Origin of the sequence: Pseudomonas sp. GM84 (assembly GCF_000282535.1) — a bacterium.
GTDB lineage: Bacteria > Pseudomonadota > Gammaproteobacteria > Pseudomonadales > Pseudomonadaceae > Aquipseudomonas.
The window spans coordinates 1-43,980 of record NZ_AKJC01000082.1 but is presented as its reverse complement, the minus strand read 5'-3'; the positions used below and the strand labels follow the sequence as shown (position 1 = coordinate 43,980).

Genomic DNA, 43,980 nt, shown 5'->3' with positions numbered 1-43,980 from the left:
CCGGCGATGAGGCCCTTACAGGTTCACATCCACCAGGCCAGCACCACCGGCAGCCAAACGAACGACAGCACAGTCGAACACATCACCAGGTTCGCCACCTGCTCCGGCGAACGGTTGGCCCTGACCGCCATCAGGTAGTTGAACACCGCCACCGGCATCGCCGACTGCACCATCAGCACCGCCCGCTGCAAATGCTCCATGTCCAGGGCGGCGCCCACTGCCCACCCTACCCCAGCCCCCAGCACGATCCGCACGCCGCCCAGCAGCAGGCCGCTGGCGATATGTTGTGGGCGAATACTGGCCAGCGACACGCCCAAGGTCAGCAGCATCAAGGGAATGCACATGCCGCCGAGCAGTTCTGCCGTGTTGGCCACCCAGCGCGGGAGGTGGATGTCGAAGAAGATCATCGGCAGGGCAAGGGCCAGGCTGATGACGATGGGGTTGCTCACCAGCGCCTTGAACGAAGCCGCCGTACCGGAGATGGCCATGCCAACGGTGAACTGCACGATCGACAGGCCCAGAAAGAACGCCATGGCCAACGCGAGGCCCTGTTCGCCAAAGGCGTACAGGCTGATCGGCAGGCCCATGTTGCCGGTATTGGGGAACATGAACGCCGGCAGTAGTACCCGCCAGTCCTGGCGGCTGACGCGACACACCAGCAGCCCCGCCAGGGCCATGGCCAGGGTACAGAGCAGGCAGGCCAGGGCCATGCTGATAAAGGCAGTGGGATCGAGTTGGGTGCGGTTCAGGGTCGCCAGCACCAGCGCGGGGGTGCCGACGCTCATGACCATCCGGGCAACGAACTGGGTGGGGTAGTCCAGCACCGTGCGGGCCCAGGCGAAGCCGATGCCGGCGACGATGAACACCGGTGCCAGTACTGCGAACAGCGAAGCGAACATAGACCTTTCCTTCCCTGGATCAGCTGCGCAAAGGCGTCATTATGCCGCAGGGCCAAGCCCCTTGGGGAAATCTTTCCCACACCTTAGAATCGCGCGTCCTACTCCCCTGTGCCGCTACGGCTGGCAACTGCGCTACTCCCCCTTGAGGTTTTTATGTCTCCGCGTTTGCTGGCCATGGCGCTGGCACCCCTGCTCGGGCTGTTCATCATTGCCCTGGGCAATGGCTTCATGTCCTCCCTGACCACCTTGCGCCTCGGCGCTGCCGGCGAATCGGCCACCACCATCGGTATCGTCTCGTCGAGCTACTTCCTTGGCCTGACCCTGGGCGCTGTATTCAACGACCGGCTGATCCTGCGCATCGGCCATATCCGCGCCTACACCAGCTTCGCGTCGCTGATCGCCGCCACCATCCTGCTGCAGGGGATGTTCTACGACAGCACCTGGTGGTCGGTCTTGCGCCTGATCAACGGCTGGGCGGCGGTCGGCGTGTTCCTGGTGATCGAGAGCTGGCTGCTGCTGGCGGGCGATGCGAAGATCCGCGGGCGCTTGCTGGCGCTGTACATGATCGCCTTCTACGGTGCCGGCGTGATCGCCCAGGCGGGCCTGGGCGTCATCGCGCAGCTGAGCGACAGCGCGCCGTTCATGCTGGCCGGCATGCTCGCCGCGCTGTCGGTGCTGCCGATCGTGATCCTGCCGCGGGTGTCGCCGCTGCTGGACCAGGTCGAGCCGCTCAAGCCGCGCCAGCTGCTCGGGGTGGCGCCGTCGGGGCTGGTCGGCTGCTTCGGTTCGGGGGTGGCCATCGCCGGGATCTATGCCCTGCTGCCGCTGTACCTGCAGCGCATCGGCCTGGACGTGGGTGAAGTGGGCGGCATGATGGCCTGGGTGATCCTCGGCGCCATGCTGCTGCAGTACCCGGTGGGGCGCTGGTCCGACCGCAAGGACCGCCAGGATGTGCTGATCGCCCTGGCCGCGCTGTGCGTGGTGCTGTCGCTGGTCACGGTGTTCCTGCCCTCGCACTCGGCGCTGTTGCCGGCGATGCTGTTCCTGCTCGGGGGCGGCGTGTTCGCGCTGTACCCGGTGGCGGTCAGCCATGCCGCCGACCGTGCGCCGTCCGATGCGCTGGTGCCGATGATCCAGGGCTTGCTGCTGATCAACTCGCTGGGCTCGGCCATGGCGCCGTTGGCGATTTCGCCGGTGATGACCGAGTTTGGCGAGCCGGGGCTGTTCTGGGCCTTTGCCGTGGTCAACCTGGGCATGGTGTGCTTCTTCTTGTGGCGCCGTGGCAAGCGGCCGGCGGCCGAGCATCCGGCGCCGTTTACTGCCTCGACCACGTTCTCGCCGACTGGGGCGGAGTTGCGTGTGACCGAAGATTTGATGCATGCGGCGCAGGAGCATCCGCCGCTGGAGCCGGTGGAGGCTCAGGGGCCTGTGGGAGCGGGCTTGTCCCGCGAACACGGGCGTAGCCCGTGCCAGACAGCTACAGCGTCTGGGCTGGCCTCTTCGCGGGACAAGCCCGCTCCCACAGGGAACGCGTAAGCGCCTGATGGTTGACCAAGACTGTTTTGACCGCCCGTCGCACGACGGGCACCCCCGCCATCCCCCGCCAGCCAAACGAATGACAGATCATCCGCACAGGAGCTTCGCCATGATCCGCATTCGCCCGCTTGCCCTTCTCTTCACCCTGGCCCTGGGCCTGGGCAGTGCCAGCAGTTTCGCCGCCTCGACCCCTTCCGACACCAACACCGACGCCTACCCGAAAACCGACCAGCAAGGCGGCAAGACCGCCGGCGACGACAGCAGCGTCAACAGCCCCGGCAGCGGCAAGGCCAACGACAGCAGCGACAGCGGCAGCAACGCCGATGCCGCCGACGGCGCCGCAGGCGGCTCCAACAGCACCGGCGAGGCCACCGGCAGCGGCGCCGGGCACACCGGCGGCACGGCAGAAGACCAGGACAGCCGCTGACTGAACTACACTGCGGCCCATCGCCCTGCCGAGGAATCGTCATGCACCTCAAGCCCTGGCTGTTCGCCGCCTTGTTGCCTTGCACTGCCCTGGCGGCCGGCGGTAGCGCCGGCGCGCTGTCGATCAGCTCGTCGTCGTTCACCGATGGCGGTGTCATCGCCCTGCAGCAGGTCGGGCCCGACCCGCTCTGCGGTGCGGGCGAGGAACGTACCCCGCAACTGAGCTGGGACAACCTGCCCGTCGGCACCCGTTCACTGGCACTGGTGATGTTCGACCCGGACGGTGGCAAGGGCATCGGTACGGTGCACTGGGTCGCCTACAACATCGACCCGGCGCTCGATGGCCTGAAAGAAGGCACGGCCGGGCTGACCGGCCCGACAATCATGGTGGGCCGCAATTCTCGCGGCACCCTCGTCTACCGTGGGCCCTGCCCACCCGCAGGGGACAACCCGCACCACTATGCACTCACGCTGATCGCCACCGACATTCCCCTCGGCACCTTGCCAGAGGGGCTGGACCGCAATGGCTTGCTGGAGCTGTTGCAGGGGCATGCGCTGGGTGCCCAGAGTCTGGTCGGGCGTTACGGGCACTGACCTGCGGGCCTATCTCCAGTACTGCGGATCGTCGACGATGCGTTCGTGCCCGGCGAACAGCCCCGGCAGCTGTTCCTTCATGTAGTCGATCCAGGTCCTGACCTTGGCATCCAGGTAATGGCGCGACGGATAGATCGCGTACAGCGCGCATTCCCTCAACCGATACGGCGCCAGCAGGCGCCGTAGCCTGCCTTGCACGATGGCCTGGCTGGCCGTGTAGAACGGCAGCAAGCCAATACCCATGCCCAGCTCGCTGGCCCTGAGCATGGCGTCGGCGACATTGGTCAGGAAGCTGTCGCGCGGGGCGATCACGCACTGATCGAGCCCCTGCGGGAACACCCAGTCACCCTCGTACATCGGGTACGCCATGCGCAGGCAGCTGTGCTCGTGCAGGTCTTCCGGGCGCTCGGGCACGCCATGGGCCTGCAGGTAGCTTGGGGCGGCGCAGGGGATGCTGAAGATGGTGCCCAGCGGCACGGCGATCAACTGCGAATCCGGCAGGGCCTCGTCCACGGTGATCACCACGTCGTGGCCCTCGGCCAAGGGGTCGGGATTGCGCTGCGACAGGGTCAGTTCGATCACCACTTCGGGGCACACGGCGTTGTAGCCGGCCACCAGCGGCATCAGCAGCATGCCCAGGCCGTGCGGGCAATGCAGGCGCAGCCGCCCGCGCGGGGTGAGGTGGGCGCCGCGGGCCTCGTCCATGGCTTCTTCGGTCAGCAGCATGATCTGCCGCGCGCGCTCGAGAAAGCGCTCGCCCGCCTCGCTCATGCGCAGGCGCCGGGTGGTGCGGTGCAGCAGCCGAGTCTGCAGCTGGTTCTCGAGTTCCGCGACAATCCGCGACACCTGCGCCGCAGAAATATCCAGGGCATTGGCGGCCGCGGCGAAACTGCCGCACTCCACTACCCGGGCGAAGGTACGCATGGCGTGCAGCATGTCCATGGGCTTGGCTCCTTGTGTTTTTCTTATTCGTGCGTTCCAGGCAGGAATCTATCACGACTTAGCCCATTTATTGAGGATCACCAATGAATACATCATTGGTAAAACATTGAAAAAGGAGCCTGCCATGAACACTCAACGCCGAATTGCCGTGCTTGCCGCAAGCGCCCTGCTCGCCTCGTTCGGCGCCCTGGCCGACACCGCCGGCAACCCGCCGGTGGCCGCCAGCGCCGACAATTACGCGTACGGCATGCCGCTGGACGTGGCCAAGGTCATTTCCATCACCCCGGCCAGCAACGTCGCCGACTGCCAGGTCGGCACCGCGCACATGGTCTATGTCGACCACCAGGGCCAGACCCGCGAAGTCAACTACCGGGAAATGGGCAACTGCTCGCAGCTGTGACTCAGGCCAGTACCTGGGTGATCCAGCCGACCTGGCGGGCGAAGTCGCTGCGCTTTTCCTGAGGGATGGCGTCACGCGCGCGCTCGAAGTTGGCCAGGGTCTGTTGCTTCTGGCGCAGCATGCGCTGCCACTTGGTGATAAATGCCGGGCTCTTCTCGCGCATCAGCAGAGGGCCGAAGTACAGCTCTTCGGCGCTGTAGGCCGACGCATCACCCTTTTCCGCGACGATGATCTCGTAGTCGAAGCGGTTCTCGCGCAGCAGTTCTTCGCACACGATCCGATAACCGTTGGCCATCAGCCAGCCACGCAGTTCGCGCTCGCCGCCATTGGGCTGCAGGATCAGGCGCTCGTTGCCGCTCAGGCGCTGCTTGCCGCGTTCGAGGATCTCGCACATGGTGTCGCCACCCATGCCGCACAGGCTGACCGCCGTGATGCGGTCCAGCGCCTCGATCGCTTCCAGGCCATCGGCCAGGCGCACGGTGATGCGTTGCTCCAGGCCATTCCTGCGCACATTGCGCTGGGCCGAGGCATAGGGTGTCTGCGCCACTTCGCCGGCAACGCCGGCTTCGATCACGCCACGCAGCGCCAGGGCCACCGGCAGGTAGCCGTGGTCCGAGCCGATATCGGCCAGGCGCGCGCCCTGCGGCACATGCGCCGCCACACGCTCCAGGCGCATCGACAATGTCTGTTCGTTCAACTCAAGCCCCTTCTTCACAATCGGCGCGATTCTGACGGCCGGGGCGCGGTATTACAACGTGCGCAGGCCAAACGGTGGCCCTGGCTCGACCACCGCGCCGGGCTCGCGTAGGCTTGCGGCTTTCCTTCCGTTGCAAGGCAAACCAACAATGACAGACCTCATCTACACCCCCGATTCCGACGCCGACTCCATTTCCTCCGACGTCGCCGAGTTCAACGGCATTCTGGTCACGACTCAGATTCCAGCTGATCTCGCGGGCGACATCGTCCAGCAGAGCGAAAGCACCCTGCAGGCGCTCAAAGACGCCCTGGAAAAGGCCGGCAGCGGCATGGACCGGGTCATGCACCTGACCATCTACCTCACCGACATGGCCGACCGCGCCGCCTTCAACGAGGTGTACCAGCGCTTCTTCAGCAAGCCGTGGCCGGTGCGTGCCGCCGTGGGCGTGGCGGCATTGGCCTACCCGGAAATGCGCGTGGAAGTGACCGCGATGGCCGCCAAGGGCTGAGGCCAAGGTTGGCCCTATCGCTGGCAAGCCAGCTCCCACACGTACCTCACAGCTCTGAAGGCCTGTGGGGTACCTGTGGGAGCCGGCTTGCCGGCGATGAGGCCTGAGGAGTCGCTGCCAATCTCACTCGGTGAGCATGGCGTGGAGCATCCGCGCCAGCATCTGCGGGGTGTCCAGGTCGGTCAGGTAGCCCGGACGCTCCAGCAGGATGGCCCGGGGCAGCGCCGACCAGGTCTGGTACACCAGAAACTCGGCCTTCTCCCGATCCTTGACGCGAATTTCATTGGCGAAGCGTTGCATCAACGCGGAGCTTGCCGTGGCGCTCCACAGCTGCTTGGCCTTGACCACATCCAGCCGCACCAGCTCGTCATAGTGGGTCGAGCGCACGCTGAAGGCAGGGTCGTAGAGGGTTTTCTTGTGGTGCGAGGCAAGCACAGCCCGCAACGCCAGCAAGATGCCGTCAAACAGCGTGGTCCCTTCGGGCAGCGCCATGATGTCGGCGTACAGCCCACGGCGCGCTTCGGTGCGGTAATCGTCGAAGACGGCGGCGATCAACGATTCCATGGTCGGGAAATACTCGTAGATCGAACTGATCGCCACCCCTGAATCTTCGGCCAGGCGCAGCGCGCTCAGGGCTTCCCTCCCCTCGCTTTCGAGAATCTGCCTGCCGGCCTGCTTGACCGCCGTCACCAGCGCGACCGACCGTGCCTGGCGCGGTTCCTTGCGCGGTTGCGCCGGTATCGCCACCTGCACACCCGGCTTGTCCGGACTTGCCTTGATCATCTGTCATCTCTCCAGAATGCTGCCCCCTGCCACCTTGGCCAACGGATGGGCAGCACCCGGGAGTATGCGATCAGTCGACCAGCAGGGCCAGCTTGTCACGCACGCTGGCGGGGATCGGCACCGACGTGTTGCTGGCGCGGTCCACGTACACGTAGACCACATGGGCTGCTGCCGCCGCGAGCGGTTCATCGTTGCGGAACAGCGCCAGCTCGTAGCGCGCGCTGCTGTTGCCCAGGTGGGCGATCTTCATGCCGACCTCGACCCGGTCGGGGAACCCCAGGGGCGAAAAGTAGCTGCACCCGGAGTTGACGATCAGCCCGATCACCGGGCTGCTGGCGATGTCCAGGGTGCCCTGTTCGACCAGGAAGGTGGTGATCGCCGTTTCACAGTAGCCGTAGTACGCCACGTTGTTCACATGCCCATAGGCATCGTTGTCGCCAAAGCGCGTGGGCACCTGGGTGAAGTGGCGAAAGGCCTGGCGGCTCGGCCGCGCGGGCTTGTTCACAGGATTTCCTTATAGATCGCGTGCACATCCGCCAGCGTCAGTTCGCGCGGGTTGTTGCCGAGCAGGCGTTGCTGCTTGATGGCATCGCTGGCCAGCGCTTCGAGGTCGGCCTCGACGATGCCCAGCTCGCTCAGGCGCGTGGCCAGGCCCAACTCGCCGGCCAGACCGCCCAGGTAGTCGGCCAGCGCCGTGGCCTTTTCGCTGTCACTGCCGCGCAAGCCGGGCATGACGATATCGGCCAGTTGCGCATACAGCGGCGCCACCACCGGCAGGTTGAAACGCATCACCGGCCCCAGCACCAGCGCATTGGACAGGCCGTGGGGGATGTGGAAACGGGCACCGAGCGGATAGGCCAGCGCATGCACCGCCGCCACCGGGGCGTTGGCGAAGGCCATGCCCGCCACGCAGGCGCCAAGCAGCATCTGCTCGCGGGCCTCGACATCGTCACCCTGTCGGCAGGCTCTGAACAGGCTGCCAGCCAACAGCCGCAGCGCCTCGCGGGCCAGGCAATCGGACATCGGGTTCTTCAGGTGGAGGGTGGTGTAGGCCTCGATGGCATGGACCATGGCATCGATACCGGTCGCGGCAGTGACGTGGGCCGGCAGGCCGAGGGTCAGTTCGGCGTCGAGTACCGCCAGGTCGGGGAACAACAAGGGCGAGTAGACCACGTTCTTTTCCCCGGCAGCGGTGGTCACCACCGACACCGAAGTCACTTCCGAGCCCGTGCCGGCGGTGGTCGGCAGCAGGATCAGCGGCAGGCGCGGGCCCTTGGCCTGGTTGATGCCATACACCTCGCTCAACGACTCGCCGCTGCAGGCCAACAGTGCGGCCAGCTTGGCGGCATCCAGCGAACTGCCGCCGCCCACCCCGACCACGCAGTCGGCGCCACAGGCCTTGGCGGCCTCCACCGCCGCCAGGATCACCGACTCGGGCGGATCGGCCTGCACCTCGGCAAACACGCTCACGGCAATCCCCTCGCTGTGCATGCCGGCGAGCAGCGCATCCAGCAGCCGCGCCGCGACAACCCCAGCATCGGTGACCAGCAATACCGACTTGCAACCCTTGGCACGCACATGCTCGGCAAGCCGGGCCGAAGCACCACGCTCGATGATCAGTGAAGGCGTGGTCTGAAATACCATTTTCAACATGAAAGCCTCTCGAATAGCGGTCCGAATTGACAGCTCCGCACTCATTTAAATGAGTGGGCGAGGCCCAGTGTATGCCGCCTTTCGCGTCGATCCGGCATGCTAAAAACGAATCCGGAATGACCTTCGAAAGCGCTTTGGCACCGTCATTTTATTCCTTTATTTTCAATGCGTTACCTCGCACGACCGATACCTGGAATCCGGAACAAATCGGCACTCGCCGTCGACATACTTGGGCCGCACCCTCCCCCCGGCCTGGCCGGATTCCATACGTCGAGTAGCGAGCCCGAATATGCCCACTGCCCCCCTGTCGATAGAACAAAAAACCCAGCTGCTGCTGAACGATCCGGCAGCATTGGTCAACTATTCCCAGCACGCCTGGAACCACCTGCCCCGCGCCGAGATCGACGCACTGCAGCTCAATGGCCTCAAGCAGCGCTTCGACGCCCTGCGCCAACGCATACCGGTCTTGAAGAAACTTGCCGATGCCCAGGGCGTGGACCAGATCGAACAGCTCGACGACGTGGTGCCGCTGCTGTTCGAACACACCGTGTACAAGTCCTACCCGCCGTCCTTGCTGGAGAAACGCAGCTACGCGCAGATCAACAAGTGGCTGGGCAAACTGGTGACGCCTGAGGTCGCCGAGGCCATCGCCGCCGTCAATGTCAGCGACTGCCAGGGCCTGGACGACTGGTTCGAGACCATGGACGAAGGCGTGCCGCAGCTGCGCATCAGCCACACCTCGGGCACCTCCGGCACCCTGTCGTTCCTGCCCCAGGGCGTGCACGAATGGGAGAAGTTCGCGCAACTGCGCAAGATGGTGGTGTGGAACATGGACAACCCGGACACCCCGCAGCCCAACCTGCACACCATCTACCCCTACTACCGCAAGGGCTACCTGAGCCATGTGCGGGTGCATGCGGCGATGATCCCGGCGCTGCTGCCGAGCGAATCGCACTTCCATGCCGCCTACCCGACCACCCTCAGCACCGACGTGCTGCACCTGGGCGCCAAGCTGCGCGCGGCGCAATCCAAAGGCACCCTCGACCGCCTGGTGATCAGCCCGGAACTGCTGGAAAAAAAGAAAGCCTTCGACCAGTTGCAGGCCGAAATGCCGCAACACCTGGCGGCGTTCTTCGACCACATGTCCACCCAGCTCAAGGGCCAGCGCGTGTACATCGGCGCCACCTGGAACCTGCTGCACAGCATGGCCAAGGCGGGTCTTGAGCGTGGCCTGGAAGGCGTCTTCCACCCTGACTCCTTCGTGCACACCGCCGGTGGCGGCAAGGGCGTGGTCCAGCCGGAAGGCTGGCGCGAGGATGTGCTGCGCTTCACCGGTGCGCGCACCTTGAACGAGTCCTACGCCATGTCCGAAGTCGTCGGTGGCGCCCATGCGCGCTGCGAAGCCGGCCACTTCCACTTCGCCCCCACGGTCATCCCCTTCCAGCTCGACCCTGAAACCAGCAAGCCCCTGCCGCGCAAGGGCCACGTCACCGGGCGCGCGGCGTTCTTCGACCTGGGTGCCGAGATCCGCTGGGGCGGCTTCATCACCGGCGATGAAATCACCGTCGAGTGGGACCAGCCGTGCAGCTGCGGCCGGCCGAGCAGCTACGTGGTCGGGCCGATCCAGCGCTACAGCGACCTCAACGGCGGCGACGACAAGATCACCTGTGCGGCAACCGAAGACTCCCATCGCCAGGCGATGGACTTCCTCAACACACTAGAGGGCTAACCCCATGAGCAAACCGATTGCGCCGATGATCATCCGCGGCAAGGTCATCACCGACAACCTGATCGACGTGGGTGGCCGCGGCGGCGACCTGATTTTCCAGACCCCGGATGCGCACAAGTACATCGACCAGCTGCCGCTGGGCAACCCGGCCAAGCTGGCCGACCTGTACACCCTGACGTTCAACGACATCCTCGACTACGCCGAAGCGCTCGGTGAGCGTCTGGAGTTCGACAGGAACCCGTTCCTGCAGGAAGCCTGCGAGCTGTCGTACCTGACCGCGCCGGTGACCCCGAGCATGGTCAAGGGCAGCTACATGGGGCTGCGCCAGATGCTCACCCGCGCCTCGGTCACCGAGCAGGTGGAGAACTCGGTGGGCATCAAGTACCTGGAGGGCTGGGTCAAGCAGCGCCTGCTCGACGGCACCGAACTGGACGTGCGCTGCTTCGGCGCACGCACCCTGCATATCGTCGCCGGCAACGCCACGGGCCTGTCGCTGCTGACCATCCTGCGCAACATGGTGCTGCGCAGCGACGCGATCATCAAGGCGCCGTCCAACGACCCGTTCACCGCCCTGGCCATCGCCCGCACCATGGTCGACATGGCGCCTGACCACCCGTTGACCAAGCACCTCAGCGTCGCCTACTGGAAAGGCGGCGACCAGGCCTTCGAAGAGCGCCTGTACCAGCCGCAGAACCTGGAAAAGATCGTCGCCTGGGGCGGCTACAACGCCATGAAACACGTGACCCGCTACGTGCAGCCGGGCCTGGAGCTGATTTCCCTGGACCCCAAGCGCAGCGCCAGCATCATCGGCAAGGCCGCCTTCGACAGCGAAGCGAGCATGCGCGAAGCCGCCGTGCGCCTGGCCAGCGACATCGGTGCGCTGAACCAGAAGGCCTGTGTCTGCGCGCGGGTGATCTACGTGCAGAGCGGCACCGACGACGCGGGCCTGGCCAAGCTCAACACCTTCGGCCGCTACGTCTACGACGCCATGCAGACCCTGCCCAACACCCTGAGCACCGTACCCAAGCGCTACGACCCGGAACTCAAGGCCGAAGTCGACGCCCTGCGCCTGGATGACGAGTGGTACCAGGTGATCGGTGGCCAGGACGGCGAAGGCGCGGTGATCTGCTCGCAAACCGCCGACGCCGTGTCGTTCGCGCCACGCCTGGACGACCGCACCGCCAACCTGGTGCCGGTCGACACGCTGACCGAGATGATGGACGCGGTCGACGCCTACACCCAGACCGTCGGCGTGTACCCGGAAAGCATCAAGGACGAGCTCAAGGACATCCTGCCGCTCTATGGCGCCCAGCGCATCGTGTCGCTGGGCTACGCGGCCGGCTTGAAGTGGGCAGGTCCCCAGGACTCCATCGAGCCGCTGCGACGCATGGGCAAGTGGATCGTCAACCAGATCGCCTCGCCTGAAACCTCCCCGGCGCCCTGGCTGCGCCCTTCGATCTAACCCTCTCCCCCGGCCATTGCCGGGGGTTCTTCTTTGCATCACACAAGGATTCGACCATGACCACTTGCCTGGGCTTTGCCGCCCACGACGCCCACTCGCCCCTGACGCCGTATCGATTCGAGCGGCGCGCGCTGCGTGACGATGACGTGGCGATCGCCATTGCCTTCTGCGGCGTCTGCCACTCCGATGCACACCAGGTGCACAACGACTGGAACAACACGGTCTACCCCATCGTCCCCGGCCACGAGATCGTCGGCCACGTCACCGCCGTGGGCAGTGCCGTCAGCCGCTTCAAAGTCGGCGACCGGGTGGCGGTCGGCTGCCAGGTGGACAGCTGCCTGGACTGCGCGCCGTGCCACGAGCATCAGGAGCAGCTCTGCACCCAGGGGCCGACGCCGACCTACAACGGCAAGGATCGCCACACCGGCGAGATCACCTACGGCGGCTACGCCGAGCATATCGTCGTGCGCGAGCAGTTCGTGCTGCGCATGCCACTGAACCTCGACCCCCGCTACGCCGCACCGCTGCTGTGCGCCGGCATCACCGTGTGGAACCCGATGCGCCGCTATAACGTCGGCAAGGGTACGAAGATGGCGGTGGTGGGTCTGGGCGGACTTGGCCACATGGCGGTGAAACTGGCCGTGGCGCTGGGTGCCGAGGTGACGGTGATCACCAGCTCACCGGGCAAGGCCGAGGATGCCCGCGCCCTGGGCGCCAACCATGTGCTGCTGTCCAGCGACGCGGCGGCCATGGCGGCCGCGGCCAATGCCTTCGCGTTCATCATCGACACCATCCCCAGCCGGCACAACGTCAACCCCTACCTGATGCTGCTGGGGCGCGAGGGCGTGATGGTGCTGGTGGGGGCGATCGAGCCGCTGGAGCCGATCCATGGTGGCTTGCTGATCCGCAACAACCGCACCTTGGCCGGTTCGCTGATCGGGGGTATTCAGGGGATCCAGGAGCTGCTGGACTTCTGCGCCGAGCATCAGGTGTTGCCCAGCTGCGAAATGATCGCCATCCAGGACATCAACGGCGCCTTCGAGCGCCTGCAGAACAATGATGTGAAGTACCGCTTCGTGATCGACATGAACAGCTTGCGTGACGTGACCCTCTGACCGCTGCCGATGCTGCGGTGTCGACCACCGCAGCATCGATGTCACTCAGCGGATGCCCGCCCCCGCCAGCGCATCCGGCGCCCACTGGGCCTTGGACAGCGTGTCGGTGTAGTGGATGCCACCATAGGCACCCGTGACACCGTTGATGTTGTAGGAACCCCCTATCAGGTCATAGATCATGAACGGTGTGACATCCGGGATGTTCTTGTCGTAACTCTGGCTGAGGAAGGCGAACGAGCCCCGGTAGAGCTTGCCACGGGCGTCATACTGGTCGGACGCCAGGGCGATCCAGCTGTCCTCGTCGAGGTACATGCGGCGCTTGTGGTAGATGTGCCGCGCCGACGATTTCAACGTGCCCTCCACGACCCACACCCGGTGTTTCTCCCAGCGCACGAAGTCCGGGGCGAGGTGGTTGGCGGTGGTCAACTGCTTGGGGTCCAGGGCGTAGGTCAGCTTGTAGGTGTTGTAGGGCACGAACATTTCCTGCTTGCCCACCAGCTTCCACTCGAAGCGGTCCAGCGCGCCGTTGAAGACGAACACGTCATCGTAGGTGCCGGCGCCGCCGGTGCCTGGGTTGGGCGTGTCGTAGGACAGGTCCGGGGCCAGTTTCACCCGGCGCTGGCCAGGCAGGTACTGCCAGCTGCGCCGTGGCTGGGCCAACGGGTTGGCGGTGTCCTTGAGCATGATCGCCTCACCCGCGCGGCGCGCGGGGCCGGTGTAGTACAGCTTCATCTGGAAGAACACGTCGGTGCTGTTGAACGGCTTGTTCATGTCTTCGTAGATCGGGTAGCTGGAGAACGACATGGCCGTGGTCGACAAGCTGGCCCCACCGCCTGAGTCGACGATCCACGAGTCGTACTTGACGTTGCGGTTGCCGCCGACGCGCAGCAGGTGGTTCCACATGGCCTCGCTGCCGGTGGTGGGGATCGGGAACGGCACGCCGGGCAGCAGGTTCTCGATGGCCTCGCCGCCGTCGATGGAACGGGTGCCGGTGGCATTCTTCACGCTGTTTTCCAGCACGGCGGCGGGCAAGGCCACCGTGCGATGGGTGGGATACACATTGACGTGGAAGCTGGGGTAACGCTTGGCCAGCTCTACCGTGGTGGCGGTCAACTGGCCCTGGTACTGCTCGACGTTCTTGCCGTCGATGACCAGCAGCGGCTTCTCGTCGGCGAACGGGTCCGGGCGCATGCCGTCGCCGGCCTTGAAGCCGGCTGGTGCTGAAGTCAGGCCGCCTTCGTAGGCGGGGATCGAGCCATCGGCGTTGGCTGCCCGCTCGGCGCCGACGCGGGTCAGGCTGGTGCCAAGCTTGGCGGCTTCCTGGGCGGACACGGCCGCCTGGGCCTGGCCTGCGATGATCGTCGTCAGGGCCGATGCCAATAGGCTGTAGCGCAGTTTCATCTGAGTACTCTCCACGTTGTTGTTGTCATTCGGGGGTCAATCAGAAAGTGGTCTTGAACGAAGCGGTGAGCATCCCGCGGTCCTTGAGCAGGGGCGCCAGGCCCGCCTGCGAGGTGATCTGCCCGGGGATGCAGCGGTACTGCCCGCCGCTGCCAGGGGTGTTGTTGTCGAAGCCGCTTTCACAGGTGTTGAACGGGCCGAAGGAGTCGACGTACTTGAGGTCGAAGCGGTACTTCTGCTTCACGTCCGCGGCGATGCCGACCGAGTAGCTGCCGGCGTTCTCGCTGCCGCCCAGCTGCACCGCCGAGTTGCCCTTGAGGCCGACGTTGTAGGAAAGCGGCATGGACAGGTCGACGCCGGGGAATACCTGGAACCAGGTCGCGGTGAAGTTGGTGGCCAGGCTGTAGGCGTTGGTGTCGACCTTGTCGACGCCCTGGTAGCTGGAATTGCCCTTGAACGACTGCTTGCCCTTGTCGACGCTGACCAGGTGGGTCATGGCCGCTTCCATCGCCAGGGACGAGGAATCCCACAGCGGTGTATTGCCAAAGCTCACCAGGCCATTGAGCACCACATGGAAGGTCTTGCCGCGCGCCGTGCCGGTATCACCTCTGCCGGGCATGCTGGCAATCAGGTTGTCGCCGTTGACCTGGCCTTGCCCGGCCCGCTCGCTCAAGGTCGCGTTGATGGTGGTGAAGTTGCTCAGCAGCGGCATGTTCTCGCGGTAGTTCAGGTCGAGCCCGACACTGACCGGGCCCACGCCCTTGGACAGGCTGATGCCGTAGATGTCGATGTCGTCGGCGTAGGCCGCCAGGTACTCGGTGCCGGGAAGCCCGGCCACGCCGGGTTGGTGCAGGTTGGGGGCGTTGATCAACACCACCGGCATCGGGTCGGAGGTCTTGCGGTAGTAGAAGCCGAGGTTGCCGTCGAGCCAGGCCGGGCTCCAGCGCGCCATCAGGCCGAAATCGCCCGTGCTGTGGGGTTTCAGGTCATGCCCACGGGAGGTGGCGTAGAACGCACCGGCGCCGTCCAGCGCGGTGGGCACCGGCAGCCAGAACACGTCACCGCCTTCGCCGAACATGTCGTAGCCGCCCATGTAGGTGCCCCCTTCCGGCAGGCGGGTGTTGCGAAACTCCAGGAAGTACTGGGCGCCCAGGGTCAGTTCGGGGTTGACGGTGTAGGACATCGAGAGCTGGCTGCGCGGCAGGAACAGCTCCTTGGTCTCGGTGCCGGGCACGTTGTACAGCTTGGCCAGGTCCAGCCCCGACTGGCCGTAGTTGATGCCGTTGGCGGCGTTGAACACGGTCTCGCCCCAGAACAGGTTGTGCCGGCCCAGCTTGGCGCTGAACATCGACTCCTCGCCCACTTCAGTGCTGTAGAACACGAAGGCATCGAGGATTTCGCCGGAGGGGCCGTTGTAGTAGCGGTCGCTGTAGCGGCTCAGGCCATGGCGTTGAGGCGTGCGGCCGTTGAGCGAGTCGCCGGGGGCGATGGCGCCCGCCTGGCGCGCCGCCACCAGGTTGCCGGCGTTGCCTTCCTGGCCGGGGAACGGGTTGCTGTTGGAGCCGACGTTGTCATAGGCGTGGTCGTACCAGCTTGCGGAGCTGACGCGAAACCCCATTTTCCGCTGGTAGAGCACATCCAGCTCGGTCAGCAGGTCGACCCGCTGGGTCACGGCGCTGCCGACACCGAAGTTGTGGTCGCCGTCGTTGTAGTTGGCGGCGTTGGCGATCTTCGCGTTCTGACCTTCCACCCGTTGCCCGTAACTGAACTTGAGGGTGTTGTCGAAACGCACCGTCCAGTCTTCACGGCCGTCGCTCAGTTCGAAGGCCTGGGCAGCCGGCATCGAGGCCAGCAGCGTGGCGGTGGCCAGCAGGCCGCGACGTGTAGGGCGCAGCCCTGTGGTGCTGTGCATGACGTTGTCTCCGTTTCTTGTTGTTTTTGTCTCAGGCGCCATGGGCCCGCGAGCACGCAGCTTTTGCACGCCTGCCGACGTTTCGGACCCTGCCAGCAGCACAGTAGGATTGCCCCGATCGAAGCGGGTTACATTTAGCGTCAGCCACTTCCCTATCGATGACAGGCGCGTGACATCGACCCGGCAGATTTCCCCGCCAAGCCACTTTTCATTTGACAATCAAGGCTCTATAACTGGCGGCTGACTGCGCCACCGAGATGTCTTTCGTCACCACAGGAAAAGTAGCCACGCCATGCCCGTACAAGCACGCACCGCGGTTCTGACCAACTACCTGGATGTCGCTCGCCACCTGAAGCTGAACACGATCTCGCTGCTCGGCGAGGTGGGCTTGAGCCCTGCCCTGCTCAGCGACCCGAGCCAACGCATACCGGCCACCGCCAGCATCATCCTGTTGGAGAAGTCGGCGCGCCTGAGCGGGTGCGACACCATCGGCCTGCGCATGGCCGAGCTGCGTGAACTGGCGGATTTCGGTGAGGTGAGCCTGCTGCTCAGCCACCAGAACAACCTGCGCGATGCGCTGCAGGTGATCGTGCATTACGGGCAGCAGATCAATGAATCGCTGGCGATCTATATCGAGGAAGTCGGCAACACGGTGATCATCCGCGAAGAGCTGGTGACCGACAGGGGCACTGACAACCGCCAGTCCATCGAGCTGGCGATCGCCGTGATGCACCGCTTCTGCGCCGCCCTGCTGGGCAGCCACTGGCAACCGATCAAGGTGTGCTTCACCCATGACGCGCCCGCGGACCTGAGCGTGCATCGGCGTATCTTCGCCTGCAAGGTCGAGTTCGGCTGCGAATTCAACGGCATCGTCTGCCCTGCCGCCCACCTTGACACGGCCATCCCCCTGGCCAATGCGGCCATGGCCCGGCATGCACAGCGCTACATGGATTCGCTGCTCGGCAAGCGCGACCATTCGGTGGCGGGCGAAGTGCGCAAGGCCATCTACCTGTTGCTGCCCATGGGCCGCGCCACCCTGGCGCAGATCGCCCAGAGCCAGGGCATGAACGTGCGCACGCTGCAGCGTCGCCTGGATGAGGAAGGGGTCAGTTTCAGCGAACTGATCAGCAGCGTGCGCCGTGACCTGGTGGTGCGCTACCTGGAAAACCCGAGTTATTCCCTGGGGCGGATCGCCGACATGCTCGGCTATTCCATGCCCAACTCGTTCACCCGCTGGTTCATCTCCCAGTTCGACATGCCGCCTGCGGCCTGGCGCAGCGAGCGCAAGATCGTCGCGCGCAAGGACAGCTGAACCGGGCGAGCAAAAAAATCGGTCATCCGCGTGGACGGATGACCGCAAGGGAGCATGACGTGCCAGCTACGTCATGACGATGCTTCCATCAGGTTCTTTGCAGGCGCAGTCTCGTCCTGTGCACGCTGCACGCGGGCAATGTCCTCCAGGTAATGGCAGCGGATATAGAAGAACACCCCCGCCGCCGCGATGCTCATCATCGGCACCAGCTGGAACGCCCCGTGCAGGCCGATCAGGTCGGACACCCGGCCGGTGACGAAAGGCCCCGGGGCCAGGCCGACCATGTTGTTGACCAACGTCAGGGCCGCGAAGGCGGTGCCGTGCACCTTGTAGTGGGTCAGGTTGGCGATGGTGGCGATGGTCGGGCCGTTGATCCCGGTGACCATCAGCATGGCCAGGCCGATCAGCGTCAGTTGCAAAGGCCCTGTGGACTGGATCAGCGCCAGCGACATCAACAGGCAACTGCCCAGGCAGAACACCATGGAGATCTCGATCTTGCGCAGCGCCGACTGGCGGCACAGGCGGTCACTGAGCATGCCGCAGAGAATCGCCCCGCCGCCGCAGCACAGCACCATGACGCCGGCCAGCGCACCGGCCTTGCCTTCGCCCATGCCGTAGTAGCGGTTGAAGTAGCTGGGCATCCACACGATCATGCTGCCGGCGACGAAGGTCTGCAGGCCGCTGGCCAGGTACGCCGCGAGGACCGAGCGGGTGCTGTACAGCGTGCGCAGCGGATGCCTGACCGCCGTCTGGGCCTTGTTCGCCGCCGTGGCCATGCGCTGTGGGGCGATTTTCGCTTCCTTGACGATCAGCGGGAACAGCGCCGCCAGCAACAGGCCGAACAGCGCCATGCTGGCGAACGACCAGCGCCACCCCAGCTTGACCGCAATCGCCCCGCCAATCGAGATGCCCAGCACCGAGCCGAACATGGCACCGGCCATGAACGCACTGGCCAGGGTGGCGCGCATGCTGCGGGGGAACACCGACACCACCACGGCGATGCCGACACTGCCGTAGGCCGCTTCGCCGACACCGACCATGAAGCGGGCGATGAGCATTTCCTGGTAGTTGTCGGCCAGGGCGCAGCCCAGGGTGGCGAGACTCCACAGCAGCGCCATCAGAGTCAGGCTTTTGACCCGGCCGAAGCGGTCGGCCAGCATCGACAGGGGGATCGTCAGCAGGCCCACCATCAGCGCGACGATGCCGCTGAGCAAGCCGAGCTGGCCGTCGCTCAGGGCCCATTCGCCCTTGAGGATGGGGAACACGGCATTGAGCACCTGCCGTGACATGTAGTCGGAAATCAGCAAGCCGAAGGTCAGGGCGAACACGACCCAGGCGTAGCGTCGTGGGATGCCGATTGAAGTATCGATTTCTGCTTCTGCCGCACCGGCGTAATGGGTGGCCATGCTGCCTCCTCGAGTCTCTGGCTTGGTTGCTTTTTGTTGTTATGAACACTTGCCGAAATCTGTGCTGCCTTTACTGGCCTCATCGCCGGCAAGCCGGCTCCCACAGGTAAGCCACAGCTTTCAGGCATTGCGAGATACCTGTGGGAGCGGGCTTGTCCCGCGAAACAGGCGGCGCGGTGCATGGCACCGGCTTTGCCGGTGTTCGCGGGACAAGCCCGCTCCCACACACAGGCCAGTGTGCCAATCAACCGCGCAGGGGAACGCCGCGCTGGCCTGCTACGCGGTTCGGCGCCATGCCGTTGGCCTGCAGGGTTTCCTCGATGGTCGCGTACTGCTGGCCGATGCGGTAGATGTCCCGCGCTTCCTTGCCACTGGCAACTTCGCGACCCAGCTCGTGGGCGATGCGCACCGTCTGCTTGACCTGCTCGACCGACGAGAAGCGCTTGCCGTGCTGGTCGATGATGGTGTCTTCGTTACCCAGGCGCGGGTGCAGGCCCATGGCCAGGGCGATGGTGTTGAGCGGCAGCACGTTCTTGAGCAGCGATTCGGCGGTGAGGGTACACCGATCCGGCACGCGGTTGACGAAGTTCATGAAGTTCATCGGGTTGGGGCCGTCGAAGCCGCCGCCGATGCCGATCCAGGTGAGGTTCAGCGGGCCCTTGTAAATGCCCTTGCGCACCAGGCGCTCGAGGGTTTCATAGGCATGGATGCCGGTCAGCTGGAAGTGCGGCTGGATACCGCTTGCCTGCAGGCGCTTGAGGTGCTCGGCGACCCAGGCCGGGCCGGCGGGCACGGTCATTTCGCTGTAGGCGGCGTGGATGGCCGGGTCGAGCAAGGAAGTGCCTTCGATGCCCTCGGCGAACAGCAGCTCGGTGATGTTCATCTGGATGGTGTTGATGGCCACGGTGACCTGGTCCGGCTTGGGCGAAAGCTCGGCGAGCATGTGCCGGGTATCATCGGACAGCCACAGGGCTTCGGCGCCCTCGCCTTCAGGGGCAAAGGAGATCGAACCGCCGACCTGGATGATCATGTCCGGCACGGCTTCGCGCACCCCGGCGATCAGCTCGTTGAACTTGGAAAGACGCTTGGAGCCCTTGCCGTCCAGTTCGCGTACATGCAGGTGGAGCACCGTGGCGCCGGCTTCATAGCAGTCCACTGCGGCCTGCACGTGCTGGTCCATGGTCAGCGGAATGTCTTCGGGGAAGTCGTCGGGCATCCACTGCGGCGCGTAAGGGGCGACGGTGATCACCACCTTGTCCATGTTGTCCGGGTGCAGGGAATCGTCGAAAAACTGCATGATCATCTCCTTTATTGTTCTGACCTGCCGACAGGCGGCAATGGCGTTGAAGGAAATGTATGCGCGGGGCTTGCCGGGTGCGTCTCATCCCGCGACAGCGCCGTCACATTTGATGACAAGCGCCCGGCAGCGGCGTCCTCCGGGCAGCCAAAGGTGCCAGCAAGGCATTTCACCGTTACAATGCCGCCCTAACCGTGACAGCCCGAACCTATAACGACATGTCCCTTCCAAAGAATCACCTGGAACTGCTCAGCCCTGCCCGTGACGTGGCCATCGCTCGCGAAGCGATCCTGCACGGCGCCGACGCCATCTACATCGGTGGCCCGAGCTTCGGCGCGCGCCACAACGCCTGCAACGAGGTCGGCGAAATTGCCGAACTGGTCGAGTTCGCCCGCCGCTACCATGCACGCGTGTTCACCACCATCAACACGATCCTGCACGACAACGAGCTGGAGCCGGCGCGCAAGCTGATCCACCAGCTTTATGATGCCGGCGTCGATGCACTGATCGTGCAGGACCTGGGAGTGATGGAGCTGGATATCCCGCCCATCGAGCTGCACGCCAGCACCCAGACCGACATCCGCACCCTGGAGCGGGCCAGGTTCCTCGACCAGGCCGGTTTCTCCCAGCTGGTGCTGGCGCGCGAGCTGAACCTGCAGCAGATTCGCGCCATTGCCGCCGAAACCGATGCCGCCATCGAGTTCTTCATCCATGGCGCGCTGTGCGTGGCTTTCTCCGGCCAGTGCAATATCTCCCACGCCCAGACCGGCCGCAGTGCCAACCGCGGTGACTGCTCCCAGGCCTGCCGCCTGCCGTACACCCTGAAGGACGACCAGGGACGTGTGGTGGCGTTCGAGAAGCACCTGCTGTCGATGAAGGACAATAACCAGACCGCCAACCTGCGCGACCTGGTCGACGCTGGCGTGCGCTCGTTCAAGATCGAGGGCCGCTACAAGGACATGGGCTATGTGAAGAACATCACTGCCCACTACCGCAAAGAGCTGGACGCCATTCTCGAAGACCGCCCGGACCTGGCCCGCGCTTCCAGCGGTCGTACCGAGCACTTCTTCCTGCCCGACCCGGACAAGACCTTCCACCGCGGCAGCACCGACTACTTCGTCACCGACCGCAAGGTCGACATCGGCGCCTTCGACTCGCCGACCTTCACCGGCCTGCCGGTGGGCGTGGTTGAAAAAGTCGGCAAGCGCGACATGCAGGTGGTCACCGAAGTGCCGCTGACCAACGGCGATGGCCTGAACGTGCTGGTCAAGCGTGAGGTGGTGGGCTTCCGTGCCAACATCGCAGAACCCCGTGGCGAGTTCGAGGAAGACGGCCAGAAGCGCTACCGCTACCGCGTCGAGCCCAACGAGATGCCCGAAGGCCTGCACAAGCTGCGCCCGAACCATCCGCTGTCGCGCAACCTCGACCACAACTGGCAGCAAGCCCTGCAGCGCACCTCGGCCGAGCGCCGGGTGGGCGTCGAGTGGCACGCCGTGCTGACCGAGCAGCGCCTGATGCTCAGCGTCAGCAGCGAGGAAGGCATCGGCGTGCAGGTCGCCCTGGACGGCCCGTTCGGCGCGGCCAACAAGCCGCAGCAGGCGCTGGACCAGTTGCATGACCTGCTTGGCCAGCTGGGTACCACGATGTACCACGCCAATGCCATCGAGCTGGACGCGCCGCAGGCGTACTTCATCCCCAACTCGCAGCTCAAGACCCTGCGCCGCGAAGCCATCGAGGCGCTGACCGAAGCCCGCATCAAGGCCCACCCGCGCGGTGCGCGCAAGGCCGAGACCACGCCGCCGCCGGTGTACCCCGAGTCGCACCTGTCGTTCCTGGCCAACGTCTACAACCAGAAGGCCCGCGACTTCTACCACCGCCATGGTGTGCAGCTGATCGATGCGGCGTATGAAGCCCACGAGGAACACGGCGAAGTGCCGGTGATGATCACCAAGCACTGCCTGCGGTTCTCGTTCAACTTGTGCCCCAAGCAGGCCAAGGGCGTGACGGGTGTGCGGACCAAGGTGGCGCCGATGCAGCTGATTCAGGGCGATGAAGTGCTGACCTTGAAGTTCGACTGCAAGCCGTGCGAGATGCATGTGATCGGCAAGATGAAAGGCCACATCATCGACCTGCCGACGCCGGGTAGCGCGGTGGCTCAGGTGGTGGGGCACATCAGCCCGGAAGACCTGCTCAAGACCATCCCGCGCGCGCCGCATTGAGGGCGGGCCTGTAAGGGCCTCTTCGCGGGACAAGCCCGCTCCCACAGGAACACCGTTGCTTTCAGAGTCGGCGGTGATCCTGTGGGAGCGGGCTTGTCCCGCGAATGGGCCGCAAAGCGGCCCCTGCTACAGCCTCAGAGAATCCCCAAGCCCCGCGCAGTGCGGTCCACGGCAATGCGGGTCTTCTCCACCAGCTCATCCAGCTCGCTACGCTTGGCCACCAGCGCCGGCGCCATGATCATCCGCCCCAGGGTGGAACGAATGATCACCCCCTCCTCAAAGCCATAAGTCCGGCACTGCCAAGCCAGATCGTTCTCGTTGGCATAGCGCTTGCGACTGCCCTTGTCCTCGGCGAACTGCAACGCCGCCACCAACCCGGCACCCTGCACCTGGCCAATCAACGGATGGTTGGCGAACACCTCGCGCAGAATGCGCTGCAGGTACGGCCCGGTATCGTCCTTCACCTGACGCACGATGCCTTCGTCACGCAGCGCCTTGAGGTTGGCAATCGCCACCGCCGCCGCCACCGGGTGCCCGGAGTAGGTCAGCCCGTGGGCGAACACCCCGCCCCGCTCCACCAGTGCCTCGGCAATGCGCTTGCTCAACACCAGGCCACCCATGGGCACATAGCCCGAGGTCAGGCCCTTGGCGATGGACAGGGTGTCGGGCTCGAAGCCGAAATACTCATGGGCGAACCATTCGCCGGTGCGGCCAAAGCCACCGATCACTTCGTCGGCGCACAGCAGCACGTCGTACTGGCGGCAGATGCGCTGGATTTCCGGCCAGTAGCTTTCCGGCGGGAAGATCATGCCGCCAGCGCCCTGGAACGGCTCGGCGACGAAGCCTGCGACGTTCTCGGCACCCAGTTCGAGGATCTTCTCTTCCAGCTGCAGCGCGCAGCGGCGGCCGAACTCGGCCGGGGTCAGCTCGCCGCCCTCGGCGTACCAGTACGGCTCGTCGATGTGCGCAACATCCGGGATCATCCCGCCCATCTCGTGCATGAACTTCATGCCGCCCAGCGCGGTGGCGGCCAGGGTCGAGCCGTGGTAGCCGTTCCAGCGACCGATCATGATCTTCTTGCTCGGCTGCCCGACCACCTGCCAGTAGCGGCGCACGGTGCGGATCAGCACCTCGTTGGCTTCGGAGCCGGAGTTGGTGTAGATCGCGTGGCTGTAGTGGCCCGGCAGCAGGCTGAACAGCAGTTCGGACAGCTCGATCACCGCCGGGTGAGTGGTGTGGAAGAACATGTTGTAGTAGGCCAGCTGGTCCATCTGCGTGGCGGCGGCGGCGGTCAGGTCCTTGCGGCCGTAACCGAGCTGGGTGCACCACAGGCCGGACATGCCGTCCAGGTAGCGGCGGCCGTCGTTGTCCCACAGGTACAGGCCCTCACCCCGGGTGATGACACGCGGGCCTTCGGCGTTGAGCGCCTTCTGGTCGAGGAAGGCGTGGATGTGGTGGGCCGCGTCGCTGGCCTGGTAATCGCGGGTTTCGCGTTGCGGCTGGAAAGGTGCGTTCATTGTCGTTCTCCGTGATGTAGGTCAGCGCAGCTGGAACCAGGTGGTCTTGAGCTGGGTGTATTTGTCGAAAGCGTGCAGCGACAGGTCGCGGCCAAAGCCCGACTGGCGACCGCCGCCAAACGGCACCGCCACATCCAGGGCATCGACCGTATTCACCGACACGGTGCCGGCCTTGAGCTGGCGAGCCACGCGGTGAGCGCGGTTGAGGTCGTCGCTCCAGACCGAGGCGGCCAGGCCATAGACGCTGTCGTTGGCCAGGCGCAGGGCCTGGGCTTCGTCGTCGAAGGCGGTGATCGCCAGCACCGGGCCGAAGATTTCCTCGCGGGCCAGGGCCGAGTCCGGGCGCACGTCGCTGAACACCGTCGGTGCGATGAAGTTGTCCGAGCCGTTGAAGCTCAGGCGCTGGCCGCCGCACAGCAGGCGTGCACCGTCGCCCTGGCCCTGCTCGATGGCGGCCATGATGCGTGCGCTCTGCGCGCTGTCGACGATGGCGCCGGCGCGGCTGGCCGGGTCCAGCGGGTCGCCGGGCAGCCAGTCGCGGGCCTTGGCCAGCAGGCGCTCGACGAATTCGTCGTGGATCGAGCGCTGCACGTACAGCCGCGAGTTGGCCGAGCACACTTCGCCCTGGTTGAAGAAGATGCCGAACGCGGCCTTCTCGGCGGCCAGGTCCAGGTCCTGGCAGTCGTCGAACACCAGGTTCGGGCTCTTGCCGCCGCACTCCAGCCACACCTGCTTGAGGTTGGACTGCGCCGAGTACTGCATGAAGTACTTGCCGACCTGGGTGGAGCCGGTGAACACCAGGCAGTCCACGTCCGGGTGCAGGCCCAGCGCGCGGCCAGCGCTTTCGCCCAGGCCCGGCACCACGTTGAGCACGCCTTCCGGCACGCCCGCCTCCAGGGCCAGTTCGGCCAGGCGCAAGGCCGAGAACGGCGACTGCTCGGCGGGCTTGAGCACCACGCTGTTGCCGGCAGCCAAGGCCGGGGCGACTTTCCAGGCGGCCATGTCCAGCGGGAAGTTCCACGGCACCACCGCGCCGATCACGCCCAGCGGCTCACGGGTGACGGTGGCCAGGGCATTGGCGGCTGTCGGTGCGACCTGGTCGTAGACCTTGTCCAGCGCCTCGCCGTACCAGGCGAACACGTTGGCGGCGCCGGGCACGTCGATGGTGTAGGCGTCCATCACCGGCTTGCCCATGTTCAGCGAGTCGAGCAAGGCCAGCTCTTCGCGGTGGGCCATCATCAGCTCGGCCAGGCGCAGCAGCACCTGCTTGCGTGCCGAGGGGGCCATGCGTGCCCAGGGGCCTTGTTCGAAGGCGCGGCGCGCGGAACGCACCGCCTGGTCGATTTCCGCCTCACCGCAGGCAGCCACCTGGGCCAGCAGCTGCTGGGTGGCCGGGTTGATGGCGGCGAAGGTTTCCCCGGAGCGGGCCGACAGCGGGCGGCCGTCGATCAGCGCCGAGGTGATGAAGCTTTGCCGAGCAGCGCGCTGCTGCCAATCGCTTTTCGTATGCACGCAGGTCTCCCTTGCGGCCGCGCGGGCGGCCGGTTTGTCGTTCGAATGAGGTGTCGCGCGGGCGTCAGCGCCTTCGCAGGTAGCTTTCCAGCGGGTCCTTGCTCAGGCCTTCCTGGGCCTGGGCCAAGGAGTCGATGAACAGCGAGAACAGTTCGGACTGCTTGGCGATGTCGAGCTTGGTGTAGAGGTTCTTGCGGTGGGTCTTGACCGTGTCTTCGCTGATCCCCAGGCGCTCGGCCAGCGAACGGGTCGAGTGGCCGCGCAGCAGGTACTGGGCGATGCGGCATTCGCGCTCGGTGAGCAGGGAGGAGCCGAAGTTGTTCAGCGCCGCGTTGATCTGCCGGCCCAGGGCACTCTCGAAGCGCCCGCCGAGGGCGTCGATGTCCAGGTGGCCCCATTGCCGGCGCACCACGGCCACCACCCAAGGCGCCACGCACTTGAGGTCGTTGACCTGCTGGCGGTCCAGGCGCTGGGTGCTGGCCAGGGCCACGGCGATGGTCAGGTGTTCATCCAGCGGGACGATGAAGTTCAACTCGTCCTCCAGGTGCGCGTGCTGGTAGAACGCCAGGTAGTACTCGCTGCGCTTGAAGTGGTCGGGCGCGACATCGCTCAGGCGGTAGCAACCGGGCGCCACGCCGTCCATGCAGGCGCGGTAGAACGGGCACAGCAGGTAGTAGCCTTCGAGGTAACGCTGCACATTGCCTTCGGGCAGCCACGGCCCCTCCTCGTCCTTGACGAACAGCGCCGAGGGCAGGCCCTTGCGCGGGTACAGGAACACCGTGATGGCCTGGCACGGGGCGAGGAGCTTGAGCGCGGCGAACAGTGACTCGACGAAGCCCGGCGTGCCCTGGGCGTCGATGACACGCGCCATCTGCGCGTACCAGTCGGGCGATTTCAGCCGGTCTTTGCTCATTGTCGTGGTCCCATGTCGGGGTTGTTGTGGTTGGGATTCTTGCATGGGTCGAGGGGGGCGGCCATCACCCTTCGGGGTGAGCCGGGTACTGGGGTGGCCCCTTCGCGGGACAAGCCCGCTCCCACAGGCCACCGCTGAGTTGGCAGGCGGTGCAGAACCTGTGGGAGCGGGCTTGTCCCGCGAAGAGGCCCCCACAGACCTTTGTTATGGCATGATCTGCGCCACCTCCAATTCAGGGCCCTGCCATGCTGATCGACGAAGAACTGACCCTGAAAAAGCTCGAGACCTTCCTCGCCTTCATGCGCAGCGGCAACCTCGGCCGCGCCGCCGCCGAGCTGTCCACCAGTGCGGTCAGCGTGCACCGGGCCATCCATTCCCTGGAAAGCGCCCTGCGCTGCCCGCTGTTCAAGCACGAAGGCCGGCAGCTGATCCCGCTGGAAAGCGCCTACGTGCTGGAGAAAAAGGCCCGCCAGCTGATCCAGGACGCCGAACAGATGGTGCGCCAGACCCGCGAGGCCGCCGGGTTCTACGCCGAGCGTTTTCGCCTGGGGGCGCTGTACTCGCTCACCGTGAAAACCGTACCGAAGCTGGTGATGGGCCTCAAGCTGCGGCGTAGCGAGCTGAACATCGACCTGACCCTGGGCTCGAACGTCGACTTGCTGCAGCGGCTGAAAAACCACGAACTGGAGGCGATCCTGGTGTCGCTGGACGAAAGTGTGGCCGACCCGGCCTGCGAGCAGTTGCCGCTGTTCTCCGACGACATCTTCCTGGCCGTGCCCACCGACTCGCCGTTCGCCGAACAACAGGAAGTCGACCTGGCGGACCTGGCCGACTCCACTTTCATCACCCTGACCCAGGGGTTCGCCACCCACCGTGATGGGGCGCGGGTGTTCCAGCAGGCGGGGTTCGAGCCGAAGGTGGCGATGCAGGTGAACGATATCTTCACCCTGCTCAGCATGGTCAGTTCGGGGGTGGGGTTTGCGCTGTTGCCAGGCAGGATTGCGGCGGTGTACGAGAACCGGGTGAAGTTGATTGCGCTGCAGGCGCGGTATCGGTTGCAGCAGCATATCGGGGTGGTGTTTTTGAAAGCCCGGGAGCGAGAGCCGAATTTGTTGGCATTGCTGGCTGAATGCAGGATGTACAGCCGAGAGAACTGAGTTGGCCGGTTGGGGGCGCTCTGCGCCCCTTTCGCGACACCAGTCCCATCAAGCCCCCAACTCGATAGCGTCCTCTACGGCCACCGCTAGCTCTTAGCTTCGCCCTGAATGAAACTCGCAACGTACTCCGCGCCGATGAGAGGAAAAGGCAGAATCGTGATACCCCAACGCCACTCATCAGGGTAGCGCTCATCAATTCCCACCACCGTACTACAGGGGTCAACCCCCGGAGTGAGAACGCCCTCTTCGGACACCACGCCATCGCCGGCCACTACCCTCCAGGTGATGTCATTTGCAGGCACCTGCAGCTCTTTTCCCTCTCGGTTGGAGTAATACCAGAGTGTGAGCTTCAATTGAGCCCCGGACGTGGCGACCCGTATCAAGTGAGTGGGGAACACCTTATTGGTAACGAGCGTCGAATACGCAACATCATTGCCCACCGCTACCTTTATCTTGTCGACCCCTACCGGATTTGACACCGACGCTCGATAGGCCGGCGCGACCTGCAGCTCAGTGCCTTCGTTGTAGTGAGCTGTGGGATTCATTTTAACGGGCGGCGTGTAGTAGTAATCGGCACCCTCCTTCTCAAGCGTCCCAAGCGCCTCCCCCTCCAGCGCCCATTGAGCACTGGCTGCCGCAGGACTAAGCGTCAACAAGATTCGCCGGGCACCGGTCGCAAAGATTTGCGAAGCGGGGTTGAGCCGCCATGCCGCAGCAGACGCGCGAGACTCGTTAACCCCTGACAGCGAATTGGAACTATAAGAACAACGATGAAAGGTAGTTTCATACTTTTCGGGCCTGCCGCTCATGACCCAGCTACCCGGGGGCAAAAAAAGGCCGAGCACCCAATTCTTGTCGGCAGGGGCCAATCCCAAGGTCAAGCCAGTAAAGTACTTTTCGTTGAATCCGAGGTTCACGTTGTAGGCGGCGGACAATGGGTAGGTCTGCGGAACCTTCGTACTTGAGGCGCTGTAAAGCACACCAATCAACATATACTGGGCATTGTTGTCCGGCAGAGCCTGCAGGTTGATGCGTACATTGTGCAGGTAGGCATTGACTGGCGCGTCGAGCTTGTGAAGCACCATCTTCTTGACTCGGCTGTACTGCTCTTCAAGCAAATTCTCCACATCTTCAAGTCCGCTGGAAAATTCAAAGCGCGCAGGTTCGTCCCAATGCAAATGCACGTGACCATCCTCAGCGTGATACTCCAGATGCGCTTTCACCCCGGCGCGCACCTTGATGTCAAAAAATCGATCACCACCGCCTGCTTCGATTTCCACCATGCGGATTACCCGACCCGCCATGCCGATATATTCAGCAGCCAGTACCCGCACCAGCCCTCCCAGCACATTACGGCGCACCTGCAATTCGTCGTTCGTGCCGTTTCCGGAATAGGACAATTTCGGAAAGCCCAATTCCAGGAAAAGCCCTTCCCACATCCGCCCGCCCATGTCCTGCTGCTGCCAGACCCTGGCGTTTTCACTTGAAGACCGGTTCCCCGTTCTTTCAAAACGCTTGGCCCAATCATGATTAAAATAGGACTGGATGAACCGGCATTTAATCGCGAAGGCACTGTCGGCATCTTCGCTATCAACTGAATGCTGCTGCATATGCGTCACCTCTCGATCCTTGATCATTCCAGACAAGCTTTCGTGCTCACCCGGTACGAGATGTTTATGACAACAGCATCAGCTCCCGAAAAAACTGGCAAATTTGATAGTTGATGATCAGGCAACGTTAACCTTCGTCCGAAATACCAGGTCATCCCGACGGCCCTGGAAAGCTGCACCGCCCAGCCATGTATGGATCAAATTCCATGATCCCAACGTGTTACGATCACACCATTCACAGGGCTTTCGGGTATTTCAGCCGACCAGGCCACGCACACAGAAGTACAGAATCGACGGCCCCATCAGGCAGCCCAGCCCGGTATGGAAAGTGGCCGTCAGCGCACCATAGGGCACCAGGCGCCGATCCGTCGCCGCCAGCCCCGCCGTCACCCCCGACACTGTCCCGGCCAAGCCGCCGAACACCATCGCCGAACGCGGGTTGTCCAGCGCGAGCAGCCGCGCCGACACCGGCGTGAACACCATCACCAGGATCGCCTTGATCAACCCGGTGGCAATCGACAGCGCCATTACATCCGAGCTCGCGCCCAGCGCCGCCCCGGTCACCGGCCCGACGATATAGGTCACCGCACCGGCACCAATGGTGGTCATGCTCACCGCATCCCGGTAACCGAACGCATACGCCACGCCAGCACCGACGATGAACGGCAGCACAGTACCCAGCAGCAGCGCGATGGCACCGATCATGCCCGCCTTGCGCGCCTCGGTGGCCTGCACTTCGAACGCCGTGGCGACGATGGCGAAATCGCGCAGCATCGCCCCGCCCATCAGGCCGATACCGGAGAACAGCGCCATGTCGGCCAACCCCTTCTGCCCGCCGGTCACGGTGCCGCCGACCCAGGCCAGCACCAGGCCGATGACGATGGCGATGGCCGAGCCGTGCACGCGGCCGAAGGTCAGGTACTTGGACAGCAGCACCGACAACCACATGATCCCGCCCACCACCGCGAATGCGGTGATCAGGCCGTTGTGTTCCAGGGCATTGTCAATCAGCGGCCACATGTCAGCGACCTCCCGCAGGTGCTACCTGCGCGTTGCTGGCGGGGGGAGCATCGAGCGCGGGCAAGGGTTCGCCGCGATGGCTGCGACTGATCACGGCAATGGTCAGGCCACACACCAGCACCGCGCCAACCGCCGCCAACAACGCCACCGGCCCGCCGTGCAGGGCGGTGACCACGTTCTGCTGGGCGGCCATGGCCACCACCACCGGAATGTACATGGCGCCCCAGAAGCCGACACCGAACTCGCATTCCTTGCTCATGCCACCGTGGCGGTGCATGTACAGCCGTGCGCAGATCAGCAGGATCATGGCGATGCCGACCCCGCCCACATTGGATTTGACGCCCAGCAGCACGCCCAGGAAGTCGCCGACGATAACGCCGGCCAGGGTGCACACCGCCAGCAGAGCCACACCGTAGATGATCATTGTTGTTGTCCTCAGCTTGTATCGAAGTTGTTTGTTGTTGTCCTTCGAGTTGCAACGCCGTCATCGGTTGTCGGCCACCTCCTGGCGCAGCAGCGCGTCGAGGGTGTCTGGCCGGGTGGCTTCGACGGCCAGCACCCTGCCCTGTTCGAACACCGGGCGGGCCAGGCCGCTGAGCACGCTGCCGGGCGGTATCTCCAGGTGCAGGCGCACGCCGCGCTCATAAGCGTTGCGCACCGTAGCACGCCAATCCACCCGTCGCGCCATGTTGCCGGCGAGGTCATCGCGCAGGCGCTGCGGGTCGTGGATCGGCCGTGCGCTGCTGCCACTCAGGTAAGTGATGCGCGGGCGGCGCAGTTCGACGTCGGCGAAGGCCGCCGCCAGCTCGGCGGCCGGGCCGTCGAGCAAGGCGCAATGGGACGGCACGCTGACCGCCAGACGCCGGGCCACACCCTGGCCACGGCTGCGGGCACGGGCCGCGACTTCGGCCATCGCGGAGTCGCTGCCGGCGATGACCATCTGGTTGTCGCTGTTGAGGTTGGCCAGGTAGACCTCGCCGCCCACCTCTGCCAGCAAGCGCTCGACGCTGGCCTGGTCGAGGCCGCTCAGGGCCGTCATGCCGTAGCCCTGGGGGTAGGCGCGCTGCATCAGCTCACCCCGCAGGGCCACCAGGTGCACGGCGTCCGACAGCGCCAGGGCGCCGGCGGCGACGGCAGCGGGATAGGCGCCAATCGACAAACCCGCCACATAGTCCGGCGCCGGGCTGCGCTGCATCAGCCAGCGCGCCCAGGCCACCCCGGTCAGCAGCAGGCACAGCTGCACGGCCCGGGTGCCCTGCAGGGCCTGCGGGCTGTCCAGCGTGAGCACCTGCTCGCCCAGCACTTCGCTGGCCTCTTCCAGCAGCGCTGCGCTGCCCTCGGGCAGGCGCTGCAGCATCCCCGCCTGCTGGGCGCCCTGGCCAGGGAAGGCGAACAGGCTGCTCACGCTGCGCACTCCAGCAGTTTCCACGGGTCGGCCACCAGCCGTGCGCCAAGCGCCGACTTGAGCAGCACGCGGCGCGCCACCCCGGCCCATTCGCGCAGGGCGACGGCACCGGCCGGGGTTTCCAGTTGCACATCGATGCGGCACGGGCCGCAGTCGAGAATATCCAGCAGCTCGCGTGCCTTGGCCCGCGCCAGGGGCCTGGAAGTGCGGATCACCAGGTCGAGGTCGCTGGCCGCGTGCAGCACCTCGACCCCGGTCGCCAACTGGTAACCCACCCCGCCCGTTGGCCCCCACTCCAGCCCGAAGGCATCGAGTACAGGCGCCACGCTTGCCAGTGCCTGCAACGCAGCCCAAGGGCTGGTGCCCTGCCAGCGCAGTGCTTCGGGGCTCAGCTGGCGACAGATGTCGGCCAGCCGCATTTCCACGCCCAGGCGCTGCGCCCGCCCCTGCCCGCGCACGCCCACCGCCACCCAGCCTGCGGCGCATACGGCACGCCGCACCACCACGGGCTGCCCGGCCGCGAGCACCTGCGCGGCCCAGGCCGGGGCATCGGCAGGCAACGCCGACGGGGTCATCCCCCAAAGCAGGTCATGGGGCTGCGGGGCATTCATCTCAGGCCTCCTGCCATTGGCTGCGCAGGCGTGCACGCACCTCACGCGAGGCGCTGCGATGCTCACCGGCCAGGCGTGAAGACAGGTCGGTCGAATGGCCGATATCGCGCACCGCCTCGGCCAGGCAGGCGCGGACCTGCGCCAGGTCGGCTGCACTCGGCGCGTCAGCGTTTTCTACGCCAAGGCGCCGCCACAGCAGGCCCAGCGAGGCATAGCTGGCCAAGTCATAGGCCATGGGCGGCACTTCGGCGGCCAGGGCTTCGAGCTGTTCGACGCTGCGCAAGGTGATGCGCGCCGCTGCCGCCTTGCCCATCGCGTGCACCATCACCCCACTGTCATCCAGGGCGATCAGCCGCTGTGCCTGATAACCATGGGCAAGGAAGGCACCAGACATGGCCTTGCCCACCAGCAGGCCGATGACCGGGTGCCCGGCCAGTCGCGCCTGGGCATAGGCCTGCACGGCTGCGGCCAGGGCCTGGTGGATGCCCAGGGCTTCCTCGCGGCGGCCATAGGCCTGGCTCGGCACATCGATGACCGCGACGATGGCGCGTTTCTCGCCATCACGGTCCAGTACGACCGCCTCGCTCACCGCCTTGGCCAGGCCCCAGCCTTCGAGCAGGCCGACCTCGCCTGAGCGGGCGCGGGGAAACGGGTTGTGCGCATCCGGCACCACGGCGATGAAGCGCGCCAGGCGGTGGTCCAGTTCGCCGTCGATGACCTTCACCGAGGCGGGATAGCCCGGCAGGGCTTCGCCACCGGCCAGGCCCGGCAGCCAGTTCAAGGCACGGTTCATGGGGCATCTCCTTGGTAAAGGGCGCGCACGGCGGCGGCATCCAGTTGCGGGCAGTCGTCGCCCAGGCTTGCCAGCCGCTCCAGGTACCAGGCGTGCTGGCCGGCGCGGTCGGCGGGCGCGGTGTCCAGCAGCTGCAGCAGCTGCTGGCGAATGCTGTCGACGTCGTCGGCCACGTAGCCGTCCACCAGGCCGCTGGCATGGCGCTGCTCGCCACCGGTCAGGCTCCAGATGAACGGCCGGTCCTTGGCGTCGTACTCGGCGATGCCGGCTTCCTGTTCGATCACTTGCGGGCCGTTGAGGCCCAGGCGCGCTTCGCGGGTGACCAGCAGGTGGCTGCACAGGCCGGCGGCGATGGACATGCCGCCGAAGCAGCCGACCGAGCCTGCGACCAGACCGACCACCGGCTGATAGGCACGCAGCTCGACGATGGCTGCCTGGATCTCGGCAATCGCCGCCAGGCCCAGGTTGGCCTCCTGCAGGCGCACACCGCCGGTTTCCAGCAGCAGCACGGCGCAGGTGGGGATGCCGTTGCGGTTGTCTTCGATGGCCAGCTCCAGAGCGCCGGCAATCTTGGCCCCGCCCACCTCCCCCATGCTGCCGCCCTGGAAGGCGCCTTCGATGGCGGCGATGACGGTGTTGCGGCCATCGAGCAGGCCCTTGGCGATGACCACGCCGTCATCGGCCTGGGGCACGATGCCCTGGCGCGGCAGCCAGGGCGACATCAGCCGTTCGAAGGGCCCGAGCAGTTCGCGAAAGCTGCCGGGGTCGAGCAAGGCACGGGCGCGCTGGCGTGCACCCAGTTCGACGAAGCTGCGGCTCTGCAGCAGGCGTGCGATGTCAGTCATGGCCGATCTCCTCGAAACCTTGCTCCAGGCGCAGGCGCACCACGCCGGGGGTGGCGCCGAAATCATGGATGTCGATCTTCACGGCCGGCACGCTGCGGCCGTCGAACAGGCGCTTGAACAGCTGGCTCCAGCGGGCGCTGCTGCCGTTGACCGAGGTCACCACCTGGATGTCCAGTTGGCCGGGGGTGCCGGGTTCGATCAGCACTTCAAGGTCGCCGGAGCTGACGCAACCGACCAGGGTGCGGCCACGGCCAGGTTCGGCGGCGGGGAATTGAAAGGTCAGGGTTTCCATGTCACAGGCTCCCGGTCTTGTCGAGGAACAGGCAGGCGGCCAGCAAATCGGCGGCGCCCCCTGGCGAGGCATTCATGTGCAGCAACTGGGTGTCGAGCAGGCGTAGCTGGCGGCGCCCGTCCAGGCTGGCGCAACCGCCGGCGGCGAGTACGGCGCGGGCGCCCTGCTGCAGCGCTTGCAGGCCTTGGGGGCCTGCGCGCCAGAGCACGCAGGTGTCGCTCAGGGCGGCCATGATCGCCAGCAGGGCATCGAGCCGGGCGTGGTTTTCGCTGGCACCGGCGGCGCGGCTGCGGCGCAGTTGCGGCAGGCCGTGTTCGATGACCGCCGGGAAGCCTTGCTGGGCCTGTTCGCGGGCACCGCTGGCGCCGTAACGGCGGCGTACCTGGTTGCCGTGGCTGTCGGGGGCGATGGCGGCCGGGTCATCGATCAGGGCGATACGGCCGGCGCGGGCTGCCACCGTGGCGGCATCGGCGCGGGTGTCCAGGGCGCGGGCTGCCACCAGCAGGCCCAGGGCCCAGATTGCGCCGCGGTGGGTGTTGACGCCGCCGGTGGTGGCCAGCATTACCGCCTCGCCGTCGCGACCGATGCGGCCCAAGGCGGTGCGCAGGGGGACGCCGATCTGGCCATGCTGCTCGGCGGCTTCGGCCATCTGGCGCAGGCAGGGCCACAGGGACAGGGCCGAGGCGTGCATCAGGGCCAGGGTCATGTCGCTGTGGGCGCCGCTGCTGCGGCGGTCGACCAGGCCGGGTTTGGGGGAGAGCTCGGCTTCGTCGATCAGGGATTCGACGGCGAGGTCGGCCAGGTGATCGACCAGCGGGATTGCGGTTGTTTTTGCTGGCCCTATCGCCGCGGTTCGTCGCCACGACAAGCCGGCTCCCACAGGGATCGTGTTGGGTTGATGAGGTTGCAGGTCGAGGGCTTTCATTACCAGCTCCTGAACCGTGCGGGCGGGTTGTAGAGGCCGCCGGACCACTCGACCAGGTCGGCGATGCTGCGCGCGGCGAGCAGTTCGCGGCTGGCGTCGGTGCGGCGGATGCCGAGGTCTTCAGGCAAGGCCACCAGGCCTTGCTGGCGCAGGCGCAGGGTGTCCTTGGGGTCGTGCCGCAAGCCGATGGCGGTGACGCCGGCCACGGCGGCGATCATCTGCTGGCGCTCCTCCAGGCTGCGTGCCTTGTACAGGTAGGCGATGCCCTCTTCGGTGAGCAGGTGGGTGACGTCGTCGCCGTAGATCATCACCGGCGCCAGCGGCATGCCGGCCTTCTTCGCCACCTCGACCGCGTCGAGGGTCTCGACGAAGGTGGGCTTGCCGCCTTCCTGGTAGGTCTCGACCATCTGTACCACCAGCTTGCGGCCGCGTTCGAGCATCGTGTCGGGCACGGTCATGTCCAGCCAGGCCGGGGTCGCGTGGCGGCGGCCGCGCGGGTCGTGGCCCATGTTCGGGGCTCCGCCGAAACCGGCCAGGCGGCCACGGGTGACGGTGGAGGAATGACCATCGCCATCGACCTGCAAGGTGGCGCCGATGAACAGGTCGACCGCGTACTGCCCGGCCAGCTGGCACATCATGCGGTTGGAGCGCAAGGAACCGTCGCGGCCGGTGAAGAACACGTCCGGGCGCTGGGCGATGTAGTCTTCCATGCCCAGCTCGGTGCCGAAGCAGTGCACGCTTTCGACCCAGCCGGTCTCGATGGCCGGAATCAGCGTCGGGTGCGGGTTGAGGGTCCAGTTGCGGCAGATCTTGCCCTTCAGGCCCAGCGATTCGCCGTAGGTCGGCAGGATCAGCTCGATGGCGGCGGTGTTGAAGCCGATGCCGTGGTTCAGCGACTGCACCTGGTGTTTTTCGTAGATGCCGCGGATCGCCATCATCGCCATCAGCACGTGCACGGGCTTGATGTGGCGCGGGTCGCGGGTAAACAGCGGCTCGATGTAGAACGGCTGGTCGGCGACCACCACGAAATCCACCCACGAGGCCGGGATATCGACCCGTGGCAGGTCGTCGACCCGGTCCACCAGCTGGTTGACCTGGGCAATCACCAGGCCGTCGCTGAACGCGGCCGGCTCTACCAGCGCCGGGGTGTCTTCGGTGCTGGGGCCGGTGTACAGGTTGCCTTCGCGGTCGGCCATGAAACCGGCGACCAGGGTGACGTTGGGGATCAGGTCGACCAGCAGCCGCGAGTACAGCTCGATATAGGTATGGATGGCGCCGACTTCGAGCAGGCCGTCTTCCAGCAACTGGCCGATGCGCAGGCTCTGCGGGCCGGCGAAGGAGAAATCGAGCTTGCGTGCAATGCCGCGCTCGAACAGGTCAAGGTGCTCGGCGCGGCTGACGCTGGGCATGATCATGTGCAGGTCGTGCAGGCGTTCGGGGTCGGCCTTGGCCAGGGAACGTGAGAGGAAGTCGGCCTGCTTCTGGTTGTTGCCTTCGAGCACCACCCGGTCGCCGGGGGCGATCAGCAGTTCCAGGGCTTCGACGATGCGCTCGGTCGGCAGCACCACGCCGTCGGCGAGGTGGCGGACGCGTTCCAGGCGGCGCTGCTTCTCGGCGCGCCGCCTGGACCATTGCGGCGGTGGATTCTTCGTTGTGGTCATTTGTGACTCCACGGGTTCGCTGTCGTGGAGGCACAGTAGGACGGGCTAGCCGACCCGATCAATCAAGCCGGGTGCGCGATCGTTACGCTCAGGTTAACGATCGCGCAATTTTCAGCGCCGAGGGGATGGCAAGCGAATCAGCGACCAGCCGGCCTCGGGCTCTTCCAGGACCAGGCGCACGCCGCCAAGCGGGGTGGGATCGAGCAGTTTGGGCGCCAGGTCGCCAACCATCCAGTTGGCGGTGTTGGCGGCGATGATGCGTCCATCGGCACTGATCAATACGGCTTCGTGCTCAAGACGCATGAGGCTGCACACCAGCATCTTCTCCAGGTTGTGCAGCGACAGGTCGAGCCCCGCGACACCAATGAAGTGCCCCTCGACGAGGATCGGCATGGTGAAGGTCAGCACGTACATGTTGGTGCCGTAAAGGTCCACGTAGGGGCCTTCGACGCTGCTGTTGCGCGAGTCGCGCGGGCGCGCGTACCAGGGCATGTTGGTGTAGTCGTAGAAGTTTTCCCGGCGCCGGTCGAAGTTAGGGCGCAGCGGCAGGGTCTTGCCGCCATCGGCCAGGTACCACCACTCCAGGTGCATTTCGCGGTCCGCCAGGCAGCCGGGCTCGACGATCACCCCGCCCCCGCAACCGAACGCGCCGGTGGCCAGCAGTTGCTCGTCGATGGCCGGGCGCAGCAAGGCCAGGTCCTTGGAGGCCGGCTGGCGCCCTTCGGCGAGCACCCGCGTCCACTGCTCGACCGCCACATCCACCAACTGCCGCACCTGGCCGAAGACGGTGCCCACCGTGCTGTTGAGCTGCTGGGCACACAGCAGCAGAGGGTCGCTATCGATTGCGGTAGACATGGCATTTCCTCACGCAGTTATTCTTGTAGGGTGTTGTGGTCAAGGGATCAGGCCGGGCTTTCGCTACCGGCCAGCAACTCCAGGCGCAGCGCCATCAGGCGCTTGATGCCGCGGCTGACATGGGCCTCGGCCAGCGCGCCGGCGAGCACCGCGTCACCGTTGACCAGGGCGTCGAGAATCGCCCGGTGCTCGTGTTCGATCACGCTGACTTCGCCGCCGCCGGCGGCTTCCATCCACAGCAGCTCGCCGACTTCCGACTGCAGGCGCATCTCGGCATGGGTCAGGCGCAACGACTGGGCCGCTGCCGCCACCTCGATATGGAACCGCGCATCGGCGCGGTGCCGGGCCAGGCGGGTGGTGGCCTGCTTCAGCGACTCGATGTGCTGGGCGATGCGCGCCTGTTGCTCGCGGGAGCTGCGCTGGGCGGCCAGGCGCGCGGCGGTGCCGGAAATCGCCATCTGCTCATCGCCCAGGTCGCGCAGGTCGGGGCCGCTCATTTCGCGCAGGCGGCTCAGCAACAGCGGCTCGGGCAGTTCCACCGGCGCGCAGACGAAGCTGCCGCCGTTGCGCCCGCGACGGGTTTCGATCAGCCCGCGCTGGCGCAGGACCACCAACGCTTCGCGCAAGGTCACGGTGGCCACCCCCAACTGCAGCGCCAGTTCGCTTTCGCTGGGCAGTTGCTGGCCTTCGGTGAACAGCCCCAGTTCGATGGCCTCCACCAGCCGCCGCGCCACTTCGTCGGTACGGCCTTCCTGGCGCAGGCGAATGAACGCGGTGCTGCGGGCAGTATTCAGGGCACTCATTGACTCTCCCTATTCAGTGTGTTCGACCAGGCCTTGGGGCAACGGGTTAAACGTTCAGTTCCGTATCTTATAGCGAATGGGCGGTGGCTGATACGGTCGCTGCAACGCCGCTGCAACCGCTTGAATGCGGCGCACGACCTATTATCGCCAGGGGAGTTGGCAAACTTCAAACATTAAGATATGTTTTCATATGTTTACGGTTTACCACAACGATAAAACCCCTCAAGGGAACCGCCATGCAAACGAAACTACTGATCAACGGCCAGCTGATCGCAGGTGACGGCGCCAGCCATGCTGTGTACAACCCCTCCCTGGGTGAAGTCATGGTCACAATCAACGAAGCCAGCAGTGCACAGGTGGATGGCGCCGTGCAGGCAGCCGATCAGGCGTTCGATGCCTGGTCGCAAACCCCGCCCAAGGACCGCGCCGCCCTGCTGCTCAAGCTTGCCGACCGGATCGAAGCGCAGGCCGAGGTGTTCGCCTACCTGGAGTCGCAGAACTGCGGCAAGCCCTACCAGGCCGCGCTCAACGACGAAATTCCAGCCGTGGCCGACGTGTTCCGCTTCTTTGCCGGTGCCAGCCGCTGCATGAACGGCTCGGCCGGTGGCGAGTACCTGCCCGGCCACACCTCGATGATTCGCCGCGACCCACTGGGCGTGATCGCCTCCATCGCGCCGTGGAACTACCCGCTGATGATGGTCGCCTGGAAGCTCGCCCCTGCCCTGGCCGCCGGTAACTGCGTGGTGCTCAAGCCTTCCGAGCAGACCCCGCTGACCGCACTGAAGCTGGCCGAGATCATCAACGAGCTGTTCCCGGCCGGGGTGGTCAACATCCTCTTCGGCAAAGGCCCGAGCGTGGGCGAGCCGCTGGTGACCCACCCGAAAGTGCGCCTGGTGTCGCTGACCGGCTCCGTGGCCACCGGCGCGCGCATCGTCGCCAACACCGCCAGCAGCGTGAAGCGCACCCACATGGAACTGGGCGGCAAGGCCCCGGTGCTGATCTTCGACGACGCCGACATCGACGCCGCGGTCGAAGGCATCCGCGCCTTCGGCTTCTACAACGCCGGCCAGGACTGCACTGCCGCCTGCCGCCTGTATGTGCAGCAAGGCGTCTACGAGACCTTCGTGCAGAAGCTTGGCGAAGCGGTCGGCAGCATTCGCCATGGCCTGCAGGACGACCCGCAAACCGAGCTGGGCCCGCTGATCACCCGCGACCACCTGGAGCGCGTGGCAGGCTTTGTCGAGCGCGCCAAGGCGCAGCCGCACATTCGCGTCATCACCGGCGGCAACCGTGTACCGGGCCCCGGCTACTTCTTCGAGCCGACCGTGCTGGCCGATGCCCGCCAGGACGACGAGATCGTCCAGCGCGAAGTCTTCGGCCCGGTGGTCAGCGTCACCCCGTTCAGCGACGAAGCCCAGGCCCTGGCCTTTGCCAACGACTCCGACTACGGCCTCGCCTCGTCGGTCTGGACCCGTGACGTGGGCCGCGCCAACCGCCTGGCCGCGCGCCTGCAGTACGGCTGCACCTGGGTCAACACGCACTTCATGCTGGTCAGCGAAATGCCCCATGGCGGCATGAAGCAGTCCGGCTACGGCAAGGACATGTCCATGTACGGGCTGGAAGACTACACCTGCGTGCGCCACGTGATGTTCAAGCACTGAGACAGCTTCGCTTTCGTCATAAAACATATAACACAATAGGTAATATGGCTTTAAGCGCTGACCGTGCGCCCTGCCATCACCTGAACGAGGTGTGACATCCATGCTTATCACCGGCATCAAGAGCCGCCCGGTCTATGACCGCCTGCAACCGATGACAGGGGGCCTGCGCCACCTGGTCGTCGGCCAGGGCAGCGGCGGCGCGGCCATGCTGCGCCTGATCGGCGACATGACCCCCGGCCAGCGCCAGGCCAGCACCCTGCTCTACTCGACCGAGTCGTTTTCCGGGCACAACCACCTGGCAGAACTGCGCCAGGCCCAGGTGGGCGACCTGCAGGTGTTCGACAGCAACCAGGCGCTGATCGACGGCCTGCGCCGCCTGCTGGAAAGCGCGCACATGGGCACCCGCCTGTACCTGAGCGGTTCGGAAAGCTTCATCGGCACCACCATGCAGGCCGCCAACGCGGTGGACCTGAACCGTGACGAAGTGCTGCGCGAACACAGCGGCACCCTGGTGCGCCGCGTCTGGTGCGCCCACTGCGACACCTACACCGAGAACGTCACTCACCGCGTCTTCACCTGCCCCGGCTGCCAGCTGGACCTCGTGGTACGCGACCACTACTCCCGCCGCCTGGCTGCGTTCCAGGGCATCAAGGCCGACGGTGAAGTCCCGGGCGAAATGCCAGCTGCCGAGGAGCTCGACACATGAACACCCACAACGGAACCCTCAGCGTGCGGGTCACCCGCATCGAGACGCTCACCCCGGAGATCAAGCGCTTCACGTTCGTCGACCCGGACGGCAAGCACCTGCCGGCGTTCTCTGGCGGCAGCCATGTGGTGGTGGTGATGCAGGACGGTGACAAGACCCACCGCAACGCCTATTCGCTGATGGGCTCGCCCTACGATTCCAGCGCCTACCAGATCGCCGTACGCCGAGTCGAAGACGGCCGGGGCGGCTCGCGCCACCTGCACGAAGCCGTGACAGAAGGTGCGCTGCTGCAGATTCTGCAGCCGGCCAACCTGTTCCCGCTGGCCAAGCATGCCCGCCAGCACGTGTTCATCGCCGGGGGCGTGGGGATCACCCCGGTTTACTCGCAGATGGAAGAGCTGCACACCAAGCAGGCCAGCTTCGAGCTGCACCTGGCCGTGCGCGGCCCGGAGCACACCGCGCTGGGCCTGGAACTGCAAGCCCGTTATGGCGCCCGTGTGCACCTTTATGTGCAAGGCCAGGATGAGCGCATGGACATCCGCGGCATCCTCGCCGAGCGTCCGCTGGGCAGCCACGTCTACGTCTGCGGCCCGGACAGCATGATCGACGACACCGTCGACAGCGCCCACGCCCTGGGCTGGACCGACAGCCACATCCACTTCGAGCGCTTCACCGAGCAAGGCTCCACCGGCCAGCCGTTCAGCGTCACCCTGGCCCGCCAGGGCGTGACCATCGACGTGCCGCCGGACCAGTCGCTGCTCGAAGCCGCCGAGCAGGCTGGCTACAAGGTGCCCTACCTGTGCCGTGGCGGTGCCTGCGGTTACTGCGAGACCGAAGTGCTGGACCTCGACGGTGAGCTGGATCACCGCGACGACTGGCTGAGCGACGAAGACAAGCTGAGCCAACGCAAATTCATGCCGTGCGTATCCCGGGCCTCCTGCAGCCGCCTGGTCGTAGACCTCTGAGACGAGAACAAGAAACCATGACCGTGTTCAAGCCGATCGAAACCTATTCCGACGACTACTCCTACAGCAACAGCCGCGACGCCATCCTGCGCCTGCCCTTCCCTTACCCGGAAGACCAGTACATGTACTCGATGAACGTCGAGCCGCATGTGCCGTTCGGCGTCGGCGCCCTGCGCGCCCAGTTCGACATCGACGAGCACTACATCTCCGAGTGCCACCACCGGGCGCAGACCCTCGACAGCCAGCCGGGCGTGCACTACGCCGCGCTGCCGCACATGATGGAAGCGCAGTGGGACTTGCTGGAGCTGCTGATGGAGTCCTACTCGCGGGACTTCCCCGAGCACTTCACCCTGGAGAAGAACGGCAGCCAGTGGCACTGGATCAACCGCCCGCTGCAGATCGACCAGACCTTCACCTTCGGCGACGCCAGCACCCTGCCGATGGAACCGATGGAATACATCACCCGCCAGGCCCAGGGCGAATTCATCCTCCTCGAAGAGCGTGACGAGACCCTGGTGATGGGCGCCGGTATGGCCACCCAGCGCGCCGACTATTCGCTGCGCTTCAACCTGGGCATGAGCTTCATGGAGTTCCACGGCCCGGTGCCGAAACTGCACGAGATGGGCATCCTGCAGCGCGCCCTGAAGTTCCTGCTGCGCCTGCGCCCAGGCCACCCGGTGCGCCGCACCAACTGGTCGATCACCGTCAACCCGCGCCTGGAAACCTCGGCCGAGACCTTGCCGGACTGGGCCCCGGACCGCACCACCGTGACCGCGGAAAACGCCGGCGAGCTGGTCAACCTGCGCATCGAGCTGCAACCGCTGCACCGCCTGCCGCGCAGCAACGCCGTGCTGTTCCCGGTGCGCACCTACCTGGTCAGCCTCAAGGAACTGGCCGAGGCCGCGCCGCAGTGGGCCAAGCGCATGCACCGGGTGATCCGCGACCTGGACCAGGAACTGGTCGACTACAAGGGCTTCACCCGTTACCGCGACGCCATGGTCACCTGGCTGTCGCAGTACGACGACGGTACGCCTGTCGACGAAAGTCTGCAGCAGTAAGTTTTTTTCCCACGAGCGCGCCATACTGGCGCGCTTTTTAGTAACGCTGTGCATGCCAACCAGGGATTACCCCGATGAAAACAACAATACGCAATGCCTTGCCCGAGAGCTGGAGCCTGGTGTTCTCCGCCGCCGCCTCCGCTTATGGTGTGGGCCTGCTCGGCCTTTGGGCGCTACCGTTCCTGATCAGCGCGATCATCAATGACCTCAAGCTCAACGAGGCCCAGGCCGGGTTGCTGATGTCGGCCGAATTCATCTTCACCATGCTCGCCTCCCTGCTGGTAGCGCCGCTCATGGGCCGCGCCCCGCGCCGCACCCTGGCGTTGGGTGGCACCCTGCTGGCGATCGCCGCCAACCTGGTCAGTGCGCACATGACCGACCTTTATGCCCTGGGCGCCGTGCGCTGCGTGGCCGGGGTCGGCGCGGGCCTTGCGCTGGCGTGCGGCAACGCCTGCGTGGCCAGCGCCAAGCAGCCCGACCGTATCGCCGGGCACATGAACATCCTCTCGGTGCTGCTGATGATCGTGGTCATGCTCGGCTATGCCAAGGTCATGGCGCTGTACGGCCTGGCCGGGCTGTACAACGCCATGGCCGCGACCATGGCGGTCATGCTGCTGGCGATCCCGGTGATGGAGCAGCGTGCACCGGTGCTCGAAGCGACGGTGGCGACGCACAAAGGCCCTGGCAATGTGCTGCTGAGCCTGCCGGCCATCTGCATGATGCTGGCGATGTTCGTGTTCCAGGCCCGCGACACCATGGGCTGGGCGTTCGTCGAGCGCATCGGCACCCTGGTCGGCTACAACGGTGACGAACTGGGCGTGTTGCTGTCGTTCCAGTCGTTCGTCGGCCTGATCGGTCCGCTGCTGGCGGCGATGATCGGCAAGCGCTTCGGCCTGAGCACCCCGGTGATCCTGGCCATTCTGCTGACCGGCGCGACCAGCCTTTGCTACGTGCTGGGCGAGCACTCCAAGAGCATGTACACCATCGGTGTGATGACCATCTGCATCACCTACTTCTATGCCTTGAGCTACCTGACCGGGCTGGCTGCGGCGCTGGACCGCGAAGGGCGTGTGGTGGCTGCAGCGAGCAGCTTCCTGAGCCTGGGGCTGGCGGTAGGGCCGGCGATTTCCGGAGGGTTGATCTCGCTGGGCGGGTTTAGTCTGGCGGCCTGGGGCATTGGGGTTACCGTGGTGCTGACGTTGATGCTGGTGGCCATCCCCTTGGCGAGCATTCGCCGTGAGCACGTGCCTGCAGGGCTGGCGACCGCCTGAGGTTCGGCGGGGCGTTTGAGATCGAGCGCCGCCCGCGCGGCGCATCGCGAGCAAGCTCGCTCCTACATCTGTTGCAACGTGCCTATGTCTGATAGGCCATGGTTGTCAG

Annotated in this window: 41 protein-coding genes; 16 read left to right on the top strand and 25 right to left on the bottom strand. The window is 65.5% G+C overall.

Going from position 1 to position 43,980, the window contains the following annotated elements; genetic code table 11:
• Window positions 1–23 precede the first annotated feature (23 nt).
• Window positions 24–899, bottom strand: a complete 876-nt coding sequence (locus PMI38_RS06155) for an AEC family transporter (protein ID WP_008091803.1) — start codon at window positions 897–899, stop codon at window positions 24–26.
• A gap of 153 nt (window positions 900–1,052) precedes the next feature.
• Between PMI38_RS06155 and PMI38_RS06150 the strand changes: the two genes are divergently transcribed.
• The 3 genes from PMI38_RS06150 to PMI38_RS06140 all read left to right on the top strand — a co-directional run bounded on the left by PMI38_RS06150 (window position 1,053) and on the right by PMI38_RS06140 (window position 3,455).
• Window positions 1,053–2,435 (top strand): MFS transporter, encoded by a 1,383-nt coding sequence (locus tag PMI38_RS06150; protein ID WP_008091800.1) that lies wholly within the window; start codon window positions 1,053–1,055, stop codon window positions 2,433–2,435.
• A 109-nt stretch (window positions 2,436–2,544) separates the two neighbouring features.
• Entirely contained in the window at window positions 2,545–2,862 is a 318-nt protein-coding gene (locus tag PMI38_RS06145; RefSeq protein ID WP_008091799.1) for a hypothetical protein, read from the top strand.
• 41 nt (window positions 2,863–2,903) lie between these two features.
• Entirely contained in the window at window positions 2,904–3,455 is a 552-nt protein-coding gene (locus tag PMI38_RS06140; RefSeq protein ID WP_008091798.1) for a YbhB/YbcL family Raf kinase inhibitor-like protein, read from the top strand.
• 9 nt (window positions 3,456–3,464) lie between these two features.
• Here PMI38_RS06140 and PMI38_RS06135 read toward each other — a convergent pair whose 3' ends face one another.
• Window positions 3,465–4,397, bottom strand: a complete 933-nt coding sequence (locus tag PMI38_RS06135) for a LysR family transcriptional regulator (protein WP_008091796.1) — start codon at window positions 4,395–4,397, stop codon at window positions 3,465–3,467.
• A gap of 124 nt (window positions 4,398–4,521) precedes the next feature.
• Between PMI38_RS06135 and PMI38_RS06130 the strand changes: the two genes are divergently transcribed.
• A complete protein-coding gene (locus PMI38_RS06130; RefSeq protein WP_008091794.1) occupies window positions 4,522–4,797 on the top strand; it encodes a DUF2790 domain-containing protein in 276 nt (91 codons plus the stop codon).
• 1 nt (window position 4,798) lies between these two features.
• Here PMI38_RS06130 and PMI38_RS06125 read toward each other — a convergent pair whose 3' ends face one another.
• A complete protein-coding gene (locus tag PMI38_RS06125) occupies window positions 4,799–5,494 on the bottom strand; it encodes a tRNA (adenine(22)-N(1))-methyltransferase (RefSeq protein ID WP_043273129.1) in 696 nt (231 codons plus the stop codon).
• A gap of 148 nt (window positions 5,495–5,642) precedes the next feature.
• Between PMI38_RS06125 and PMI38_RS06120 the strand changes: the two genes are divergently transcribed.
• Window positions 5,643–6,002 carry a RidA family protein gene (locus PMI38_RS06120; protein WP_008091790.1) on the top strand — a complete coding sequence of 120 codons (360 nt, stop codon included), beginning with the start codon at window positions 5,643–5,645 and terminating at the stop codon, window positions 6,000–6,002.
• A 123-nt stretch (window positions 6,003–6,125) separates the two neighbouring features.
• Here PMI38_RS06120 and PMI38_RS06115 read toward each other — a convergent pair whose 3' ends face one another.
• The 3 genes from PMI38_RS06115 to PMI38_RS06105 form a co-directional block, all read right to left on the bottom strand.
• On the bottom strand, window positions 6,126–6,785 hold the full coding sequence (locus tag PMI38_RS06115) for a TetR/AcrR family transcriptional regulator (RefSeq protein WP_008091789.1): 660 nt from the start codon (window positions 6,783–6,785) through the stop codon (window positions 6,126–6,128).
• A gap of 70 nt (window positions 6,786–6,855) precedes the next feature.
• Window positions 6,856–7,290 (bottom strand): acyl-CoA thioesterase, encoded by a 435-nt coding sequence (locus PMI38_RS06110; RefSeq protein WP_008091788.1) that lies wholly within the window; start codon window positions 7,288–7,290, stop codon window positions 6,856–6,858.
• Window positions 7,287–8,438 (bottom strand): iron-containing alcohol dehydrogenase, encoded by a 1,152-nt coding sequence (locus PMI38_RS06105; RefSeq protein WP_008091785.1) that lies wholly within the window; start codon window positions 8,436–8,438, stop codon window positions 7,287–7,289. The genes PMI38_RS06110 and PMI38_RS06105 overlap by 4 nt, the downstream gene beginning before the upstream one ends.
• A gap of 289 nt (window positions 8,439–8,727) precedes the next feature.
• On the opposite strand from PMI38_RS06105, the gene PMI38_RS06100 reads away from it, so the two are divergent.
• The 3 genes from PMI38_RS06100 to PMI38_RS06090 are packed head-to-tail and all read left to right on the top strand — an operon-like array spanning window position 8,728 to window position 12,744.
• A complete protein-coding gene (locus PMI38_RS06100) occupies window positions 8,728–10,167 on the top strand; it encodes a hypothetical protein (protein WP_008091783.1) in 1,440 nt (479 codons plus the stop codon).
• A gap of 4 nt (window positions 10,168–10,171) precedes the next feature.
• Window positions 10,172–11,629, top strand: a complete 1,458-nt coding sequence (locus PMI38_RS06095; protein WP_008091780.1) for an acyl-CoA reductase — start codon at window positions 10,172–10,174, stop codon at window positions 11,627–11,629.
• Window positions 11,630–11,685: 56 nt separating this feature from the next.
• Window positions 11,686–12,744, top strand: a complete 1,059-nt coding sequence (locus tag PMI38_RS06090) for an NAD(P)-dependent alcohol dehydrogenase (RefSeq protein ID WP_008091778.1) — start codon at window positions 11,686–11,688, stop codon at window positions 12,742–12,744.
• Window positions 12,745–12,789: 45 nt separating this feature from the next.
• On the opposite strand, the gene PMI38_RS06085 is transcribed toward PMI38_RS06090, so the two are convergent.
• Both PMI38_RS06085 and PMI38_RS06080 read right to left on the bottom strand, forming a co-directional pair.
• Entirely contained in the window at window positions 12,790–14,145 is a 1,356-nt protein-coding gene (locus PMI38_RS06085) for a DUF1329 domain-containing protein (RefSeq protein WP_008091776.1), read from the bottom strand.
• 40 nt (window positions 14,146–14,185) lie between these two features.
• Window positions 14,186–16,057 carry a DUF1302 domain-containing protein gene (locus tag PMI38_RS06080; protein WP_008091775.1) on the bottom strand — a complete coding sequence of 624 codons (1,872 nt, stop codon included), beginning with the start codon at window positions 16,055–16,057 and terminating at the stop codon, window positions 14,186–14,188.
• A gap of 292 nt (window positions 16,058–16,349) precedes the next feature.
• Between PMI38_RS06080 and PMI38_RS06075 the strand changes: the two genes are divergently transcribed.
• The gene (locus PMI38_RS06075) at window positions 16,350–17,369 is read left to right on the top strand and encodes an AraC family transcriptional regulator (RefSeq protein ID WP_008091773.1); all 1,020 of its coding nucleotides are present in this window, start codon (window positions 16,350–16,352) and stop codon (window positions 17,367–17,369) included.
• Window positions 17,370–17,440: 71 nt separating this feature from the next.
• Here PMI38_RS06075 and PMI38_RS06070 read toward each other — a convergent pair whose 3' ends face one another.
• Window positions 17,441–18,775 (bottom strand): MFS transporter, encoded by a 1,335-nt coding sequence (locus PMI38_RS06070; protein WP_008091771.1) that lies wholly within the window; start codon window positions 18,773–18,775, stop codon window positions 17,441–17,443.
• A gap of 244 nt (window positions 18,776–19,019) precedes the next feature.
• Window positions 19,020–20,072: a 3-keto-5-aminohexanoate cleavage protein gene (locus tag PMI38_RS06065; protein ID WP_008091769.1), complete on the bottom strand. Its 1,053-nt coding sequence runs from the start codon at window positions 20,070–20,072 to the stop codon at window positions 19,020–19,022.
• Between the two features lie 218 nt (window positions 20,073–20,290).
• On the opposite strand from PMI38_RS06065, the gene PMI38_RS06060 reads away from it, so the two are divergent.
• Window positions 20,291–22,291 carry a peptidase U32 family protein gene (locus tag PMI38_RS06060; protein WP_008091768.1) on the top strand — a complete coding sequence of 667 codons (2,001 nt, stop codon included), beginning with the start codon at window positions 20,291–20,293 and terminating at the stop codon, window positions 22,289–22,291.
• A gap of 134 nt (window positions 22,292–22,425) precedes the next feature.
• Here PMI38_RS06060 and PMI38_RS06055 read toward each other — a convergent pair whose 3' ends face one another.
• The 3 genes from PMI38_RS06055 to PMI38_RS06045 all read right to left on the bottom strand — a co-directional run bounded on the left by PMI38_RS06055 (window position 22,426) and on the right by PMI38_RS06045 (window position 26,233).
• Entirely contained in the window at window positions 22,426–23,808 is a 1,383-nt protein-coding gene (locus PMI38_RS06055; protein WP_008091765.1) for an aspartate aminotransferase family protein, read from the bottom strand.
• 21 nt (window positions 23,809–23,829) lie between these two features.
• Window positions 23,830–25,320: an aldehyde dehydrogenase gene (locus PMI38_RS06050; RefSeq protein WP_008091762.1), complete on the bottom strand. Its 1,491-nt coding sequence runs from the start codon at window positions 25,318–25,320 to the stop codon at window positions 23,830–23,832.
• A 64-nt stretch (window positions 25,321–25,384) separates the two neighbouring features.
• The gene (locus tag PMI38_RS06045; RefSeq protein WP_008091760.1) at window positions 25,385–26,233 is read right to left on the bottom strand and encodes a helix-turn-helix transcriptional regulator; all 849 of its coding nucleotides are present in this window, start codon (window positions 26,231–26,233) and stop codon (window positions 25,385–25,387) included.
• A gap of 245 nt (window positions 26,234–26,478) precedes the next feature.
• Between PMI38_RS06045 and PMI38_RS06040 the strand changes: the two genes are divergently transcribed.
• Window positions 26,479–27,390, top strand: coding sequence for a LysR family transcriptional regulator (locus PMI38_RS06040; RefSeq protein ID WP_008091758.1), 912 nt, complete (start codon window positions 26,479–26,481; stop codon window positions 27,388–27,390).
• Between the two features lie 86 nt (window positions 27,391–27,476).
• Here the strand turns inward: PMI38_RS06040 and PMI38_RS06035 are convergent, their stop codons facing one another.
• From PMI38_RS06035 to PMI38_RS05980, 12 genes are all read right to left on the bottom strand, one after another.
• Window positions 27,477–29,027 carry a hypothetical protein gene (locus PMI38_RS06035; protein ID WP_043273127.1) on the bottom strand — a complete coding sequence of 517 codons (1,551 nt, stop codon included), beginning with the start codon at window positions 29,025–29,027 and terminating at the stop codon, window positions 27,477–27,479.
• A 228-nt stretch (window positions 29,028–29,255) separates the two neighbouring features.
• Window positions 29,256–30,020, bottom strand: a complete 765-nt coding sequence (gene madM / locus PMI38_RS06030; protein ID WP_008091753.1) for a malonate transporter subunit MadM — start codon at window positions 30,018–30,020, stop codon at window positions 29,256–29,258.
• A gap of 1 nt (window position 30,021) precedes the next feature.
• The gene (gene madL, locus PMI38_RS06025) at window positions 30,022–30,444 is read right to left on the bottom strand and encodes a malonate transporter subunit MadL (protein WP_008091751.1); all 423 of its coding nucleotides are present in this window, start codon (window positions 30,442–30,444) and stop codon (window positions 30,022–30,024) included.
• A gap of 60 nt (window positions 30,445–30,504) precedes the next feature.
• On the bottom strand, window positions 30,505–31,425 hold the full coding sequence (gene mdcH, locus PMI38_RS06020; RefSeq protein WP_008091749.1) for a malonate decarboxylase subunit epsilon: 921 nt from the start codon (window positions 31,423–31,425) through the stop codon (window positions 30,505–30,507).
• A complete protein-coding gene (locus tag PMI38_RS06015; protein ID WP_008091748.1) occupies window positions 31,422–32,036 on the bottom strand; it encodes a malonate decarboxylase holo-ACP synthase in 615 nt (204 codons plus the stop codon). The genes mdcH and PMI38_RS06015 overlap by 4 nt, the downstream gene beginning before the upstream one ends.
• Before the next feature lies 1 nt (window position 32,037).
• A complete protein-coding gene (gene mdcE / locus PMI38_RS06010) occupies window positions 32,038–32,829 on the bottom strand; it encodes a biotin-independent malonate decarboxylase subunit gamma (RefSeq protein WP_008091747.1) in 792 nt (263 codons plus the stop codon).
• Window positions 32,826–33,674: a biotin-independent malonate decarboxylase subunit beta gene (locus PMI38_RS06005; protein WP_008091746.1), complete on the bottom strand. Its 849-nt coding sequence runs from the start codon at window positions 33,672–33,674 to the stop codon at window positions 32,826–32,828. The genes mdcE and PMI38_RS06005 overlap by 4 nt, the downstream gene beginning before the upstream one ends.
• On the bottom strand, window positions 33,667–33,966 hold the full coding sequence (locus PMI38_RS06000; RefSeq protein ID WP_008091745.1) for a malonate decarboxylase subunit delta: 300 nt from the start codon (window positions 33,964–33,966) through the stop codon (window positions 33,667–33,669). The genes PMI38_RS06005 and PMI38_RS06000 overlap by 8 nt, the downstream gene beginning before the upstream one ends.
• 1 nt (window position 33,967) lies before the next feature.
• A complete protein-coding gene (locus tag PMI38_RS05995; protein ID WP_008091744.1) occupies window positions 33,968–34,891 on the bottom strand; it encodes a triphosphoribosyl-dephospho-CoA synthase in 924 nt (307 codons plus the stop codon).
• Window positions 34,891–36,552, bottom strand: a complete 1,662-nt coding sequence (gene mdcA, locus PMI38_RS05990; protein WP_008091743.1) for a malonate decarboxylase subunit alpha — start codon at window positions 36,550–36,552, stop codon at window positions 34,891–34,893. Before mdcA ends, PMI38_RS05995 begins: the two co-directional genes overlap by 1 nt.
• Window positions 36,553–36,663: 111 nt before the next feature.
• Window positions 36,664–37,407 (bottom strand): cache domain-containing protein, encoded by a 744-nt coding sequence (locus tag PMI38_RS05985; protein WP_008091742.1) that lies wholly within the window; start codon window positions 37,405–37,407, stop codon window positions 36,664–36,666.
• Window positions 37,408–37,454: 47 nt separating this feature from the next.
• Complete coding sequence (locus tag PMI38_RS05980; RefSeq protein ID WP_008091741.1) at window positions 37,455–38,210, bottom strand: FadR/GntR family transcriptional regulator; 756 nt, start codon at window positions 38,208–38,210, stop codon at window positions 37,455–37,457.
• A gap of 236 nt (window positions 38,211–38,446) precedes the next feature.
• Between PMI38_RS05980 and PMI38_RS05975 the strand changes: the two genes are divergently transcribed.
• The 5 genes from PMI38_RS05975 (at window position 38,447) to PMI38_RS05955 (ending at window position 43,871) form a co-directional block, all read left to right on the top strand.
• Entirely contained in the window at window positions 38,447–39,871 is a 1,425-nt protein-coding gene (locus PMI38_RS05975) for a gamma-aminobutyraldehyde dehydrogenase (RefSeq protein ID WP_008091740.1), read from the top strand.
• Between the two features lie 100 nt (window positions 39,872–39,971).
• Complete coding sequence (locus PMI38_RS05970) at window positions 39,972–40,577, top strand: dimethylamine monooxygenase subunit DmmA family protein (protein WP_008091739.1); 606 nt, start codon at window positions 39,972–39,974, stop codon at window positions 40,575–40,577.
• Window positions 40,574–41,542 (top strand): PDR/VanB family oxidoreductase, encoded by a 969-nt coding sequence (locus PMI38_RS05965; protein WP_008091738.1) that lies wholly within the window; start codon window positions 40,574–40,576, stop codon window positions 41,540–41,542. The genes PMI38_RS05970 and PMI38_RS05965 overlap by 4 nt, the downstream gene beginning before the upstream one ends.
• Window positions 41,543–41,559: 17 nt before the next feature.
• Entirely contained in the window at window positions 41,560–42,600 is a 1,041-nt protein-coding gene (locus PMI38_RS05960; protein ID WP_008091737.1) for a heme-dependent oxidative N-demethylase family protein, read from the top strand.
• A 74-nt stretch (window positions 42,601–42,674) separates the two neighbouring features.
• Window positions 42,675–43,871: an MFS transporter gene (locus PMI38_RS05955; protein WP_008091736.1), complete on the top strand. Its 1,197-nt coding sequence runs from the start codon at window positions 42,675–42,677 to the stop codon at window positions 43,869–43,871.
• Window positions 43,872–43,980: the final 109 nt, after the last annotated feature.

Excerpts from the sequence above, each read along its gene's own strand:
- PMI38_RS06155 (WP_008091803.1), bottom strand. The coding sequence starts at position 899 with ATGTTCGCTTCGCTGTTCGCAGTACTGGCACCGGTGTTCATCGTCGCC.
- PMI38_RS06150 (WP_008091800.1), top strand. The coding sequence starts at position 1,053 with ATGTCTCCGCGTTTGCTGGCCATGGCGCTGGCACCCCTGCTCGGGCTG.
- PMI38_RS06145 (WP_008091799.1), top strand. The coding sequence starts at position 2,545 with ATGATCCGCATTCGCCCGCTTGCCCTTCTCTTCACCCTGGCCCTGGGC.
- PMI38_RS06140 (WP_008091798.1), top strand. The coding sequence starts at position 2,904 with ATGCACCTCAAGCCCTGGCTGTTCGCCGCCTTGTTGCCTTGCACTGCC.
- PMI38_RS06135 (WP_008091796.1), bottom strand. The coding sequence starts at position 4,397 with ATGGACATGCTGCACGCCATGCGTACCTTCGCCCGGGTAGTGGAGTGC.
- PMI38_RS06130 (WP_008091794.1), top strand. The coding sequence starts at position 4,522 with ATGAACACTCAACGCCGAATTGCCGTGCTTGCCGCAAGCGCCCTGCTC.
- PMI38_RS06120 (WP_008091790.1), top strand. The coding sequence starts at position 5,643 with ATGACAGACCTCATCTACACCCCCGATTCCGACGCCGACTCCATTTCC.
- PMI38_RS06115 (WP_008091789.1), bottom strand. The coding sequence starts at position 6,785 with ATGATCAAGGCAAGTCCGGACAAGCCGGGTGTGCAGGTGGCGATACCG.
- PMI38_RS06105 (WP_008091785.1), bottom strand. The coding sequence starts at position 8,438 with ATGTTGAAAATGGTATTTCAGACCACGCCTTCACTGATCATCGAGCGT.
- PMI38_RS06100 (WP_008091783.1), top strand. The coding sequence starts at position 8,728 with ATGCCCACTGCCCCCCTGTCGATAGAACAAAAAACCCAGCTGCTGCTG.
- PMI38_RS06095 (WP_008091780.1), top strand. The coding sequence starts at position 10,172 with ATGAGCAAACCGATTGCGCCGATGATCATCCGCGGCAAGGTCATCACC.
- PMI38_RS06090 (WP_008091778.1), top strand. The coding sequence starts at position 11,686 with ATGACCACTTGCCTGGGCTTTGCCGCCCACGACGCCCACTCGCCCCTG.
- PMI38_RS06085 (WP_008091776.1), bottom strand. The coding sequence starts at position 14,145 with ATGAAACTGCGCTACAGCCTATTGGCATCGGCCCTGACGACGATCATC.
- PMI38_RS06080 (WP_008091775.1), bottom strand. The coding sequence starts at position 16,057 with ATGCACAGCACCACAGGGCTGCGCCCTACACGTCGCGGCCTGCTGGCC.
- PMI38_RS06075 (WP_008091773.1), top strand. The coding sequence starts at position 16,350 with ATGCCCGTACAAGCACGCACCGCGGTTCTGACCAACTACCTGGATGTC.
- PMI38_RS06070 (WP_008091771.1), bottom strand. The coding sequence starts at position 18,775 with ATGGCCACCCATTACGCCGGTGCGGCAGAAGCAGAAATCGATACTTCA.
- PMI38_RS06065 (WP_008091769.1), bottom strand. The coding sequence starts at position 20,072 with ATGCAGTTTTTCGACGATTCCCTGCACCCGGACAACATGGACAAGGTG.
- PMI38_RS06060 (WP_008091768.1), top strand. The coding sequence starts at position 20,291 with ATGTCCCTTCCAAAGAATCACCTGGAACTGCTCAGCCCTGCCCGTGAC.
- PMI38_RS06055 (WP_008091765.1), bottom strand. The coding sequence starts at position 23,808 with ATGAACGCACCTTTCCAGCCGCAACGCGAAACCCGCGATTACCAGGCC.
- PMI38_RS06045 (WP_008091760.1), bottom strand. The coding sequence starts at position 26,233 with ATGAGCAAAGACCGGCTGAAATCGCCCGACTGGTACGCGCAGATGGCG.
- PMI38_RS06040 (WP_008091758.1), top strand. The coding sequence starts at position 26,479 with ATGCTGATCGACGAAGAACTGACCCTGAAAAAGCTCGAGACCTTCCTC.
- PMI38_RS06035 (WP_043273127.1), bottom strand. The coding sequence starts at position 29,027 with ATGATCAAGGATCGAGAGGTGACGCATATGCAGCAGCATTCAGTTGAT.
- madM (WP_008091753.1), bottom strand. The coding sequence starts at position 30,020 with ATGTGGCCGCTGATTGACAATGCCCTGGAACACAACGGCCTGATCACC.
- madL (WP_008091751.1), bottom strand. The coding sequence starts at position 30,444 with ATGATCATCTACGGTGTGGCTCTGCTGGCGGTGTGCACCCTGGCCGGC.
- PMI38_RS06015 (WP_008091748.1), bottom strand. The coding sequence starts at position 32,036 with ATGAATGCCCCGCAGCCCCATGACCTGCTTTGGGGGATGACCCCGTCG.
- mdcE (WP_008091747.1), bottom strand. The coding sequence starts at position 32,829 with ATGAACCGTGCCTTGAACTGGCTGCCGGGCCTGGCCGGTGGCGAAGCC.
- PMI38_RS06005 (WP_008091746.1), bottom strand. The coding sequence starts at position 33,674 with ATGACTGACATCGCACGCCTGCTGCAGAGCCGCAGCTTCGTCGAACTG.
- PMI38_RS06000 (WP_008091745.1), bottom strand. The coding sequence starts at position 33,966 with ATGGAAACCCTGACCTTTCAATTCCCCGCCGCCGAACCTGGCCGTGGC.
- PMI38_RS05995 (WP_008091744.1), bottom strand. The coding sequence starts at position 34,891 with ATGAAAGCCCTCGACCTGCAACCTCATCAACCCAACACGATCCCTGTG.
- mdcA (WP_008091743.1), bottom strand. The coding sequence starts at position 36,552 with ATGACCACAACGAAGAATCCACCGCCGCAATGGTCCAGGCGGCGCGCC.
- PMI38_RS05985 (WP_008091742.1), bottom strand. The coding sequence starts at position 37,407 with ATGTCTACCGCAATCGATAGCGACCCTCTGCTGCTGTGTGCCCAGCAG.
- PMI38_RS05980 (WP_008091741.1), bottom strand. The coding sequence starts at position 38,210 with ATGAGTGCCCTGAATACTGCCCGCAGCACCGCGTTCATTCGCCTGCGC.
- PMI38_RS05975 (WP_008091740.1), top strand. The coding sequence starts at position 38,447 with ATGCAAACGAAACTACTGATCAACGGCCAGCTGATCGCAGGTGACGGC.
- PMI38_RS05970 (WP_008091739.1), top strand. The coding sequence starts at position 39,972 with ATGCTTATCACCGGCATCAAGAGCCGCCCGGTCTATGACCGCCTGCAA.
- PMI38_RS05965 (WP_008091738.1), top strand. The coding sequence starts at position 40,574 with ATGAACACCCACAACGGAACCCTCAGCGTGCGGGTCACCCGCATCGAG.
- PMI38_RS05960 (WP_008091737.1), top strand. The coding sequence starts at position 41,560 with ATGACCGTGTTCAAGCCGATCGAAACCTATTCCGACGACTACTCCTAC.
- PMI38_RS05955 (WP_008091736.1), top strand. The coding sequence starts at position 42,675 with ATGAAAACAACAATACGCAATGCCTTGCCCGAGAGCTGGAGCCTGGTG.